The sequence below is a fragment of the Rhizobium rosettiformans W3 genome (assembly GCF_004912135.1).
Taxonomy (GTDB): domain Bacteria; phylum Pseudomonadota; class Alphaproteobacteria; order Rhizobiales; family Rhizobiaceae; genus Allorhizobium; species Allorhizobium rosettiformans.
On the sequence record NZ_STGU01000016.1, the window covers coordinates 1 to 56614 of the forward strand.

The following is a 56614-nucleotide window of genomic DNA, read 5'->3' on the forward strand; positions in this document are numbered from 1 at the left end:
CCCAAAAGGTATCGCGAGCAGGAGGGGTATTATGAGCAATCCAAAGGTGATGTTGAAGAAGGGCGGCCCGACTGAGATCTTCTCGCCGGTCAGCGTCTCCAGAAACAGCGGATAGAGCGTGCCGATCAAAACAGACGCGGTGGAGACGGTGAGAATCAGGTTGTTGAGAACCAGCGCACCTTCACGCGAGATCGGCTGGAACAACCCACCGGCCTTGAGCATCGGCGCGCGCAGCGCAAAGAGGGTGAAGGCCCCGCCGATGAAGATTACAAGGATTCCCAGAATGAAGACGCCGCGCGTCGGGTCGTTCGCGAAGGCATGCACCGAAGTCAGCACGCCTGACCGTACGAGGAAGGTGCCGAGCAGAGACAGCGAAAAGGCGATGATGCCGAGCAGCACCGTCCAGATCTTCAGGGCATCGCGCTTCTCCATCACGAGCGCTGAATGCAGAAGCGCCGTGCCCGCCAGCCAGGGCATGAAGGAGGCGTTCTCGACCGGATCCCAGAACCACCAACCACCCCAGCCAAGCTCGTAGTAGGCCCAGTAGGAGCCCATGGCGATGCCGGCCGTCAGGAACACCCATGCAGCCAGCGTCCAGGGCCGCACCCAGCGCGCCCAGGCGGCATCGATGCGGCCGTCCATCAGGGCGGCAATCGCGAAGGAGAAACAGACGGAGAAGCCGACATAGCCGAGATAGAGCAGCGGCGGATGGATCGCGAGACCGACATCCTGCAGCACCGGGTTGAGGTCCTGGCCCTCCGCCGGGATCGGCGACAGGCGGATGAAGGGATTGGAGGTCAGGAGGATGAATAGCGTGAAGGCCGTCGTGATCCAGGCCTGTACGGCCAGCACATTCGCTTTCAGCCGGTCCGGCAGATTGGTGCCAAAAAAGGCGACCATGGTGCTGAACAGCGTTAGGATCAGCACCCAGAGCAACATCGAGCCTTCATGGTTCCCCCAGACACCGGATACCTTGTAGATCATCGGCTTGAGAGAGTGGGAATTCTCAAAGACGTTCTGCACCGAGAAGTCGGAGAAGACGTAGCCGTAGGTGAGGGCCGCGAAGGAAAAGGCGACGAGCATGAACATTGCATAGGTGCCGGCGGTACCCACCGCCATCATTGCTGCGTCACCGCGCCGGGCGCCGATCACGGGCAAAATGGAAACGACAAGACAGGTGGCGAGTGCCAGCACCAAGGCATAGTGGCCAAGCTCGATGATCATTGGATCTCTTCCATGCCGCTGGGTTCCACCCCTTGCGCCTCCGGACGAGCGGTCGCGTCCCTTGGCATTTAAGTCTCGTCATGCTGGCAGGCACTGTATCAGGACAAGGGTTTCAACCACGATCCAAGATCAGCAATCAGCCTAACCTAAGACTTGCCGTGCGAGCAACAGCAGTGTTCATTCCCGGCGGCGTCATGGTGTCACCCAGCTCGACTAGTGCGACAGGGCTTGTAACCGTCTCGATGTCTCATTGAAGTTCCATAAATATGCTTATCTGATTTTTGTTTTTAAGCTGCTGAAATCATGAATAATTTCAAGACGGTTTGTGCTAGAATCTCCTGATCAGCTTGCAGTTTAGCCGCCCCTACCCGCCTAGGGCTGCTCTTGCCGAATTTCGTCTCATTTACTTCTAGACGCTCGGGACGCCGCGTCTCAAAACGGGAAGATCGTCCAAATGACACACTGAATATGTCTCACGGATGCTGTCTCAGCACGTATACCCAATGGGATAGCTGGCACGCCCCCCTTTGGGAGACCATCGCCGAACTAGAGAAGCCTGGCTGCTCTGCCACTCCGCCTGGTTGTGCTATTGTAGTATTCGGATGCTTGCTGAACCGATCGATGCCGGGATTGCTCCATGGCTTCTGGAAGCGGAATGCCGCGATTGGCGGCTTCGGTGAGATAACCGGAGCGAAGCCCGTGCGCGGAAAACTCCGCAGGGTTCAGCCCGGCCATGGCGGCACGCTGCTTGACGATGTCGTTGATGGCCTTTGGATCCAGCGCTCGCTTTGAGACATTTCCCCAGCGATCAATGGCGCGAAACACACTGCCGCCGTCGATCCTGGCAAGCTCCAGCCAGGCATTCAGCGCATCCACGGGCCGGCCAGTGAGATAGACGACCTCTTTGTTGTCGGCGCCACTGGTCTTGGTGCGGCCGAGATGGATGGACAGAGATGGCAGAGGAGCTGATCCTTCAACAGGGATGGGCGCTTCCATGACCAACTGCTCCTTGCGCAGCCCCGCCACTTCGCTGCGGCGCCTCCCACCGGAGGCAAAGGCAACCATCAGGATCGCCTTGTCCCTGACATCGCGCAGGCTGCCGGTCCGGCAGGTCGCGATGAGTTTCGACAGCACGTCTCCGGTAACGGACTTTGCACTTTTGCGCTTCCTCGGTCGAGGCGTTGCCCGTACTGCAAGTCGAATGGCCGACTTGAGAGCAGGAGAGGTGAATGAACCCTGCAGCCCACGCCATTTGGTCAGAGTCGACCAGGTTGCCAGCCGCCGGCGCACGGTATCGGGTGCATGGGGGCCAGATGATCGGAGAAACCCCTGGAGGCGAAGCCTTTCCTCGACCTTTAGCGGCATGCCATGTTCAGGATCGGTCAGGCGCTTTTCTGGGTTCCATAGGTGATGCGCGACAAACTTCAACGGCAGCGCGTCGGGTGCCGGCCAGGGCAGGGATCGGCCCGTGGCCGCCAGCGACCAGGCCTGCAGATACGCGAGATCAGAGGTGAGTGCGCGCAGTGTATTGGCACCCATTCCCTCGTTGACAAGGTGGCGAAGGGTCTCGATGTCCTGATCGGTCAGAAGCTCGGCCAGTTCGTCGCGCCGCTCCATTGGCAGGACGGCGGCGATCGTGTCCAATTCTTCCAAGCGCCGCGACACCGGCTCGTTCGTCGACAGTGATACCGGCGACTTTCGCATCATGATGTGCTCCGCGGGCAATCCGTAGGTTTACAAAAGTTCCGGAAAGCCCGTATATTCCGGAGCAAAGGAGATTTGCCATGACGTCGACTGTGACAGCAGCTGCGGTTTCGAAGAACTTTGGTGCCTACCAGGATGCGGCCGTGCGAGAGCCAGTGATCATCACCAAGAACGGCCGGCCGCGCACGGTGCTCATGGCCTATGAGGATTACCTACGTCTCGCCAAACGGGACCGTCGGGTCGATCTGACGGCTGCGATCAGTGACGACGAACTTGCCGCGATCGAGGCTTCGACGATGGAGCCGGCCCTGGATCATCTCAATGTCGAACTGCCGATGGACAAGAATGCTGCCGATTGAACCGAAGGTCGGCTGGGTCTTTCGCTATTCCTATCTCTGGCATTGGCAGCATTTGGACGGACGAGAGGAGGGTGACAAGGATCGCCCGGTGCTCGTGCTCGCCATTGTTGCGACGCTTCAGGACGGGACACCTGCCGTACGTGTTCTGCCGATCACCCATTCCCCACCGTCCGATCCCAGCGACGCAGTCGAAATCCCGCCTGCCACCAAGCGCCGCCTGGGTCTCGATGACGAGCGGTCGTGGATTGTCCTGACCGAAAGCAATCGCTTCGTCTGGCCGGGCCCAGATGTTCGCCCTGTTGATAGCGAGAGCGGATATCACGGCCCGCTGCCTCCGGCACTCTTCGACGAGGTGAAGCGCCGGTTCGTTGATCTGGCGAGAAGCCAGCGCCACAAGGCAACCGCTCGAAGCGACTGAGCTGTCGCTGTTCTGCATCCTTTTGTTTGCCATCGAATTCAGCGCGTCCAACTATGATCTTTGTCGTGACTTGCTGCGACTTTAGGCCTTCAGAGCCGTCAGATCAATCACCTCCGATAAGCATTACGTCTTGGCGGTAAGCGGGAGCTCCGGCAGATCCTCCCCCAACTTCATCGACACCTTGTGGCCGCAGCGGGCCTCATGCGCCGCCGCGATACGCCTTGCTACCGTCGCCACCGACCAGCCTTCGAGCTCGGGCAGCGCCAACCCGCGACAGATGTAGCGAATCTCCTGCATAGCCTCGTTGACGGCCTGTCGAACCTGTTCCTGCTGCTGGTTCTTGGGATCGTCGAGCCGCAATGCGGCGAAAGCCAGCAATTGCGTGGGACCGTCGTGAAGCTCTGCGGAAATCCGGCGAAGCGTGCGCTCGTGCAATTCGGCGATCCGGTGATTTGCCTGCTCTACCCGCCGGCCGAGACCGCTGTTCTTCTCCAGCAGGAACGAGAGCTGCTGGACCTTCTCGTGGAGCGCCTCGCTTTGTTGCGAGATGGTGCGATTGCCGCGCGCGAAGACGATATAGAGCGCTGAGAAGATACCGAGCGAGACCAGGCCCACGACAAGCCAGCTTCTCAGACGTGCATCGAAGAGATGCTGCTGTAGTTTGTCAGCCGTCGTATAGAATTCAGCTACGGCGATGATCTCGCCTGTCTTTGCCGAACGAACCGGGCTGTAGACCTCAAGAAGCGGTCCGTCGCCGAGGCTTTCGACGTCGTTGTCGGGGTGCGACCGTCGTCCGTACGCGGCGTCAACCCGGCCGGCCAGTGCGCTCGTCAGGCCTGCACTCGGATCGAGGACGCGCCCGACGATGCCCGGGTTGTCGCTGAAAATGACACGGCCGTCCTGACCCCAGAGCTTGAAGGCGGAAACTTCGTGACGCAGAGCACCGCGCCGCAGGATGTGTTCGAGCTCAAGCCTTGCAGCCGGGCTAAGGAGGCCGGCTTCACCGATTTCCTGCGTTATCGGCGCTATGATGGCGTCGACATAAAGTGCGGTCACTGCGCCCGCATTGTCGGTCACACCATCCTCGATCTCCGACGTCACCCAGAAGCCGATGACAAGCATGCCGGCGACGAGCACGATGCCGGCGACCATCATGAACTGCGCCATCAGGCCTGCAGAAGCGTTCCACCACCACGAAACGATATCTAGATGCTTCCCTACTTTGACATGCACCTGTGCCCGATCTCCTTGTCCGTCGCATATGAAGGAGTTCATCGACGGACCGGAAGCCCGGAACGGCAATTTCCTACGTCTCCACCCAGCGTGAGATCGAGCCGATTTCGGACCGTTGTCGTAGTATGCACCTATTGTTCGCCGAAGCTTCGCTCCTCGACACTCCTCAAAATGTGAATACCACGCTCTACTTTTCTTTCCAATCCGGCAAGGTGAGCGCCGCAAGCAGGGTTGCATTTGCGCCCAGTTGACCAACCTGTTCGGCGACGCGCCCCAAGCGCTGTCGTGCTCAGCGACCGGCCAAGGCAGACATTCCGCTTGGGGAAAGATAGCGGCATTCCGCAGGGCGGATTATTCAGGCGAATAGCGCTCACTCAACCGCGGACCGATCGTAGAGCTCAGAAAGCCGTGCCTATGACGCTGCCACCTCCGCCTTGGTCATGCCCTTCACCTTGCGCGGTGCTGGCGCCCCGACGCGGAGCCTGCGATCGAACAGCGACACTGCGCCGCCCAGCATCATCACTACTCCTCCAAGCCAGATAAATAGAATGAGCGGCTTCCACCAAACGCGCACCACAAAGCCGCCGTCGGGCGTGGCGTCGCCAATCGACACGTAGATCTGGCTGAAACCGCGGGTCGCAATTCCAGCCTCTGTGGTCGGCATTTGACGCGCGGTGTAGAGCCGCTTGGACGAGATGATTTCACCGAGCACTTGACCAGCTTTGTCGGTGTAGACAAATCGACCTTGTTCCTCGGAAAAGTTCGGGCCTTGATATGGCGCTATGCCTTCGAAACTCAGTATATAGCCGGCGATTGGCAATGTTTGACCGGGGCGCATGACCTCAATCCGTTCGATTTCGAGCGACGTGACCGAGACGATCCCTAGCACGGTAACTCCTAGTCCGAAGTGTGCCATAGCCGTTCCGTAAACCGAACGCGGCAGCCCTTTGAAGCGACTCCAGGCGACAGGAAAAGAGACCGAGCCTATGCCAGATTTTAACGCAATGTCGGTGAGAGCTCCGAACATCAGCCAAAATCCGAGACCAGTTCCAAAAGCTGCCAACGCGCTGACGCCATCGACAAGGAAGACAGCGACGAACACCGCCAATAGCGCGCCCCCCAAAGCGGCGTACAATCGTTGGGAGACGGCATAGAGATCGCCGCGTTTCCAAGCGAGCAGAGGCCCAAACGGTACCGCTAGCAGCAGCGGGACCACGAGAGGGACAAAGGTCAGACTGAAGAAGGGAGCGCCAACCGAGATCTTGTCGCCTGTTACCACCTCGACCACAAGCGGGTAGAGCGTTCCGATCAGCACTGTTGCTGCCGCTGTCGTGAGAAACAGGTTGTTGAAGACCAACGCTCCTTCACGCGAAATCGGATGAAACAGTCCGCCCTGTGTCAAAGCATTCGCCCGCACCGCGAACAGTGACAATGCACCACCAATGAACAGAACGAGGATCATCAAGATAAAGACACCACGCGCTGGGTCGCTGGCGAAAGCGTGTACGGACGTCAACACGCCGGAGCGAACAAGAAAGGTGCCAAGCAGCGAAAGCGAGAAGGTCAGGATTGCGAGCAACAGCGTCCAGATTTTTAGCGCCGAGCGCTTCTCCATTACAATCGCGGAATGAAGCAGTGCCGTGCCCGCTAGCCATGGCAGGAAGGACGCGTTTTCTACCGGGTCCCAGAACCACCAGCCTCCCCAACCAAGTTCATAATAAGCCCAATAGGATCCCATCGAAATGCCGCCCGTGAGGAAAATCCAAGCGGTCAGCGTCCATGGCCGTACCCAGCGCGCCCAGGCAGCGTCAATTTTTCCCTCGATGAGAGCGGCAACGGCGAAGCTGAAGCAAACTGAGAATCCTACATAGCCCAAATAGAGCAGAGGCGGGTGTATCGCGAGGCCGATATCCTGAAGGATCGGATTGAGATCGCGTCCTTCCATAGGAACCGGAACCATGCGAGCAAACGGGTTCGAAGTCATCAGGATGAAGAGCAGGAATGCCGCCGCCACAAGCCCTTGCACCGAAAGAACATTCGACCGAAGTGTCATGGGCAGGTTCCCGCTGAACCAAGCGACCAACGCGCCAAAAAATGTGAGGATCAGCACCCACAGAAGCATCGAGCCTTCGTGGTTTCCCCACACACCCGTGATCTTGAAAAGCATTGGTTTGGCCGAGTGCGAATTCTGCCAGACATTTGCCACCGAGAAATCGGACTGAACGTAAGCAACCGTCAGTGCGACAAATGACAGCATGGTCAGCAGGAAGCACATCATTGCTGCCGGCCCTGCGACGCCAGTCAATCTCGAGTCACCGAACTGCGTGCCGACGAGGGGTACAGCGAACTGTACCACCGCAAGGGAAAAGGCCAGTACCAGGGCAAAATGCCCGAGTTCGATAATCATCCCGACGCTCCCGCAGCCACTTCGCCAACCGTTGTGTGATCAGAGGCGCTTCAACGCGAAGCGATTGATCAGCACACGCAACCGCTGGAAGTCGTTAGCGCCTCTAGTTGGATGAGGTTCAAGACCCAGGCGCAAGTTTATCTGCCCACCTCGGTGTTCATTGCAAAAGCCGGATCCGACAGCAGACCGAGACAAAGCGTACAGTCCGCTAAGGCTAAGGATGGGCCGATGCCGAAGCTTGTTCGCTACACCTGATCGAAATGATCCATTCCCTTCCGGTAACAATGTAGACGGCAGTCTATCGCAGCGCAGGCGAATACCAGGGACCGAGCTTCGGACGGATGTCGAAGGCGGCCACTTCCACATTCGGCAGCACCTCGACATTTTCGAAACCCATTAGGTCCTCAATCACACCGAGCCGCGCTAGCTGCTCTGGCCTATGCCGACGGAATAGGAATGCATCGATCATCGCTGAACTGCGTAGCCCGCGTGTTCGACGACGTCGTAAATCGCACTCTCTGACACTTTGGTTGTATCGAGCTTCACAAGAGCACTGTTGTCGACCAACGAAACCTTTACAGCCGCGATGCCCGGCAGCCTTCGCACCTCACTCTCAATGGTGCTGACGCAATCGGCGCAATCCATGCCCTCAATATTGAACTCGATAATTCTTGATGTCGTCATCGGTGGTTCCTTCGCATGTTTGGATGGACGATGACGCCCAATCTGAAACCTGCAGTTCCTCGAGGGTCAATAGCTTCTCTCGTGAAAATTGAGATAGTCGTATGCGCCGACGACGCACAAATCCGCACAAGGCCTTCTTCAACATGAAGGGTCATCTGCTATCGCTTCGCGGTAAAGTCTGCCGTTCGTCGCATCGGTCAGCACGATCCGTCCTGACAGCGAGCCTTGGAGGACGATGAACCGAAATACTGGGCTTGGCCTTGCTCTCCACGTCATCTACGTCGTTTCAAGGTCCTCCGGAGATACCGCTGCGGCCTCTATCATCACAGAGTTCATACCAACGGCATCTGCCGCCAGAATGCGCCACGACACCGAATCTACGCTGCCGCCCGATAGGGATCGCGGTAGGCAAGCAGGCGCAAGGCATTGAAGACTACGAGCAGGGTCGAGCCTTCATGGACCGCAACCGCAGCTCCAATGCTCAAACCGAAGATCGTCGCAGGCACGAGCACGGCGACGATGCCGAGGCTGACCACCACGTTCTGGAGGATGATCGAGCGGGTCCGGCGGCTGAGCCCAACGGCGAAGGGCAGGTGCGCCAGGTCGTCGGCCATCAGCGCGACATCGGCTGTCTCCAGGGCCACGTCAGACCCGGCAGCGCCCATGGCGATGCCGACCGTCGCGCTCGCCATCGCCGGCGCATCGTTGACGCCATCTCCAACCATGGCGACCTTGCCTTCGGAGCGCAGCTTCTTGATCGCTTCCACCTTGTCCTCGGGCATCAGATCGCCCCAGGCTTCATCGAGTCCGACATCCTTGGCGATCGCGTCGGCGACCTTCTGGTTGTCGCCCGAAATCATGATCATGCGCGTGATGCCGATCTCGTGCAGCTTCCGTAGCGCATTGCGTGCGGCCGCGCGGGGCGTGTCCATCAGCCCGATCGCGCCGAGATCGCGATCTCCCTGGCGAACCACCATGGTCGTACGGCCGCCGTCTCTGAGCTGCGCGATCGCCTCGGTCATAGCAGCGCCCAGAGCCGGGATGCCGTCGGAGCCGAACATTTCGGCCTTGCCGATCCACACTGTCTGCCCGTCGAGCGTCGCCGTCACACCCTTGCCTGTAAGGCTCTTGAGATCGGACGCCTCGGCGACTGCTTGTCGGTCAAACTTCTCCCTGCCGTCACGCACGATCGCCTCAGCCAGCGGATGGTCGCTCAAGCTCTCCACGGCGATCGCAACCTTAAGCAATTCCTGTTCGGAGACGCCCTCGGCGGTGACGATATCGGTGATGCGGGGCTTGCCTTCCGTCAGCGTCCCGGTCTTGTCGAAGGCGATCGCCGTCAGCGAGCCGAGATTTTCCAGCGGCCCGCCGCCCTTGACCAGCACGCCGCCACGCGCCGCGCGGGCGACGCCCGAAAGGACCGCGCTCGGCGTAGCGATGGCGAGCGCGCAGGGGCTGGCGGCGACCAGCACCGCCATCGCCCGATAGAAACTATCTCGGAACGGCTCGTCCACGACGACCCAACCGAACAGCATCACGACCGCGAGCGCCAGCACCACCGGCACGAAGATGCGCTCAAACTTCTCGGTGAAACGCTGGGTGGGCGACTTCTGCGCTTCCGCCTCGCTCACCATCCTGACCACCTTGGCGAGCGCGCTGTCGGTGGAGCGCCGCGTCACCTCGATCTCGACCGCGCCCGCACCGTTGATCGTTCCGGCGAAGACGCGAGAGGCGCCGTCGACGGAATCGGGCCGCGCTCGAGCCGCCACGGTGTCGGTGACCGGACTTTTGTCGACCGGGATGCTCTCGCCGGTCACGGGCGCCTGGTTGATGCTGGTCATGCCCTTGACGAGGAAGCCGTCGGCGGGAAGCCGCTCGTTGGGGCGCACGACGACGATGTCGCCGACCACGAGTTCCTCCACCGGGATCTCTCGGGTTTCGCCGTCGCGCCTGACGGTCGCGACTGGCGGCGCGAGTTCCGCCAGCGCCTCGATCGCGCGCTTGGCGCGGCCCATGGCGTAGTGCTCCAGCGCGTGGCCGAGGCTGAACAGGAACAGGAGCAGCGCGCCTTCCTCGAACGCGCCGAGGGCTGCCGCGCCGGCCGCGGCGACCAGCATCAGCGTGTCGATCTCGAACCGCTTGAGACGCAGATTGTCGATGGCCTCGCGCAGCGTGAAGAACCCGCCGAAGAAATAGGCTGCGATGAAGCACACCGTGGGAAGCCAGTCCGGCGCGCCGGAAACCAGATATTCGATGGCGACGCCGATGCCCAGCAAAGCGCCACTCGACAGGGCGAAGATCAGCTCTGTATTGGGTCCGAGGAACTTGCCATGCGAATGATCGTGGCCGTCGCCTTCCGAGTGCTTTTCGCCCTTCGACCGGTGGTCGTGACCGGCATGCGCCTCCTTGCCGCCTCCCGGAACGGATGCAGGCTCCCCCGTTCGCCGGACGCCGAGGCTGCGCAGTGCCTCGTCTATGGCATCTTTAGATGTGGCCTCGCGATCGAACTCGACATGGACGGTGCCCGCGGCGTTCGCTTCCGCTTCGAGGACCCCCTTCATAACCCGTAGCTTTTCGGCGGCCGTACGGGCGCGACGTTCATGACCTATGCCTGTGACATTCCACGTCAGATGCCCGAAGCGGTTCGTGATCTGCGCGCCGGCGGCCTGGGTGATCTCGCGGATCCGCGCCAGGGGGAGAACTTCCGGGTCGTAATGGAGGCAAAGCCTGGCAGGAAACTCAGCTTCAGCAGGAACGATATGGACCTTTTCAACGCCCTCTCGAGCCGCAAGATCGGCGGTGAGGCGATTGACGCAAGCGTCCGCCATATCGTCCACATCAGGCAGAAGTACCGGAATGTCCAGACGTAGCTTGCTTGTCATGTTGAAGAACTCCCGCGTAATCAAACCTAGATTCAGTGAGTCAATATCATTCCTGTATGCAAAACCGATGCGGTCTCCAGCCAGACGCTGTAGTCCTTTGCCGCCTCCAGGCCACCGCTTGCCTACCTTCTACTTGGTGACTTCAGGACTTCCGCTTCCGCCTTTGCAAGGGTCTTACATAAATCTCAAGCCTATGGCTGATAATCTCGAAGCCGTGCTCCCGCGCGATTTGCTGCTGAAGCCGCTCGATCTCATCGGACCGAAATTCGACCACCTGGCCCGATTCTACGTCGATGAGATGATCATGGTGTTCCGCGTCGGCGCGCTCGAAGCGAGCAGGTCCGCTCCCAAAAACGTGCCTCTCAAGGACACCTTTTTCCTCTAGAAGGCTAAGTGTACGGTAGATCGTCGAAAGCGCGATACGTGGATCGACTTTTGTCGCACGCCGATGCAACTCCAAAGCGTCGGGATGATCACTCGCTTGCTGAAGAAGCTCAACAATTACGCGGCGCTGACCCGTCAAGCGAAGGCCGCATTCTTTACAGATCTTGACGATATCAATCGGATCGATATGCAACGCTCTCAGCCAATCGTACCCTACTACCATTCGACGGGTTGTGCCCCCGAACCTGCGTCTCCCGACCCAAGAAATGTGGGCCGGGTCGAGATAGCACAAGTTCCAACCCTTCTGGCAAGGGCAGCACTTCGGAGAACGTGCCGCAGGCTTTCGTGTTCTCGCTGCCTAAACGCCGACTAGACTGCACGAGTAGGCTGGGGTACGCCACCTAATTCCAAGAAAGCTGAGACCTTTGATTGAAGACTGTCGCGAAGCCGAAGCACACCCAAAATCGAAGCTCGGCGCCGAAAAGCGGAATGCCTTGCGTGCCGATCAGGCAGTTGTGATCGAACAACTGTGACGAGGCCAGTTCCTGATTTGTGCGGCACCCTCCGGTCAATAGGATCGCCGCCTTTGTTGGTGACGTTGCGCCTTGCCGGTCGAACAGGCACTCTCAGCGAGCCGTCAATGCCTCGGACATCAGTATCTCTGCATGTCCTTTTGTCGCAACGAAACAGAGATGACCGCGCTTGAATCTCAAGCAACCTGAGATGCTACTGAGGTAGGGGGTAAACCGCCATCTGATCGAAAAAGGGTAAATAGGTGTCGCGATCACCGTCAACGTATATTGTTTGATCAGTCTTATTGGAGCTGCAACCGTGACGAAATTTTGTGAGATCGTTGTCGATGCGTGTCCGCGAAGCAATCTGACAGACACCCTTCGATTTGCGCGCGAGATGGCCAATGCGTTTGATGCCAAAATCTCGGTCGCTTCCTATGCATGGCCAAAAACGTCTATGAAAGACGTCTTGGCTCCGAGTGTTTTCTGGGCCGAAGAGCAGACCAGGTTGATGGAGCGGGCCCTGGCGTCCAGCCGGGCCATCGTTGACAAAGTCTTCGGTGCCGATTCTGACGAAGTCCACTGGTGTTCGGGAATTGGCGAACCTACCGCTTCAATGCAGGCGCACCTTCTGACCGCAGACTTGCTGATCACGGATTCGTCAACTGAAGAGGAAAGCGTGTTGCCGAACCCGGCTCACGTCGCCCTTGGCGCCGGTGTGCCGGTGCTGCGCCTCGGGCACTCATTTGGGGAAGTTCGCTTCTCCCGCATCCTGGTCGCGTGGAAGGACACGGCGCAGGCGCGCCGTGCGGTTCATGATGCACTTCCTCTGCTTGTCCGCGCAGAGAGCGTTTCAGTAGTGGGCGTGGGGGATGAGGTTTCGAGCGAACGGCTCGATGCAGTAGCAGCACATCTGCGCCGTCATGGAGCAAAAGCGCAGTATTTGCATATCCCCAATACCACTGGAGACGCTTGCTCAAGCCTACTCGAGCAAGCTCGGCGTGAGCAAGCTGAGCTCATTGTGACCGGAGTCTTTGGACGCAATTCGCTAGCCGAACGCGTTTTTGGGGGTGTAACCACGAAAATGCTGAGTAACGCTGAGATATGTTGGTTCATGTCCCACTGACGAGGCTTGTACAGTGCAATCTTCAAATTGATATCGCATCTTGGCGGTGATGCTCCCATTTCGAGCGTCCCACGCGCCGCCACCACAGGCCTATTCGCTTTACCGACGTCGTAGACACCAAACTTGATGCTGGAAAAACCGGCATTCAGCGCCAGGATCGCGTCGCACATCAGTCGCCTGCCTCGGTTGCTGTGCCGTAGGGCCACGACCAATTGCGAATTTCTGGCATGTCCTCACCATGCTCGCGGACGAAAGCCTTGTGCTCTTCAAGCCTTCTCTCGAGGGTCGCGGCAAATTGCTCGGAGCGTTCGGCAAGCCGGGGCAGGCGCCTCAACGTGGCCAGCGCCAGGTGAAAGCGGTCGAGCTGATTCATCACCGCCATGTCGAACGGCGTAGTGGTCGTTCCTTCCTCGCGGAAGCCGTGAACGTGCAGGTTGTCGTGGTTGGTGCGCCGATAGGTCAGCCGGTGGATGAGATAAGGGTAGCCGTGATAGGCAAAGATCACCGGCTTGTCCTTGGTGAACAGCCGATCGAAGATCTCGTCGGTGAAGCCGTGCGGATGTTCGGTGTTCGACTGCAGCGTCATCAGGTCAACGACGTTGACGACCCGTATCCTGAGGTCCGGCAGGGCTGTTTTCAGGAGATCGACGGCGGCCAGCGCCTCCATTGTTGGGACGTCGCCCGCGCAGGCCATGACGATGTCCGGCTCCTCGTCAGCCGGGCAGGTCGACGCCCACTCCCAGATGCCTGCGCCGGCCCTGCAGTGAGCCTCGGCAGCTTCGGCCGTCAGCCATTGCGGCGCGGGCTGCTTGCCGGCGGTGATGACATTGATGCGGTTCCAGGTTCGCAGACAATGGTCGGTCACCCAGAGAAGCGTATTGGCATCCGGCGGGAAATAGAGCCGCACCGTGTCGGCCTTCTTGTTGGCGACGAAATCAGCGAAACCGGGGTCCTGATGGCTGAAGCCGTTATGGTCCTGCCGCCAGACATGCGACGTCAGCAGATAGTTCAGTGAGGCGATCGGCCTGCGCCATGGCAACTCCGCCGAGGTCTTCAGCCATTTGGCGTGCTGGTTCACCATGGAGTCGACGATGTGAATGAAGGCTTCGTAGCAGGAGAACAGGCCGTGCCGGCCGGTGAGAAGATAGCCTTCCAGCCAGCCCTGGCAAAGATGTTCCGACAGCACTTCCATGACGCGGCCCTCGCGGGCGAGGTGCATGTCGTAGGGCTCGATCCCCTCCATCCAGACCCGGTCCGTGACCTCGAAGACGGCGTCCAACCGGTTCGAAGCGGTCTCGTCCGGCCCCATCAGTCGGAAGTTCCGGGCGTCGGCGTTCAGGCTGATGACGTCGCGCAGGTAGACGCCCATCAGGCGCGTCGCCTCGGCGGTCTTGCCGCCGGGGTGCGGCAGGTCGAGCGCGAAGGTTTTCCAGTCCGGCAGGACGAGATCCTTCCTCAGCACCCCGCCATTGGCATGCGGCAGCGCGCCCATGCGCTTCTCGCCTTCGGGCGCAAGGGCGGCGATCTCGGGCAGAAGGCCGCCCTTCGAATCGAATAGCTCTTCCGGCCGGTAGCTGCGCAGCCAGTCTTCCAGGATCTTGCGGTGCGCGGCGTCGCCGCGCGCGTTGGACACCGGCACCTGGTGCGAGCGCCAGAAATCCTCCACTTTTTTACCGTCGACCTCCTTGGGTCCCGTCCAGCCCTTCGGGCTTCGCAGAACAACCATCGGCCAGCGCGGCCGCGCAACGACGCTTCCGTCGGCGCGAGCATCCGCCTGGATGTCTCGAATGCGATCCATCACCTCGTCCAGCGTGGCCGCCATCAGGCCGTGCATGGAAATCGGATCGCTGCCTTCTACGAAGAACGGATCGTAGCCGTAGCCCCTGAAAAGGTGCTCGAGTTCCTTGTCGTCCATTCGCGCCAGCAGCGTTGGGTTGGCAATCTTGTAGCCGTTGAGATGGAGGATCGGCAGCACCGCGCCGTCGACCCGCGGGTTCAGGAACTTGTTCGAGTGCCAAGCGGCGGCCAGTGGGCCTGTCTCGGCCTCGCCATCGCCGACGACGCAGGCAACGACGAGATCCGGATTGTCGAAAGCTGCGCCGAAGGCATGGACCAGCGCATATCCCAGCTCTCCGCCCTCATGGATCGAACCCGGGGTTTCGGGCGCGACGTGGCTCGGCACGCCCCCAGGAAAGGAGAACTGCTTGAACAGCTTTTTCATTCCGTCGGCGTCGCGGCCGATTTCGGGGTAGATTTCGCTGTAGCTCCCCTCAAGCCAGGTGTTTGCGACCATTGCGGGTCCGCCATGTCCCGGCCCGCAGACGTAGAGCACATCCAGATCGCGCTCCCTGATCAGCCGGTTTAAGTGGACGTAAATGAAATTAAGACCCGGCGTGGTGCCCCAGTGCCCGAGCAGCCGGGGCTTCACATGCTCGGCGCGCAGCGGCTCGCGCAGCAGCGGATTGTCCATCAGATAGATCTGACCCACCGACAGGTAGTTTGCCGCTCGCCAATAACGGTCCATCATTTCGATCGACGCAGACCTGTCATTCATAAGCTCAGTCCTTTCCAAACAACTCCACACTGCGATACCATCAGAACACATGGCGTATGCGAAACCGCGTATCGGACAGCCACGAAAAAACAATGGCAATGTCCTTTGCGACTGCAGTTCGGAATCGACAGGGTCGCCTGTGTCTCATGCAAACTCAAAGCCCAATCAGTACCCATGCAACCCTCCGTCGCGACGCGGCACGATTCTATCGAGTAGAATCGTCTGGAGGGGATCGCGGCGAAGTGAAGACGACCAAAGCGGCGCCAACTACAATCGCAATATCAGCGCCATTGAACGTCGGCCAATGCCAGCTACCCAAATGAAGATCGATGAAATCAGTAACTGCGCCTTGCCGCATCCGATCAAAGATGTTTCCGACCGCGCCCCCCACGATCAGGCCGATCGCCATCGTCTGAACATGGGTTTTTGCGTAGAGCATCCAAACAAAAAGAAATCCAACGACTAGCGATGTTGCGACGGACAATATGGTCGAAGAGTTTTCAAAATAGCTGGAAAATATCCCGAAGCTTATTCCTTTATTATACGACAGAACGATGTTAAAAAAACTTGCAATATGGATGTTTCTAGGTGGCTGCATGACGAGCTCGACGATCGCGAATTTCGACAGTTGATCGATCGAGAACGCCGAAACTGCGCATGCGAGACCGAGGAGAACTCGAGAGACATTTCCTGTTCGCTTCACCACAATCCTCCGTCACATGGAGGATGAGAGCTTCGCTGCTCTAGCTGCTTGAGGTTCAATCGCTAACCTGCAGCTTCCTGTGGAAATTTGGCACCCCGTGCGCCGCCTCTTCACAAAGTCGTGGCCTAACGGCGATGGACGCGAGCCGCGGGAGCCATTAAGAGTTTGGTAATATCGATTAAGATCGGACGAGGGGTTGGGTAGTGACCTTGCGGGAGTCGATCGCCGCTGCGTGCATTGCGGCTGTATGGGCGCTTGGAAGCAGCAGCGCCTGGGCCCATCCGTCGGCCATGGTGACCGGAGGGCTGACTTCGCAACCGATCGGCCATTACGAGTTTTGCAAGCGCAACGCTTCGGAATGCGCGATACGCTCCCGTGACATGACGCCGTTGACAATGTCGGCCAAGCTTCTTGCGCGGCTGGAAGAGCTCACGATCTCCGTGAATCAAGCCGTCAAGCCGAAAAGCGATCTCGAACTTTACGGGAAGGAAGAGTTCTGGACCTATCCAGTTGATGCCGGCGACTGTGAAGACTACGCATTGGCAAAACGACGCGTCTTGATGAACGATGGCATTCCGGCTTCGAATCTCCTGATTACAGTGTTGCGGCGACCAAACGGCGACGGACATGCTGTCCTCACCGTTCGAACCGACGTTGGAGATGTCGTTCTCGACAATCTCACGGATGCGGTCCTGAACTGGGATGAAACCGGCTACACCTACCTGAAGCGACAAGCGACCAATCACACCGGGCGATGGGTTTCGATACGAGAAGGAGACGCCCCGTTGGTCGGCTCAGTCCACTGAAACCCGAGCAGTCCATCCGTTTCGTCCTGATCCTCGCTGCGTGATGGCACCGGCCGCGACAAGCAGCGCCATTATCGCCACGAGCGGCTTGTTCCCAAGCCTGACAAACACGATCTCAGATTTCACGGGCGCGGGCAGTGCGCCATCAATCACCCCGCTAACGTTTAGCGGAAGCAAGTCCTTCACCCGGCCATAGCCATCGACGATCGCGCTGATACCACTGTTGGCGGCGCGGATGAGCGGCAGACCCGCCTCGATCGCCCTGACGCGTGCGGCGAGAAAGTGCTGGTAGGGACCGGCAGACAGGCCGAACCATGCGTCATTTGTGATGTTCAAAATCCATCGTGCGTTGTCATTGGCAACACGTGGGAATATCGCCTCATAGCAAATCAAAATCCTGGCAGCCGGCAAACCGGCCAACTGGATGGGCATATCGCTCCTTCCGGGACTGTAGTCGATATCGCCGATTGTCATCTTCATGGCGCCAAGGACACTTTTGAAAGGGGTGAACTCCCCAAACGGGACCAGTCGAACCTTGTCATAGTCCGCGATGACCCCTCCTTTGTCATCGAGCGCGAGGAGGCTGTTCAAGAGGGCAGGGTCCTCAGGGCTTCGTCCAGCGACTTCCCTCACGGCTCCGGTGATAAGCAGCCCCCCTGATGGTATGGCAGCTAGAAGTATTGGAGGAATTTCGCGATCCGTTTCAAACAAAAAAGGATACGCCGTCTCGGGCCAGATCACATAGAGCGGTCGGGACCCATCACCGGACGTGCCAAGTGCGTGAAGCTTCTCGAGAATTCCTCTTGCTTCGCTCGGCTCCCATTTCTGGGTCTGAGGAATGTTCGGTTGGACGATCCGCACCCGCTCGCCATTCTCGGCGACGTCGGCAGCGTCTAAACGCCATTTCCCCGCGGACCACAGAACGGCGAAAACGACCAGAGGCGTCAGCACGAAAACGAGCGCGGCGGGCAAGATGCCTAGCCGAAGTTTCCCGATGAGCAGGACCGGCATAGTTGCGGCGAGAAGGGTGAACAGCCCGAGGCCATAGATTCCTACAACGGAGACAGTTTGGAGGATTTCATCGCTGAAGCCCCAGATGTATCCGATGAGGTTCCAAAGAAATCCCGTCAGTATCGCACCGCGGACCATCTCCGCCATGGTCCAGGTGGCCGGAAGGACGATAAGTGCTCCTGAGCTTCTTCCGCCAAGGCATCGAGCCGCCATCGCGGCGATTGCGGGGAACACTGCCAAGAATGCGGAAAGTACTATCACGGCGGGCCATGCCAGCACGCCGAATCTTTCCGCCTCGACGGCGAAGCTCTCGGTTATCCAGTTTAACCCAACGATGAATTGACCCAGGCCGAAGGCCCATCCGACCAAAAAGGCTGCAAAGACACTACGACTCTGCAGTATCATCAAGGCCAATGCGCACAGCCCGAAATATGCGAGCGGCAACATGAAATAGGGTGCGAACCCGAAACCACTCAGTCCGCCTACCAGGATGGCAACGAGGAACCGATGACGCGCGTGTTCGAGCCACCTTCCGCTCGAAATCGAGCCGATCCGGTTCGAATTCAGGCAGCTTTGCACCAGCCCTAGCCGATGTAGCCGAGACCAGGAAAACGCTCGAGCAGCCAGAAGGCGATCAAGGTGAGACGTCCGGTCATCATCAGCAGGCCCATGGCGACCATGATGCCACCGGCGAAAATGTTGAGGATATGACCGGCATAGCGAATGCGCTTGAAGCCGGCAGCGAGGCTGCTGAAAGCGACAGCGACGATCAGGAACGGAATTCCAAGCCCCAAACTGTAGGCTGCCAGCAGGATAGCGCCGCTCCCTGCCGATACCGCCGTCAGCGTAAGAATGGAACCGAGAACCGGACCGATACAGGGTGTCCAACCGAAAGCAAAGGTAAGGCCAAGCGTGTAGGCGCCCGCCGGCCCCGATACGGTCTTCGGACCTGGCAGCCTGAAATCTCTGAGGAGCACAGGTATTTTGATCAGACCCGTCATGACGAGACCGAAGCAGACAAGCAAGCCTCCTCCGAGGATATTTGCCTCGACGCTGTAACGCAGGAGGATGCCGCCGAACGCCTGCGCGCCGAGGCCGAGAATCACAAAGACAGTGGAGAACCCGGCTATAAAAAAGAGCGCTGACCAGACAATCCTGATCCGATCCGCAAGGCGTTTTGATGCAGGGTCGACACCACTTGAAACGAACGAAAGATAGCCCGGCACAAGCGGCAGGACACATGGGGAAATGAACGATATGGCGCCGGCCACAATCGCGGTGAGAAGTCCGACCGCTGACACGTCGATCGCCACGCCTGTCGACCTCCTTGTGTTGACTACAATCCCAGACGGCTTTTGATGACCGTCTAAATGCTCAAGCCACATGAGGTTCAATGGAAGCTTGACCAACCCCACCGTGACATTGCGACGCGCAGTCGCAGTAGTGTTAACCTTCCATCAAGGTTAACAATCGATTCTTCTTCTGCGTGGGGCATCCGGAGAATGAGATATTGCGGTCCAAACCGAAAGTCGCTTTCGAGCGACGATCCTCGAACGGTCACCGGCGCGTGCTCGCAATCCTCGGCGCAAGCTGGTTCGTGTTTGGCTTTGCATCACCCACAGGAATCCAGGGTACCAGATCCGAGCTAGGCATCAGCCCCGACCCAAATCGCTGGGCGGCGTATGTTGAGCGAGCCGACGACTGCTCTCATTTGCAGGAACTCCGACTGTCCAACGTCGCAATTCCAGCCCAAGACGGAAACTTTGACCTCGTTCTCGGCGGCAAACGCCTCAATTTGCATGACGGCCAAGGGCTCTCCTTGTCGTCTCAGAGAGTGGTTGAAGAGGCGAAGAAGCCGCGACTTGTCAGTGTCGCACTACGGACTAGATCGGATTCTTCACGTGGCCAGCAAGAACTGGCCTCATGGATATTCTCCTCAGGGACGGACACCTCATATCTTCTACGGGGCTTTTCAACTCAATCTGATCCCGAAATGGTCGCGGGCCAATCGACTTTTCACAGCCCTGCGGACGACCGTCTTGTCGGAGTGCCGACGGCGCTCGCCGAACTGGTCACCAACGATGGGGCAGATATCCTCGCCACAGCCTATGCTCCAAAGGATGATTTCCACACGCCTGCAAATCCCTTCGCTGCATTGCTCGGTTCTGATGAGACAGCGGGTCGTTTCGTTCCGCCTACCGCCGAAGGCGATCACGATTGGATGAAGCAGCCCCTGCCTGGGACCGTGTTTTCTGCTGCCGAGCAAAAGTGCCTTGCAACCGCGATTTATTTCGAGGCGAGGGGAGAGGAGGTCCGGGGTCAGGCTGCTGTCGCGCAAGTCATTCTCAATCGGGTTCGAAACCCTGCTTATCCAGCAACCGTCTGCGACGTCGTCTATCAAAATGACAACTGGATCAACAAATGCCAGTTTTCCTTCGCTTGCGATGGAATTCCCGATGTCATCGCTGACAGAGGTGCTTACCGCCTTGCAAAAGACGTCGCGATGGCCGTTTCTGGAGGAAAGGTCTTCTTGCCCGAAGTCGCATCATCGACACATTACAACGCGACGTATGTCAGCCCGCGCTGGGCGCGCTCGATGGAGCGCATGACCCAAATCGGCTCGCATATTTTTTACCGCACATTTGGCGGTGGGTGGAGTTAGACGTTGTTGAAGTCCGTGCATGGAAAGACGCCGATTGAGCGCAAAAGAACCCTCGTAACCTGGTTGTTGGCTCCGGCATGGCTGACGATTCTTATCGCAACCCAGCCTAAGGGTTTTGAAACGCTAGGTTACAGTCTGGTCGAGTTTACCGGGTTCTTTCTGGTGTTCGGTGCGGTTCTTGGAAGACTGTCGTGCACGCTATATATTGGTGGACGAAAAGATCTCAGTTTGTGCCAAAGCGGACCATATTCCCTTAGTCGAAATCCGCTTTACTTTTTCTCCTTCCTGGGATTAATCGGCGTGTGTCTTGCGGCACAGAATATTGCTCTTATGGCGATAAGCGCGGTCCTTTTTCTTGCCTACTATAGATCTGTGATCCTAAATGAAGAGAGAAGACTCCTTAGTCTCTTTGGATCCGACTACATACTATACATGGCTCGTGTACCTCGTTTCTTTCCTCGCTTCAATTTTCCGGAAAGCGAAGACACTCTCCTTGTCCAGTCGCAGGTATTCGTTCGGTCGCTACGGGATGTCAGCTGGTTTCTCGCCGCGATCGTTGGCATTGAAGTAATTGAAGAGCTACGTCAGGCAGCTGTGATCTCCGGCTGGCAATTGCCTGTTTAGGCCAAGCATCTACAACAGCGTATGCCTATCAGGCCAAATCGAACTCAATGGTCGCCAAACGTTCGTCAAACTAAAAAACTAAGTCTTTCCAGACGTTCGTTCATTCCCGGCGAAAGGACTATAAATAGTCACCATGCTCGTGTGATATCCTCACGGCAAGTTTGTCTTTTGGAAGTGGCACACTGAGCAATTTCAGTATTGCGATAATCCTGACGTCCAGCCTTCGATACTGCATCACAGTCGTACACAGAGATAATATACCGATCGCATCACCATTGCACCCTTTCTGGAGGGCTTGCCGAGCAGCACCCTACATCGAAATGGCTTCGTGCGGATGGCCGGCAAAGGGAGGGCTTGGGTGCTGGCGTGGCTGCATCATAGCGGGGAGGCTTGGGGGGCAGCACCGCCGGCCTCCAGGCAGTTATGATGCTAGTCCGCTGACGAGCCGTCGCTCTCTTCATCGAGAAGCACGGCGTTTGCGCCCGTCGCAGACAGACGCACGACGTTGTTTTCCACCAGGGCGACGAGACCACCCGGAACATAGTGTTTGTGCTTTGCATGGTGTCCAGAGCCTGCGGGTTCCAGCGCGATACGACCTCCTGTAACCGCTGCAACCTTACCGACAGGAGCGCCATCCGCTCCAAGGACCGTCATTCCGCGTTTGACATCTGCTAGATTCGACATGGCTCGCTCCTATCATGATACCGATCAATAATACCCGGCTTTTGCGGAAACAATCGAGCGGGTGACCGCCAATTCAGCAAAAGACACCTCGCTTGACATTCAGCGGCACCCGCTTGGGACCGCTGCCGCTAGTCCATCGTGAGCTGCACATGATTGCGAACCGTGGTCGCTGTCTGGGTCGCGAAAAGCAACCCACATTGATGCATTGCCGCGATTGTCACGTGGTCGCTCTACCTCGCGGCTTGCCGATACATCCCGGTCACCAGTAGCTGCTCCATTGCGACATTTATACACTTGAACCTCAACCTACTCGAGGTCCTACCTTGGCAACAGCGAGGCAGGAAAATGCGCTTGCATGCCAGGAGATCGAGATGCTGCTAAATTCGCAGGGACCAAGCAACCAAGCCGCAAGCGCTCTTTGTCCACACTGCAGGATCGATCTCGTTATGAGCGAGCGACAGGGCATTGAGATCGACTATTGCCCGAAGTGCCGAGGGGTTTGGCTGGATCGAGGAGAACTCGACAAGATAATCGAACGGAGCGCTGCTGAAGATACACGATACGGGCAGGTTCAGGCTGGCCGAGGACGCTCACAAGCATCCCCTCGCGATGCCCAAAGTGACTGCCGTGAAGACCACCGCCGCGACTACAGCGACCATGATCGGCATGGCGGACACCATGGTCGGAGGCACGGTTCATTTCTGGGCCGATTGTTCGACTAACCGTTTGCGGAGCGGGACAATGAAGAGTGCGCGGTTAGGCCAGCTTGGATGTTATGCCATCGTTCTGTTGACAACGCTCGCACCAGCATCCGCTCAATCCGTTGACCGTGCGGAGATCGAAAAGATCGTCCGCGAATACCTCGTTCAAAACCCAGAAATCATAGAGGACGCACTAACTGAACTTGAAAGCCGCAGGCTAGCGGCCCAGGCCGAGGCTAGGTCACAAGCGATATTGGCTGAGACCGATTCACTGTACCGAACGAAGGACGATGTGGTCCTGGGAAACCCGGACGGGGATGCCGCTCTCGTCGAGTTTTTCGATTTCAACTGCGGCTATTGCAAGCGGGCGGCACCTGATGTTGAGGCGCTTGCCGCCGAGGATCCCAAGCTGCGGATAGTTTTGAAGGACTTTCCCATTCTTGGGCCGGGTTCCGTTGAGGCCGCAAAAGTAGCTCTGTCCGTCAAGCGCATCGCAGGCGCCGCCGCCGCTCGAGATTTCCGTGTGCGACTGATGGGAATGCAAGGACAAATAAACGCCAATCGAGCCTTGGATCTCACCGAGGAGATGGGGCTCGACCGAGTGAAGCTCTCGGAGGAAATGGCCACACCGGCAGTTGAGGCAATCATCGCGTCAAACCTGGCGCTAGCACAGCGGCTCGGACTGACAGGCACGCCCTCTTTCGTTGTGGGCGATCAGATCATTGAGGGAGCAGTCGGAAAAGAGCCGCTTGCGGATGCAATCAAAGCGGTTCGCCAGAAATGAGAGTCTCGATTATCAGTCCTCGGCCTCTCGGGCCGTCAGCCTTTGGCGCGACTTCGACCCAACAGCGCAAATCATCTCGCAGCGGCCATACGGCTGTCGCAGACGTCGACAATCCGCAACATGCACAATGTCTGGTGCCACTTGGCGAGAGACCGCGTCGATAGATGTTTTCTACACCGCAGCACTTCATGTTCCTGCGCCAGTGGGTCTCCAACCCCAAGATGGTCGGAGCCGTCCTTCCTTCAGGAATGTCGCTGGCTCGTTTGATGACCAAGGCAATCGACCAAACCACGGGCTCCGTACTCGAACTTGGACCCGGGACTGGCGTCTTCACCGAGGCTCTCCTGAGGCGCGGTCTTGCCGAAGAGCAACTGACACTTGTCGAACTCGACAAGAGATTTGCCGATCTGCTCTCGGCCCGCTTCCCGAGCGTTCGAATCGTCCAAGGAAGCGCGGCCCGGTTGTCTGCAGCGGGCGTCGCCAAAGATATCAGGTATGACGCAGTCATTAGCGGGTTGCCTCTTCTCTCGATGCCTGCGCCCACGGTGTTCCGGATTGTCAAGAATGTGGCGCACAGGCTCGCTCCCGGCGGAAATCTCTACCAGTTTACGTATGGGGCGCGGTGCCCTGTTGCCCGCGTGATGCTTGAGAAGCTTGGCCTGGAATCGCATTTGCTTGGGACTGCTGTTTGGAATTTTCCTCCAGCCTCAGTCTACCGCATTTCACATGCACGGGCGGGAGAGGAAAGGCATCCGAACACCTCCCATCCGTAAGCAATACCTGGCCGCAAGAAGCCAGGAAGGGGAGCGAGTTTCCCGAAGTACCAACATCCCCGAAGTACCAACATCAAGGAGTTCGATATGTTTACTAGACGCGAGATACTGGCTGGAACAACTGCCATAGCAGCTCTGTCAACATTGCCGGCACGAGCACAGACCGGTGTCAATCATGAGGTCCAGATGCTGAACAAGGGCACGAAGGGTGCCATGGTCTACCAGCCGGATTTCGTGACTGCGTCGCCCGGCGATACCGTCACGTTCATCCCCACCGACAAGTCACACAATGCCGAAAGCATAAAGGGGATGCTGCCCGAAGGCGCAGTCCCCTTCAAAGGTAAGTTGAATGAGCAGATTACCATTACTATCGAGAACGAAGGCGTCTACGGCGTGAAGTGTACGCCGCACTATGGCATGGGCATGGTGATGCTTATTGCCGTCGGCACGCCCAGCAATCTTGATGAAGCCAAATCAGTCAAACATCCACCCAAAGCGAAGAAGCTGTTCGACGAACTCCTTGCCGCCGTTCCCGCAGCTTGATCTCTTCCGACTGCGATAGTCGGTTCCGGATGGCAGCACGCGGTCGATTCCCCGCGATCGTCTGCTGCCATCTTTTTCGAAGAAGGCTTGGAAGTTCACGCAAGAGGCATCACAGGAAGGAGGCTGCGAAGACTATCTATTCCCTATCAGACAACAAGCGCTGGACTATTAGCTCGGCATCCGAACCCGCTCCCATGATCAGCGCCGATGCCCGGTTGCGCTGCCACGGACGGCCAACAAAGTATATGCCTTTCACCGGTGAGATGCCGGCCTCATGCAGGAACGCTCCATCAGGTCCCTTGGCTTCAGCGATATCGAGCCAAGATGTATCATCCTGATATCCTACCGCCCATATCACCGTGCGGATATCCGCCGAAGTGGCATCGGCAAACTGCGCCACTCGACCGCTTGCCTCGGTAAGACGTGGCAGAATTCTTATGCCTCTACTCGCCAGACTCTCAGTACTCCTGTCACGGTCGGGAAACGCGTCGGATCGTTTGAGCTTGCTGCCGATCCGCGACTCTGGAGGCGCGCTCAGAACGCCAAGCAGGTTGAGCCACCACCAGATGGATTTTCCCAAGACACGTTCGGGAAATAGCTTGCGTGACCTTCCAGCGGCCAGCAAAACGGGTTGGAACGGGCGCACTTCCGCCGCAATATCTCGTCCACTTGCCCCGTCGCCAACGACCAGGACCGGGCCATCGGGCAATTGGTTCGGATTGCGATAGGTTTCGGTCGTAAGCTGGAGTACGCCATCGCCAAATCGGTGGGTGAGTTCAGGAACCACCGCCCGCTGGAATGCTCCCGTCGCAACGATCACTTCGCTGGCGACGATTATCCTTCCGTCGTCTAGTTGTGCCTCAAAACTCTCGCCGTCAGTTTTTGACAGGCGAGTCACCTGCCGGCCAAGTGTGACCGGCAGCCGTAGCCGCGCCGCGTAGCTTTCGAGATAGTCTGCAAACTCATCGCGCGTGGCATAAAGCTCCCGGTTGCCCGCGAGCTCCAGGCCCGGCAGCGCACTGAACTGCCGCGGCGTGAAGAGCGTGAGTGAGTCATAGCGTGTCCGCCAGTTGTCCCCGACTCGGCGATGGCTGTCGACGATTTGAAACGGTACGCCGGCAGCCCGCAGATGGTACCCCGCAGCAAGTCCGGCCTGTCCGGCGCCGATCACAAGGACGTGTCTTTCCATCAGATGACGACGACTTGAGCTCCGACCGGCACCCGTTCGTAGAGATCCTGCACGTGTTCGTTCACCATTCTGATGCAGCCGTTCGAGACAGCCTTACCGATGGTCCAGGGTTCATTCGTTCCGTGGATACGGTAGAGCGTGTCCCGGCCGTTGCGGTAGAGGTAGAGCGCCCGGGAGCCCAATGGATTGTTCGGCCCACCAGGCACGCCACCCGCATAACGGGCATACTTCTTGGGATCGCGACGGATCATATTGTCGGTGGGCCGCCAGGACGGCCATTTCGCTTTGCGTCCGATGAGTGCCGAACCCGTAAACGCCAGACCTGCCTTGCCAACGCCGATACCGTAGCGCCGCGCCCTCCCATCTCCTGTGACCAGATAAAGATACTTGTCGCGTGGAACCACGACGATCGTTCCTGCCGGGTAGTCGTATGGCGACACTATGCGCTGGGGAAGGAAACGCTCCTCAAGCTTGAACGTGCGCTTGGTCCCTTGGGCAAGCGCTTGCCCAGGCACTGCCAGCAAGCCAACCGCGCCAATCAAAAATGCCCGTCGCCCGATCCAGACTGACGACGCTACGCTGGAATTGTTGTCGACATCAGTGCTCATGACCATCCTCCTCGCCCTGCGGTGGCGCTACGTCAGGAACCAGCTTCTCCACCTTTGCGCCGGCCTTGAGCTCGGCAATAATCCGTCTTTCCTCCGTTGCTTCCAGGGATTGCCGAATCTGCGGTGCGACGGTTTCGAACGCCGGAGCTGGCCGGTTTCGCGTTTCCTCGAGCAGGACCACATGGAAGCCGAACGCGCTGGCAACTGGCGTCTGCGTGAACTCCCCGGGCTGCAATTTCGCCGCGGCGACATCGATCTCAGGGACGACTTGCCCATCGGCCACGAAGCCGAGGTCTCCGCCGTTGACTTTGGACACCTCATCGGCCGAGCGTTCCTGCGCGAGTTCCGCGAAAGATTTACCCCCTTTCAGCGCGTCGATGACGGCGAGGGCATCGCTCTCGCTGCGAAGCAGTATATGTCGGAGCCGACGTTCAAGAACGGGCGGAATCTTCGCTACCTGCTCGTCATAGGCGGCCCTGACGGCCGCATCGGTTATCGCCTCTCCCACGCGCTGCTCAAGGAACAGAGAGCGGAGCGTCTGATCCTCGAAGAATGCCAGCTGTCTTTTGTAGGCTTCCTGCTCGGGCACGTTTGCCGCGCGGGCCGCCTCGGCCACGATCCTCAGGTCGATCAGGGCATCGACAAGAAGGGAACGTTTGGCATCGGCTGGCATTTGGCCGAGTTGCTGCGAATACATCTGCTCGGCAATGGCAAGGTCGTCTGCGGTAATGTCCTTGCCATTGACGCGACCGACGACGCCGGCGTCCTGCGCGAGGCCGGCCGAGCCAAGTGGCAACGACAGCGAAAGGATTGTCGTGCCGACGAGCAGGCCGGCTTTCCATCGGTTTTTGATCCTGGTGGTCATCGGAACCTCCCTACTGCCTGGCCGCGGCAACCAGCGGATCGATGATCTCGCTGAAGCGTTCGATGCTGAGGGCGCCCTTCTGCATCTGCCCATTGATGAAGAATGTCGGTGTGGAATCGACACCGAACGATCTGCCGCCTTCGGCGACGGCCGTGACCTTCTCAAGAAGAGCCTGATCCTGGAGGCATTTTTCGAAGTCGGCGGTGCTCATTCCCGTCATGCCCATGGTCGACTTCAGAGCTGCCGTCCCGTCGGGCACGCGAGCCCAGTTGTCCTGGGTCCGGTAGAGCAGGTCGATCGTCGGATACCATTTGTCGTCGCTCACGCAGCGCGCCAGCATGAAGCCGGCGGATGAACGCGGATCGAAGGGGAACTCGCGCATGATGAACCGGACCTGGCCGGTGTCGACGTACTTCTTCTTGAGGTCCGGCCACACATTGACGTGAAAGGTACGGCAATGAGGACACGTCAGGGATGCGTATTCGATGATCGTCACCGGCGCACCGTCAGGTCCGAAGCTTTTCTCAGGAAGAGGACCAGGGGCCAGCAGTGCCTCGGGCGTCGGCTGTGCCGACAGCAGCGCCGGATAGGTGGCGACCACACTGGTGGCAGCCATGCCGAAGATCAGATTTCGTCGTTTCATGTCGAGGTCCTTTCGTGAGGACAAGGTTGTGCAAGCTCTAGCCCCTTGAGAGGCAAGCGGCTTCTGTCAGACAAATGAACGGGTGCCGCCGCGAACGACGATGGGAGTAGGCGTGGCAACACGGTCATACAGGTCAATGATGTCCTGGTTCATCAATCGGACGCAGCCACTTGAGACGGCCTTGCCGATGGTCCAGTACTCAGGCGTGCCGTGCAGCCGGTAGAGCGTGTCTTCGCCGTTCTGGAAAATGTAGAGCGCCCTCGCACCGAGCGGATTATTGAGCCCCGGTGGCTGCCCGCCATTTTCAGCACTCCACTTCGCAAGTTCGGGCTGCCGCGCGATCATTTCCGCCGGCGGCGTCCACTTCGGCCAGCGCTGTTTCCACTGGATGACGCCTTCGCCCGACCATTCGAACCCCTGGCGGCCCAGACCAACGCCATAGCGCATCGCCTTGCCACCTGGGCGGACGAGATAAAGATAGAAGTTTCTCGTATCCACGACGATCGTGCCTGGACGTTCACCGGTCGGATCGTCGACAAGCCGCCTGTAGAAGCGCTTGTCGACCTTGGACAGGTCGACGGCCGGGATCGGAAAATCCTCCTCCGGCATGGCCCGGTACATGGAGATATAGGATGGATCTTCCGCTGGTTTGACCGGCGCAGGTTCCGCAGGCAGGTTTCCGGTGGTTGAGCAGGCTGACAAGATCAACCCGCTGGTGGCGGTGGCACCAAGGCTCAGGATTTGTCGACGTGAAAACTGTACTTGTTTGCTTTTTGGGGTCACTGTTACGCTCGCAATAAGGTCATCGGGAACCGGTGTCTGCGTGCAGACAGTGCCGGTGTGGAGCAACGACCTATCGAGCGCATCATGTCTGGCAGAACTGCCAACAGCGCGACGGCGATCGGTCTCGCCTCTCCTGACGTTATCGGGGCGGTGGGACGACTGAAGGAAATACTCCCGGAGGGAGGGTGTGAATAAGTCTATTCGGGGAAGAGGGATGCGCCTCACGAACTACAGGCACATGCCATTCGGCAAGCCAGCTGCAGCTGTCATGACATTTGGCAGTAGCCTCAGGCGAAGGAGCATCATCACTACCAGTGTCAGCGCCTTCATCCCCAAGGACAGAGACAAGCTGAGCTGGCTCCTCGCCGGCTGCAGCCGCAGGTAATGCGGCATGCAGGCTGACGAAGCAGAGGAGGAGAAGAGCAAGCAGCGTCCGGACCATCGCGGTTTACTCGTCTGGCGAGTGCGGGTCGGCTATCGCCGCATCCGGCCGGCTAACTGGAACGGAAGATAGCGAGGTCCGCTTCGCCAACGCGGATTGGCCGCTACGCTCGAGCAGCCTACGAAAACTCGGATGCATCCCACCGTCGGCATAGGCGTGGGCCGAAAGCACAGTGCCAGCAGTAAGGAGTTCTTCCATCGCGACGCGATCGGACTGCGTCCTGGCGGCGACCAGAGCGTCTGGCGCGTTCAGCGCAGGGGGACATGGAGCAAGCACATCGCGCGGCTCACCTCCACCGAACTCCTTGTCGAAAACGTAGCGTCCTTCGCAGTAGGACACTTTCGGCTGGCGTCGGGAGACCTCGAAGATGTCATATCCCTGCTTGAGATCGGACCAAAACGTGAAGTTCGGATCGTTTCGGTTCTTCGCCATGTTTTGAGGGGTCATTCGGAACGGAAACGCCTGGACCTGGAATGATCCTTGGCCGCCCTTCAGAGCCTCGCGCGCGACAGCATAAATCTCGGCGACTCCTTCATCGGTCAGCGCGAAACACCCGGAGGACGAACATGCGCCATGCACCATGAGCGCCTCACCTGTGTAGCCGAGGGCCGCTTCAAGCTTGTTCGGATAGCCGAGATTGAAGGACAGGTAATATTGGGAATTGGGGTTCAGCATCCCGGCGGAGACGTGGTAGAAGCCTTCGGGAGCCTGACGATCGCCGTTTTGCTTTTTCGGCCCCAGCTTTCCGGACCAGCGACACATCGGGTAAGTCTTGAGCAAGGCGAACCTTCCGCTTCGGTCGCGCTTCCAGATCTCCAGCTCGCTTTCCTGCTTGAAGATTCGCACGAGGATAGGCGCCGAAGGCGACATCGATTTGCGCGACATCTCCGCCGTAACCGCAGCGGGAATCGGCTGGGTCGCCTTGCCGTCAACGTCGAGAACGGTAGAGACGCATGCGCTCAACAAGAGCGTAAGCGCTGCAATCCCTCCGATCCTGACGGCCGTTAGCATCATTGAAAACCATTTCGTTGGCGCACACCCTCTCCGGCGGCTCCTCGCACAGTTCGCCTATCATAGTTAAAATGGCGTTTCCGCCCACAAATTCGTGAGCGTCAAAGAACCGCAGCCGCAAAAAGCCTCAATTTGTTAAGCCAGCGCTGAGTTACAGAGACAAGGGGTCCAATCAGGAAAGAAGGCAATGCGACGAGTGATGTGTCTAATCGTTGCCGTGAGGACCAGGTAGAGCTTGGATTCTATTCCGCAATAGAGTGCATGCCAAAGCTGTTGTCAGCATTCAAATGCCTTTCATCCGGAAACCTGAATATGCTAGCGCCATTAGGCATGTCCGAACGGCTGGCGCGGCCAAAACTGATGCCGGCGGGCCCGCGGTCACTACGGTTTCATTGAGGTAGAACCTCGTGTCCAGAGCGACAGCCTTACCTGCGAACAAAAGCTGTTCCCAAGCGCAAGCGTCAAAGAACCGCAGCACCAACCGTATGCTGCGATATCGAAGATCATCTAGGTCGTGTTGACAAAGTGGATTCCCAAATCAGGTGAAGTCTGATTCAACACTCCTCTTTATGGGGAGCGATGATGGCACGCGGCGATCTGACCGATGAAGAGTGGGCAGTAATCGAAGGGTTCTTGCCCACAGAGCGCGGACGGAAATCCCGCCCTGCTCATGATAATCGGCGTTTTCTCAACGGCATGCTGCATGTGCTGCGGGTTGGCTGCCCCTGGCGCGACATGCATGAGCGCTACGGCAAGTGGAACTCTGTCTATGTCCGGTTCCGGCGCTGGGCCGAACAGGGCGTCTGGGATGCCATCCTTGAAACGCTGGTCCAGATGGGGCTGACCGATGACTGGCAGCATATGATCGACAGCACCACAGTTCGGGGCCATGTATCGGCAGCCGGCGCAAAAGGGGGACTCACAAGGAGGCTTTTGGTCGATCACGCGGCGGCTTTACGTGCAAAATCCACGCCCGCTGTGACAATCAGGGACGCCCTCTTGGCTTTGTCCTGACAGGCGGGCAAGCCTCGGACTATGGCGCGGTCGGCGAACTCATGGCCCTGCCGGTCAACAAGCCAAAGGCACTTCTGGCCGATAAGGGCTACGACGGCGATGCTGTTCGAGAAGCCCTGCTGCTACAGGGCATCTTGCCAGTCATCCCGCCAAAGGCCAATCGCAAGGTTCATATTCCCTGCGACTTCTCCCGTTACAGAGACCGCAACCGCATCGAGCGCATGTTCGGGTATCTCAAGCACATGCGTCGCATCGGCACCCGGTATGAGAAAACGGCTCTGTCATTCGCAAGCTTCCTCAACCTTGCAGCCATCCGCAGGTGGCTAAAAGACTTTGTGAACAGGACCTAGGTAAGAAGCTGACCAAGGCTCGAATGGAAGAAAGACCCAACCACGCCATGCCGGAAGGATCGGAACACCTTACCCTTGAAGAATCCAAGACGCTCGCACGCCGCAGAAGGCGCATGAATTGGATGATCTGCGCGCTCCTGGTAGCGTTTGTCGTGACCGTTTACTGGATCAGCTTCAGCCACGTCCGCACTGAGACGAACGAAACGCAATCGCGCTACGAGGTCGATAACGTCGCAATCACCCACGCTTGAGTGGCAGATCGACCTTCTCGGTGTGAAGGTGGACCGGCTTGAAACCGTATCGGTCCACCTCTTGATGATTCTGCGTTTGGCATGCTTTGCGTTGGTTGCGCCTATTGCCTATCTGGCATTGGCCACGCTCTTCAGTTTGGTATGCATCGGACTCGGGCATAACACCATGGAAATGCTGTACGGAGGAACCGCTGTCTATCTCCTGACACTCGCAGCAGCAGTAGAGGGTGCCTGGCTCCTGCCTGAGGACATCAAGAGCTCTTCCTCGTTTATGAGGCTGACCCAGCGATTCAGGTCTTCTCCAGACTGACGCTTCAGATAGTAGATTTCCGTGGGGCCTGTCGCAAGTTCTATCCGAGGTCAGAAATTCCCCGGATGCGGCTTGGTTTTCATGCTTTGTTAACCTTTTGAAGTCCGAAGAGGCGTGCAAGTAGGTCGTTCTGGTCGTTGACAGTCCAACTACCGGAAAAGCCGAAGCCCTTCCTCAACCATAGCATGGCTTCGAAACCGGCGATGGTTCGCCGCGCCGTGTTGAATGACTGGAAACCACCGACCTTCGGCATGTTCTTCTTCACCCGGAAGTGGTCGCTCTCGATGCCTTGTTGGAGATGCTTGGTGACATAGTGCACGGGATTGGGACGCAAAAGCCCATCATCGACGGCCATCTTGATCGTCGACGGGAAGGTGTTGGCACCATCCGTGCCGACCTTTTCCGGTGAGAATAACGGCTCCTCCTTGAGCATCTTACGGAAGAAGCGCTTCGCGGCATCGAGGTCGCGACGCGCAGCGAGCAAGAAATCCACCGGGTCGCCGTGCTTGTCGATGGCGCGGTACAGATAGCGCCACTTGCCACGGATCTTGACGTAAGTCTCATCGACCCGGACCGACCCGCAATGTGGTTTCCGGAACTGGCGCAGCCGCTTCTCGATGACAGGCGCATAGGCGAGCACCCAGCGATTGATCGTGCTGTGGTCGACCTCGAACCCGCGTTCGCGGAACATTTCTTCCAAGTCGCGATAGCTCAGTGGGTAACGCAAATACCAAGTCACCGCCTGTATGATCAGCCATGCCTCGAAATGACGCCCTTTGAAATCGTCCTTCGATTGGCGCTTCAGCTTCTCGGTAATGGCATTCAGAATCATAGGTCCACTCCACAACATTTGGAGCGGATTTCTCTTCAGATGGTCAACATCCAGTTAACTAGGAGAATTTGCGACAAGCCCACAAAGTTTCTCCCGGCCGCCCTCCATTCCATTCCGGCCTTATCAGGTGCGGTCCGATCGTCCCCGATCCTTGCGACAGCCATCGAGGCCGCGAGGGGCGCGGCCCGAAACCAACGAAAGGAACACGAAAATGGCAACGATCGGCACCTTCACCTCCACCGAAACCGGCTTCAACGGCTCGATCCGCACGCTTGCCCTCAACGTCAAGGCCCGCATCGCCCGCATCGAGAACCCCTCCGACAAGGGCCCGCACTTCCGCATCTACGCCGGCAATGTCGAGCTCGGTGCTGCCTGGCAGAAGACCTCCGAACAGGGCCGCGACTACCTCTCGGTCAAGCTGGACGATCCGAGCTTCCCCGCTCCGATCTACGCAACCCTCTCCGAAGTTGAAGGTGAAGACGGCCTCCAGCTCATCTGGTCCCGCCCCAACCGCGACTGAGGTCCTCGAGGCTCCGCCCACAGGGCGGGGCCCCTCCCGACGACAGGGCGGCCTCCTTCGTGCCGCGGCTTTTTCCCGTCCGTCCTTCCATATTGGATGAAAATGGATGGAAAAATGGATCTCGCTATGTCATACCCCATTTGGATGGAAACGGATGGGATAATGGATGACGGCGCTCGATCTCTCCAAATTGCGTATCACGCCTGAGATCCTGTCGTTGATCGCCGAGATTGACGAATTCAAAGGCGCCTGGCGAGCGCTTGGTCGCATCGCACCCGATCGGCTGTTCAGCTTGCGGCGGGTTGCGACGATCGAAAGCATCGGATCGTCGACACGTATCGAGGGCGCGAAATTAAGCGACCGCGAGGTCGAAAGGCTGCTCTCGAACCTCCGTATCGGCTCGTTCTCCAGCCGAGACGAACAGGAGGTTGCCGGCTATGCCGAGGTGATGGAGACGATCTTCTCCGCCTTCGACGCAATCCCGCTTAACGAAAACCACATCCGCCAACTGCATCGGGATCTGCTCGCGCACTCGGTCAAAGATGAACGACATAGGGGAAACTGGAAAACCCTTGCCAACAACGTCGAAGCCTTCGACGAGGATGGACGAAGTCTGGGCGTCGTCTTCGCGACAGCCTCCCCTTTCGATACGCCGGGCCGAATGTCGGAACTGGTGGCCTGGCAACAAGCTCAGGAGAAGGATGGCACGTTTCACCCTCTGCTCGTCGTCGCTGTCTTCGTCGTCGTCTTTCTGGAAATCCATCCTTTCCAGGATGGCAATGGCCGACTGTCGCGCGCTCTGACCACTTTGCTGCTTCTTCGGGCGGGTTATTCCTATGTGCCGTACAGCTCACTGGAAAGTGTTATCGAGCAGAACAAGGAAGCCTATTATCTCGCGCTTCGCCGAACGCAGGGCACCATACGAACGGACCAACAGGATTGGAATCCGTGGGTCGAGTTTTTCCTGCGGAGCCTGCAACGCCAGAAGCAGCGTCTCGAGCGCAAGATCGAGCGTGAGCGCATTCTCCTCGGCGACCTGCCGGAGTTGTCCGTCGCGATCCTCGAACTGGCGCGTGAACGCGGGCGCGTCACGGTGATGGATGTGGCCAAAGCGACAGGCGCGAGCCGCAACACCGTCAAGGATCATCTTCGGGCGCTGACCGAGCAGGGACATCTGACCCTCCACGGAGCCGGTCGTGGGACCTGGTACGGCTTAAGCTGACGCCGGAGCGAAGCGTCCGCCGATCAGCCGAAATCGGAGCTATGGTCCAATTGTGCGCAGCCGCCATTGCCACGTGCCTTTGCCTGATATAGCGGGGCTCCATTCGCGGGCTCGATGAGGCATGTCTGACCGGAAACCGGCGTCGCCTCGATCGTCCTCCCGCAACGGCCATCCGAAACTTTCTTCCCCTGCGGCCGCAACCCCACTCGACAGGCCGAGCGGGGACCCCGGCGTGCCGCATTCCTCGCGCAGCAACAAGGTTCCTCCCGGCCGCCCTCCATTTCATTGCGGCCCGGCAAGCCACCCCATGGCGCGATGCGCAATGGGGACCCCGGGGGTGCGGTCCGATCGTCCCCGGTCCTTTCGACAGCCATCGAGGCCGCGAAGGGCGCGGCCCGAAACCAACGAAAGGAACACCACAATGGCAACGATCGGCACCTTCACCTCCACCGAAACCGGCTTCAACGGCTCGATCCGCACGCTTGCCCTCAACGTCAAGGCCCGCATCACCCGCATCGAAAACCCCTCCGACAAGGGACCGCACTACCGCATCTACGCCGGCAACGTCGAGCTCGGTGCGGCCTGGCAGAAGCGCTCCGAGCAGGACCGCGACTACCTCTCGGTCAAGCTGGACGACCCGAGCTTCCCCGCTCCGATCTACGCAACCCTCACCGAAGTCGAAGGCGAGGACGGCTACCAGCTGATCTGGTCCCGCCCCAACCGGGACTGAGATCCGGACGAGGCCCCGCTCGCCAAGGCGGGGCCAAGCGGCCGAATAGAGAAGCCGGGAGCGGGCATCGAGCCCGCTTCCGGCTTTCCTGGTGCCATGCGGAACCGGAAATGTCTGCTCATAGCGCTCCAGTGTGCCGTGCCGGCATGGCGGCCTCAAGGACGAGCGGTCAACCCCCAATTTTGCCTCCGCTTCGGTTCCCGCCGCTCCAACAAAATCGGCTCCCCCACTCGCCGCCGCTGGCGGTCGCGTTCGCGATCCCTGACCCCGCCATCCCGTCCCGCCCCGCGTCGTCGTCTTTCACGAACTCAAGGAGATGAGACGATGACGATCGAACAGCACATCGAGGAACTGCGTGCCGAACTGAGGAACGCATGGGGCGCGGCCGAGCGGCGTCAAATCGAGGCGGAGCTCCAACTCGCCGAGGCCGATCTGGCCGTCATGCTTGCCGAACAGGAGGGCGCCGTCGAAGCCGAGCCGCCATTCTGAGCGGCTCGTTCCTCCTGTTATTTGAGCCGGTCCGCCGGCTCGACCGGCCTCCCGGCTGTCAGGGATTTCACCCCTCAACGCTCCCCCCGGCTCCCGTCGGAGACGGTCGCGTCCCCTACGGGTCCGCGGGTCTCTTCTCTCTATGACCTCCCATTCTACTCCAGCAAATCCGGCGTCAAGGACGGCGCGGTCTCCCCCAATTTTTCCGCCGCCAGGCTCTGGAAAAATCGGTTCCCGCGCTTGCGAGCCGCGTCCCGCGGTCCTTGACCCCTCTTTGCTACAGAGTGGCCGATCTCCGTCATCAACGAAGGAGATCACATCATGACAACCGATCAGAACATCATGCTCTACGCCAAGCTTTCAGGCTTCCGTCTCGTTGTCCTCGCAAACCGCATCGGTTGCGACAGCGAATTCTCGCGAGCGCTCCACGATCGCCTGATCAAAGGACTGGAGGCAGCAATTGGCTGCGTGCGGATCATCATGGCGTTGGAGCGGAGCGTTCTCACCGGAGGCGAGGAGTTCGCCGACTATCAGTTGGAGGGGGAGGCCGAGATATTCGGGCGCTTTACTATCAACTTGCTGGACGATCTCGAATTCGATTTCGACACGCATGAATATCGCATCAACGGCGGCGATTGGGCCATCGCTTTGACGGCGGACTATACCGGCGTTGATATCGACTATCCGGAGCTGATCGCGCTCACTGACGACGAACTCGGCTCACTTGCGCCGATCATCACGGCGATCACGCGGGAAACCGGCATCGCGGTAAATGCGTCCCGTATCAGCTACGACGATCACGCAGAATCATAATCAATCTTGCGGTGCAGTTTCATCCGAGGGGCGGCGAGAGCCGCCTCTCAATAGGGATGTCGAGGAGGCATCGCGATCGTAGCGATGGCGACCAGTTGAGCCTCTTCCTTCGATCCTGCTGTCATCTCTCATCGGGGATGTTGCAGTCCGTTCGTCACGACGCAACCTGCCGCCGCCAGAATTTTCCCCACAGCACTGCTGCTCCTCGCGGATCAAAATTCAGTCGCCGGCAAGTCCTCCACATTCGTTTCGGCCTTCTGGGTGCGTCCCTCCTTTCCGGTCTGCCGACTATCCCCGCGATGACCGCAATTCGAAAGGAGAAACAACATGCAACAGCTCGCTCAATTCCTCGCCGCCACCGGCCGTCGGCTCCGTACTCTCTGCAAGGTGATCAGCCACTTCTTCCGCAAGGGCAAGCTCGGCTTGAAGCTCGTGATCAAGATCCCCTTCTTCGTCGAGATCCAAGTGTCCCTCGAGACCGACTGGGACCGGCGTCGATGAAGCTCCCTCTTGGCCCGCTTCGGCGGGCCTTTCCCAATTTGCCACAGAGGCGCGCGGGCGGTAACCGCGTTTGCGCTTTTGTCGAAGCAGATCGAGAAACAGTTCGACAGCTTCCTCTTCCCGCCCGAAATGATGGACCATCATTTGACCCTTCGCGCCAATGCGGCCCCACTTCCTGAGTAGGCAAACATCGCCAAAGAGGTTCGGTTCGATCGACATGGCGTAGTAGCGTGCCATGTTCTTCACGACATCCGTGCGTTCGACATAGAGATGGTAGGGTTGCGCGATCATGAGATCAGAATCGCCGATCGCGGGAATCGCGTCCAACGACACTTTTGAATCGGTCGGGGTGGATCGATTCACATCGGTGATGAAATCGGAAATCTCATGACAGGCTTGGGCGGGACGCCTTCGGCGCACGGCTCTATTCGCGGTGCTCACGGAGCCCGCACACGGTCTCCGCCCGATGGGTCACGATCCTCTCGCGGCTCTCAGCCGCACCATCCATGTCGAGCGCCGTCCCAGCGCCGGGCGAGGCCCTCGTTGACGAGGGTGTCTCCAAGCGAGCGCCCTGCCCGCATTACGGTACGGAGCTTGCGGCCATACTTGTCTTCGTCGCGCAACCCGGCTGAAAGCGAAAACTTGCCGGCATTCAGCAGCGCCAGCAGGCGTGCTTTCGCGGCCTCGCCCTTGACCCTTTCCGCCTCGCAGCGCGGCGGGTTGAGCTCCGGCGTGTCGATATCCGCGATGCGGATTTTCTCGCCCTCGAACCAGAACGTATCGCCGTCAACGACGCAGTTCACATGGCGATCTGCACCGCAGAATGAAAATGCCGCTGACGATGAATCCGCTGTCGGTGTCCTGGTTGCATTCACAAGCCCTGAAAGATTATTAATACCTCCGAAGGCAAGCCAGCCTCCCGCAGCAATGATCATGGCGCAGAGGATCGCGATCAGGGGTTTGCGCGGGCGGCTCGGTCCCGATCGGGGTGACTTCCCCTGCCAGCGATGTCGATCGTTCCTGCTGCCGGACTTCCGCGGCTTTCTGAACGGAACCACATTCGATTTCGCCACCTCGGTCCTCTCCTGTTTGCCCCAACCTATCTCGGCTTCGGTTTCATCCGCGTTTATGAGCAAGCGTGCTATCAGACGGTGTGCGGTAGCGAGGCACAGTCGATCCCGCCTCCTCTTCGGGCCACTTTATTGAGGCTCCTGCGGCTGCGCTATTTCCCGCTCCTCGCACGACGAGAATTCCCGAAATCCCGCCCTTTCGTGCGGCGCTCACGCTGATTTCTCCGATACTCTTCATTTTTCTGGATCGACCTTGCTCGCTGCTCTGCGCGCCGGCTCGATCAGAGGGGCTTCGGGTGTGCTTCCAAGCTTGTGAAACCTGTTCGTGCCAACACAAGCTTTCATGTCGTCGCGCCGAAACCAGATCGCGCGGCCGCATCGAAGCGGCGCGTTCCCCGCCGTGAAGACGATCTGTTCATCAGCGCGCATGCGAAGGACTTCGTGCGGCTGGATCAACGGTCGTGCGGCCAACTGCTTCGACCGCGTCCGCGACGATCCTTTCATCTGCGAACTTCGGCTGACCTGGTCGATCTCGACCGTCGTCATGCCGCAGCGACGCGAGATGTAGTCCGCGGTTTCCGTATCGTTGATCGCCGCGAAACTGATCCAGCTGGCGCTCTCGAACCACTTGCTCGCCGCATCGCGGCCGCCGTAGGTTTCCCGCATCTGGCCGATCGACTGGTAGATCATGAGAAGCGTGATGCCATACTTCCGGCCGGCGTCGCGCGCGGTCTCCAGGATCCGCATGTAGCCAAGGCGGGCAACCTCATCGAGGAGGAACAGTGCTCTGCCCTTCATCGAACCATCGCGGTTATAAATCGCATTGAGGAAAGAGCCGATGATGACGCGTGCGAGGCCCGCATGCGTCTCCAGGGTCTTGAGATCGATGTTGATGAAGACGTCGGTGTTTCCCTCGGCAAGATCCCCCGTCGAAAACGTCTTCCCCGATACCAGCGCGGCATAGTTCGGGTAGGACAGCCAGTGGGTTTCCTTGATCGCATTGGCATAGACGCCGGAGAAGGTCTCCGGGGTCATATTGACGAAGGCCGCGACATTTTCCTTCACGAAATCCGAGCCCGAATTGTCGTAGATCTCCTGCAGGCGTTGACGCAATTGCGGTTCCGGCTCGGAGAGATTGGCGCGCACCTGGCGAAGCGTCTGGCTCTCCTTCTCCGTATGACCGGACAGGCAAACGTCCGCGATCATCGCGGTGAGCAATTGCAATGCCGAGGCGCGGAAGAAGTCGTCTCGGACGCCACGTGTCCCGCCGCTGTCACTCATGATCCAGGACGCAACGGATGCGATATCCTCCTCCTTGGTGCCGCCGAATAGCCCGATCCAGTCCAGCGCGTTGAAGCCGGTCTCCGGCTTTTTGGGATCGAGGACGAAGACGTCGCGGTCCGCGCCGGTACGATGGGCAGTGACCATCGGCGCCACCTCGTTCGACGGATCGAGAACGATCAGCGAGCCGCCCCATTTCAAAGCGGTCGGGATTGTCACCGACGTCGTCTTGAAACCGCCGGAACCGGCGAACACGATACCATGCGACGAACCGAACGAGCCGTCGAAGCAGAGCAACGGTGACGTGCCGCCGGCGCCCCATGTTTCGGGATTGTCGGCCCGAAACGAGCGCACCGCGACGCTGTCCCTATCGACACGGTATTGTTCGCCGATCACGATGCCGCCGGCGTCCGAAAACAGCTTTTCGGCATCGGCAAGCTTCATCCAATCTGCCTCGCCGTGCAGCGCTCGCTTGCCACGAATACGCCTTGGCTCGGCACTGGCGAACGCCGCGTTGCCGACAAGCGCAACGCGTTGCGCAAAGCAGGTCGCCATTGCCGCGGCCGCTGCTCCGATCAACGTGGCGGGATCGACATAGGCGATAATGGACTTGCCCGCTGGCACCTGGTCCGTGAGTGCCCACAACCGGATCGTTTCGCGAAACGCGGCAATCAGGATCGTCGCCACGCCGCCGGCGACGACGCCCCACCCTGCGGTCTTGACCCTGATCGCGCCTGCGCTCGCGAACAGGAAGACGATGCCGATGAGCGCCGCGGTGAGATAGGGCGCAGCGATGCCGGTTCGGCCGAGCGCCTGTCGTGCTGCTTCCGTCTTCCCAAAGGCAGACAGCCAGTGTTCGACCCCCGTAATAGCGACGGCGGCCAGGATCATCAATACGACGGGTGCGATGAAGAGCATGATCCTATTCATCGCTTTTCCCGAAGGCCTCCACGCCGATCGCAAGCAGCCGCGATCTTTCCGTGTCTTTGCTTTTCAGGCGCCGGCTCACATCGATGAGGGCGCCCAGCAAAAGCGCCCGCTTCTCGTAGCGAAGACCCGCTTTGACGATCAGGCCACCGAGTTCGATCTTTTCCCGCGTGTCCTTTTTGCGGGCGTCGGCTGTGGTCGTGCGCGCCATCCGCTCAAGCCTCAGCAGTCCCGCTCGCAGCCGCGCCAGCCGCGTTCTGCGCGGACGGTGCGCTGCTTTCGCCGGCGTTACCTCCCTTCTTCCCTCCGGTCGTAGCCGCCTTTCCTCCGCGAAACCGTTTCGCCAGGTCCTCGAAGGCCGCCTGCAACTCTGCCTCGTCGACTTCAATCTCGCCGAGACCTGCCTTGAGAGCGATACGGCCGATGCGCTCGGCCTCACGGGTTTCTGCTGCCTTGAGCTGTTCCTGGAGTTTGGCGATTTCGTCGCGGATCTTGGAGGATGGTTTCTTCATTCCGTTTGTCTCCCTTGGGTGAGAAGCTTGTCTTTCGAACCCAGTTTCAGGGAGGTGAGTGCGGAACGCACTACTGTGAATCCTACAATCGCCAAAGCGCGAGCTTTGGTGAATGATCCCGGCCGTTCCGAAGGAGCGGATCCGAAGGGCGCAATTATACGTCGCTGGCGCGACGCCCTTGCTTGAGGCCCCTGGCCTGCCTGCCGCTTCTGACGAACTAATTGATTTCGTTCGCAACCGGGAAAGAATGCCGCCGTGGCCGTCCCCCATTTCTCCGTCAGCGTTGTCGCCCGCGGCTCCGGCCGCAGCGCCGTCCTGTCGGCGGCCTACCGGCATTGCGCGAAGATGGCGTTCGAGCGTGAGGCACGGACCATCGACTACACCCGCAAGCAGGGATTGCTCCATGAAGAGTTCGTCATCCCCGCCGATGCGCCGGAATGGCTGCGCTCGATGATCGCGGATCGGTCGGTCTCCGGCGCCTCCGAAGCCTTCTGGAACAAGGTCGAAGATTTCGAGAAGCGCTCCGATGCGCAACTTGCGAAAGACGTCACCATTGCATTGCCGATCGAGCTGAGCGCGGAGCAGAATATCGCGCTCGTCCGCGACTTCATCGAGCAGCACATCAGGTCGAAGGGCATGGTAGCGGACTGGGTCTATCACGACGCACCCGGCAATCCCCACGTTCATCTGATGACGACCTTGCGCCCGCTGACCGAGGACGGCTTCGGCGCCAAGAAGGTTGCGGTGGTCGGGCCGGACGGCAATGCCGTTCGCAACGATGCCGGCAAGATCGTCTATGAACTCTGGGCCGGCAGCACCGACGACTTCAACAGTTTCCGCGATGGTTGGTTTGCCTGCCAGAACCGGCACCTGGCGCTCGCCGGTCTCGATATCCGAGTGGATGGCCGCTCCTTCGAAAAACAGGGGATCGATCTCGAACCGACCATCCATCTCGGCGTTGGCACGAAGGCAATCGAGCGCAAAGCCGATCGCGCCTCCAAGCCGTTGGAGCTCGAGCGCGTCGAATTGCAGGACGCTCGCAGGGCTGAGAACGCGAGACGAATCGACCGTAATCCGAAGCTCGTGCTCGACCTGATCACGCGTGAGAAGAGCGTCTTCGACGAGCGCGATGTCGCCAAGATCCTTCACCGCTACATTGACGATCCCGCCCTGTTCCAAAGCCTCATGGTCCGGATCATTCTGCACCCCGACACGTTCCGCCTCGAGCGCGAGCGGATCGAATTTGCCACCGGGGTTAGGTTACCCGCCAAATACACGACCCGCGACATGATCCGCCTCGAAGCCGAGATGGCCAATCGCGCCATCTGGCTGTCTCAGCGCTCGTCGCACGGCGTGCGGGACGCGCCACTCGCCGCAACGTTCAAGCGCCACGACCGGCTTTCTGATGAGCAGAGAACCGCGATCGAGCATGTAGTGGGAGCCGAGCGGATCGCTGCCGTTGTCGGCCGCGCCGGCGCCGGTAAGACGACGATGATGAAGGCCGCGCGCGAAGCCTGGGAAGCGGCTGGCTATCGTGTTGTCGGTGGCGCACTTGCCGGCAAGGCGGCGGAGGGCCTGGAGAAGGAAGCCGGGATCGTCTCTCGGACGCTCTCGTCCTGGGAACTCCGTTGGAACCAAGGCCGCGATCGGCTCGATAGCAAGACGGTGTTTGTCCTGGACGAAGCCGGCATGGTGTCGTCGCGGCAGATGGCCCTGTTCGTCGAAGCGGTGACGAAGGCCGGCGCCAAGCTCGTTCTCATCGGCGATCCCGAACAGCTTCAACCGATCGAAGCCGGCGCCGCCTTCCGCGCTATTGCAGACCGCATCGGCTATGCGGAACTCGAAACCATCTATCGCCAGCGCGAGCAATGGATGCGCGATGCCTCGCTCGATTTGGCGCGCGGCAAGGTCGGCAAGGCGGTTGACGCCTACCGTGCCAATGGCAAGGTGATCGGCTGGGATTTGAAGGTCGACGCCATCGACAATCTCATCGCTGCCTGGGACCGCGACTACGATCCGACGAAGACGTCGCTGATCCTTGCCCATTTGCGTCGGGACGTTCACATGCTGAACCAGATGGCGCGCATCAAGCTGATCGAACGCGGGGTTCTCGACAAAGGAACCATGTTCAAGACGGCGGATGGCGATCGCAACTTCGCTGTCGGCGACCAGATCGTATTCCTCAAGAACGAAGGGTCGCTCGGCGTCAAGAACGGCATGCTGGCCAAGGTCGTCGAGACGGGAGCGGGACGCATCACGGCGCAGGTCGGCGATGGCGAGCATGCCCGCCAGGTGCTGGTCGAGCAACGCTTCTACAACAACCTCGACTACGGCTATGCGACCACCATTCACAAGAGCCAGGGCGCGACCGTCGATCGGGTCAAGGTCCTGGCGTCGCTGTCGCTTGATCGGCATCTGACCTACGTTGCCATGACGCGTCATCGTGATGACCTGGCCGTTTACTATGGCCGCAGATCCTTCGCTAAGAACGGTGGGCTAATCCAAATCCTGTCGCGACGCAATGCGAAGGAAACGACGCTCGACTATGAGAAGGGCGCCTTCTACCGCCAGGCACTTCGCTTTGCCGAAGCGCGCGGTCTCAACATCGTCAGCGTCGCCCGCACGCTGCTTCGCGATCGCCTGGAATGGACCGTCAGACAGAAGAACAAGCTCGCCAATCTTGGTGCGCGCCTTGCCGCTATTGCCGGCAAGCTCGGTCTCGTCCGTGGCGCCAGCCATTCTCCAACCCAAAACACCACCAAGGAGGCAAAGCCCATGGTCTCGGGCGTCACGACTTTCGCCAAATCGTTCGAGCAAGCGGTCGAGGACAAGGTCGCCGCCGATCCGGGATTGAAGAAGCAGTGGGAGGAGGTCTCGACCCGCTTCCACCTCGTCTACGCGCAGCCGGAAAGCGCCTTCAGGGCAATCAACGTCGAAGCGATGCTGAAGGACGAGACTGTCGCGAAATCCACGCTGGCGACGATCGGATCGAACGCTGAACACTTCGGTGGGCTGAAGGGCAAGACCGGGATGTTTGCAAGCCGCGCCGACAAGCAGGAGCGCGAGAAGGCTGAGACCAATGCGCCTGCGCTCGCGCGTAACCTCGATCGCTATTTGCGCCAGCGGGCGGAAGCGGAACGCAAATATGAGGTCGAGGAACGTGCCGTCCGTCTGAAGGTGTCGATCGATATTCCGGCGCTCTCGGTCAACGCAAAAGAGACACTCGAACGTGTGCGTGATGCGATCGACCGCAACGACCTGCCAGCCGGTCTCGAATATGCGCTTGCCGACAAGATGGTGAAGGCGGAACTGGACGGATTTGCGCGAGCCGTAGCGGAGCGTTTCGGCGAGCGATCCTTCCTGCCTTTGGCCGCCAAGGACGCCAATGGACAGACGTTCAGCACTGTCACCGCAGGGATGACGGCCGCACAGAAGGCCGAGGTGCAATCGGCGTGGAATGCGATGCGGACGGTGCAGCAGCTGGCTGCGCATGAGCGGACGACCGAGGCGTTGAAACAGGCGGAAACCCTGCGTCAGACGAAGAGCCAGGGGCTCTCTCTCAAATGACGGCGCAAGTCTTTGGACGTTGGTTGGGAAGTGCGCAACGATCCAATGCCGTCGCGCTCTTGCTGGTGGCGGCATCCGTCTTTGGGGGCGGTGTTGCTGCGGCCATCATCGGCGGCTATCGTATCAACCTGACGCCAAGCGAACCCCTCGGCCTCTGGCGCATCTTTGCGCTCGATCGTCCGGTATCGGCCGGCGATCTCGTCTTCATTTGTCCGCCTGAGACGCCTGTCATGCGAGAGGCGCGAGAGCGTGGCTATCTCCGGGCCGGTATCTGCCCGAGTGGGGTCGCGCCGCTCATCAAGACGGTTGTCGCGGTTGCCGGGCAGCATGTCGAAATTGGCGCCGGCGTGACGATCGATGGGCGCCCGCTCCCGTTTTCCGATTTGGTCGAGCGGGACGGCAGGGGGCGGCCGATGGCCCCCTATTCAGGCGGTGTCGTGCCGGCAGGAAGCGTCTTCCTCCATTCATCGTTCAGGGGCTCCAATGACTCCCGCTATTTCGGTCCCCTGCCCGTGTCCGGCATTCTCGGCCTGGCGCAACCGGTGCTGACCTATGCGCCGTGAATACCTTCGACCGGCATTGTTGATTGCTGCTTCCATCATCGCCGGAACGGTCGCGTGGAGTGGCCACGTCCTTCTTCTTCCGACCGCGTTCTCGTTTCCGATCATTTGGGCGCTTGCGCGATCGAGACTGACGGCGGCGCTTGTTTCGGCCGGTTACTTCCTCGCTGCGTCACGCGGTTTGCCGCAGGGCGTTGCAACTTTCTATTCGTCGGATCTGTGGCCGGGGTTGCTGCTCTGGCTCAGCGCATCGCTCGGGTTTGTCGGCGTTCACGCGATGCTCTGGACACGATGCGAACCGACGCGACCGTTTCGCTATTTCGCGGCAGTCCTGCTCATGGCCATTCCGCCCTTCGGTATCACCGGTTGGGCACATCCGATCACGGCCGCAGGCGTGCTGTTTCCGGGATGGGGATGGTGGGGATTGCTTGCCGCGACAGCCGGCCTCATGGGCCTCGTAACCCGCATGCGGCCGGCTGTCGCGATTGTCCTGGCAGGCTTTTGGATCTGGTCCGCCGCAACCTGGGACGAACCGAAACTACCGGATTCCTGGCAGGGGATCGACCTCCAAATGGGCGCTTCGCTGGGGCGCGACCCCAGCATTGAGCGCCACCGTGATCTGATTGCCACGGTGAAGGATCGAGCATCCGGCGGCGCCCTGACCATTGTTCTTCCCGAGAGCGCGCTGGGCTTCTGGACGCCGACGGTCGAGCGGCTCTGGGTACGATCCCTGCAGGGAACAGACACCACCGTCATCGCCGGCGCTGCGGTCGTCGATGCAGGCGGATACGACAATGTGCTGGTCGCCATCTCGGCCGCCGGCGCCCAAATCCTCTATCGCGAGCGGATGCCGGTCCCAGGTTCCATGTGGCAGCCGTGGCGTCCCTTACTTGGGGCAAGCGTCGGCGCGAGGGCGCACTTCTTCGAAAGCCCGGTCGCGACCGTCGCCGACGATCAGATCGCACCGCTGATCTGCTACGAGCAGTTGATCGTCTGGCCCGTTCTCCAATCCATGCTGCGGGGGCCGGACGTCATTGTCGCCGTCGGTAACGGCTGGTGGACCAAGGGTACATCCATCGTCGCCATCCAACGCGCCAGTGCGGAAGCCTGGGCGCGTTTGTTCGATAAGCCCCTCCTGATTTCCTTCAACACCTGAATGCCAAGGAGCCCGCGATGCTCGATGCTGCCCTGATCCAACAATGCGCTGACCCCTCATTGAAGCCGGCGATCGTCGAACAGTTCGTGACCGCCGCGGGCTCGAACGATCCGCTTGCCGTTGCGGTCAAATCGGGTGGCAGATTGATCCTCGTCCCGAAAGCGACGACGCCGGACGAGGCAATGGCGATCGTCCGCCAGTATGCCGGCCAGGCAGTGGTTCGTGTTGGCCTGACGCAGTTCCCGGCGGGTGTCGGCGTCAAGGACGCGTCCGAACTGAAACCTGATCTCGTCGATCCTTGCGAAAACCTCCGCAAGGGGACGACCATGTTTGCCAAGATCCTGCGGATTGTCGCCAAATGGTACGGCAATCCGAAGAACGACGATGTCTTCCCGCAGATTTTCGAGGATGCGGTCTATGCCTGGAAGACCGGTGAGTTCGAGGGCGTGAATGTTTTCCAGGCGGACGATCCCGGAAAAAGCGTCATGATCGACAACGTGTTGCCGGCAGACCAGGACAAGGCCGGCGTGGACATACCGCCTGCGGATACAGACGCTCAAAGCGTCGAGAAAAGCGAAAGCATTGGATCGGCCGAGATGCGGATCGACCTGTCGAGGATTGGAGGAAAATGATCGCCTTGGGAAGGCCGCTATGCCTCCGGAAGTGAATAGCGCGTGAGAACAGCGTCTTCGCCATCGAGGGTCACTTCGATGACTTCGTTGACCATATCCTGCGTGTCCGCCAAATCCTGCAGTATGAGGGCAAACAAGTCTCGTTGCTGAGTGGGAAGCACCTGCGGGACAATGATTACCAGACCCGCATGCAGCTCTTCCTTGGCGTAGAGCTTCCGGAAGTCGCGGGCATTATTCGTAACGAAGGTGAAATCCTCCTCTATGATCCGAGGCATCAGGTCCCAGTCGGTTTCGCCGCTCAGTCCCAGCCAGTTCACATGGAAACACTCGTGGCCGTGCTCTTGAGCCACGGCCACGAGAGACGTGTGAAGGCATTCATCGATAAGAAACCTCACGAGGTCGAGCCAGACGGTTTGGAGGCGTTCTCGTTCCGAAGGCTCAGGTGTTTCACGGATTTCACCTTCAGGCCCTGCTCCGACAGCTTCTTCGGACGTCCTCTGGCGGGATGGGCGGCAACCCAGATCTCGGCAAGTTCCACCATGCGCTCGGTGAGCGAAGGATAGCCCTCGACGATTTCCGCTGTACTTGCGCCTTGAGTCTTCATCGCGGCAATCGTTCGCACGGGAACACGGGTTCGCTTGAAAACCGGCTCGCCGCCCACGACGCCTTTCACGCTTTCAATCATACGTTCGGCTTCTCGAAGAGCCTCGGCCCGTGCGGCCAGTTGTTCTCGTGCCCGCGCAACGTCGATAATGAGATAGTCGTCTGCCCTCACGGTTTCGGCATCGGGGTTCTGGTCGATCGTATCGAATAGGCGTTTGCGCCGCTCGGCAGACAAGATCGATCCGACGCCATACCAGAGCTTCAACCGAAGCAGATCCTCATCGGTGAGTGCTCGCCCCCTGCTACCAACGAGATGAGTCTCGATGATGCGCTTGTCGATCGCATTGTGCACCGACTTCACAGCGATCTCGCTGACAGCCGCCGCCTCGGCGGGCGTGTAGGCGTGTGATGTGCTGGCCATAATCATTCTCCTTGTGGAGAATATATAATGCGGCCCGCCGCTTGCGTAAAGGCGTGACCCCTGCTGGGTCTCAGTGGTCGAGCTGTCCCAACCTAGTCGATGCGCATTGGCTTCGAAGCGGAAACCGCCTCCGAAGCTAAAAATCAGTCGACCACGGGCGCGATTGCAGATCAGTGCGATTTGGTCACAAGCTCGGCGGGTTCGACGCCCAGCGCTTCTGAAATCTGGCCAAGAACAGTCAGGGTTGCAGACATCTCCGCGCGTTCGATGGCACCGATATGGCGTGCGCTCAGGCCCGTGCGGTGCGCGAGTTCCTCCTGCGTCAGTTTCTTGCCATGACGTATTCGACGCAAGTTGGCCGCCATGACCTCGTTGAGATCCATGACGTCAGCCGAACCTGAATCGGAACTATTGTTCTAGGAACTATAGTTCCGATTCGACATGGCCTGTGATATTGGGCGGCAAGCGATCTTCGACTGACTCGCAATGTTGATCGTATGATAGTCTGTAACGCGGGCCGCGCAGCGCGGCACCAAAGCATCGTTTCAAGTGGTGAGGGAATGAGTTTCGAGGAAAAGCGGATGAACGATGCAGAGACCTCCGAGACCGAAAGAAGCGAGCGGAATCCGCGGTTCTGTTCGATGCCGAAGGAAGCGTTGGCGGAATTGGCGGTGTCGGCGATACACGAACACCGCCGGCTGCTCGCCGCGGACGAGGCGGTCTACGAGGAGTGGATTCGTGCGAGCAGCGACCCTTCGGTTTCCAGCGACGTGTTGGCACACCTGCAGGACGAATACATTGCCCGTCAGAAGAAATCCGAAGCGCAGCAGGAAGAGCTGTCGCAGATCATCGACGCCCTTGGCTACATTCCCGACGTCCCGTCGGACGATCCTAATTAGAGCTTAACAACCCACGATCTTTCGCGATTCCAACAAGCTGCGGCACTGATTCAGCGCCCAGTTTGGCGCGTGCTTTATCAAGGTAGTGCTGCACGGTCCTGGAATTGATGCCAGTCACAGCGGCGGTTTCGAGCGTATTTTTTCCTTTCATCGCCCATGTCAGGCACAACATCTCGCGTGGCGACAGCACCTGTTTTGGATTGATGGCGACTTTGGCAGCAATCATCTTCAATCGATAATGGACCATCATTACCAATTGGACTGCTCTCCTCGAGTCGAAAGCAGCCGGGACGCCCCCGTCCCCTTTGGAGGATGCAAAGGTCAGCAACATCGACACACCGTAACCACCTTCCACAGGGATTGTCATGCCGCAGCGGATCCCGTGGTCGATCGCCTCGTCGCGAAACTTTCTGAGCGGTGATGAACCGCGGCCCGGCCAATCCTCCGCGGTCCAGAAGAAAACGTCCCGTTTGCGCTTCGCTTCCGTCACCACGGGATCGATGCTGGAATAGTCAGCAGAGAGGTACAGACCCTCCCATGGTTTGGGATAGGAGCTGAATGTCCTGATTTGGGCGCCTTCTTTTTCGAGATAGGCAAACCGTTCGTATCCGCAGGAATGCGTGAACTGCCTGAGGGCTCCCTTGATCATGGCCTCGTCTTGCGCGACCTCCAGCATATCCACGAGCGAGCGAAATTCTCCGTCCACGAACGCTTCTCCTATCCTATGTTCTTGACCCGTAAAGCGGTCCTTTATTTGCCAGCCGAGACGCTGGATGATGGGCATCGTAGTTCGGCAACGAGGAGGCATGTTGATGGACAACTGACGATAGCTACGCAACCGACGGTGATGGGTCGATGCAACGCAATCCCTCTTGCCGTGTACGTTAGCACTACCCATAAAGGGAAAGGTTTCAAGACTCTCCGCCTCAAAAAGATGACAAATCAAGAAAAGTTTTTGCGGGGCAAGGAACCATTCGCCATGGAACCCGTGCTCTGGAGCGAGCGCTATTTACTGAATGAACGCGATGTAATGCCCGGCCCGTTTGCACACGCAAGGCCCCCAATGAAGCACCAGCGCTTTTCAAGGCGCAAGATTACTTGGCGTCGATACGCGCCCGCTCGGATCTGACGCCTTTGATGATGCGCCAGTTAATTCCCGGTTCGCGTAGCACCTGGATATCATCCATGTCGTCGAAATCCGAAAGCCGGGTGTAAAACGCCTTTCGAAGGCGCGAAATAAACTGCTTCGGCAAGGCGGTGTTTTCGAGAAGGTCCGGGTCGTCATCGGGAAAATCGCCAAAATCCATTTCTGTCATCGCCTATCCTTTTCTGGCGTTGAGTAGGATCATCCGGCACCATTTCTTCAGCCAGCGCAACTCGCAGATTTGTATCCCCTGCGGACTTGGCGTCTCCTTTAGTTTATGCGGTAAGCCGACGGAAAAATGATGTCCTGGTCGACGAGCACATTGAACTTGTAGCCGGGCCGGATCTGGATCGTCGGCTGCACATTCAGGTTCTTCGAGATTGTCTGCTCGGCGACGCGGCCGAAGCTTTCCGCAAAATTCCGCCTGGCTGCATCCGACGCCGTGTCCTGCGTCGCCAGCGTCGAACTCTCCGGCATCGACATGTCGATGCCGGTTCCGATCAGCGCGACGAGTGCTGCCGAGCTCCAGGTGCGCCAGAGATGCCGATCGACCTTGTCCTTGAAGCCGCCATATCCTTCGGCATCCGTGCCGGCCATGCCGCCGATCTGCAGGGTCGATCCATTCGGAAAGATGAGGTCCGTCCAGACGACGAGGACGCGCTCCTGGCCGAACGACACCTTGGAGTCGTAGCGGCCAAACAGCTTTGAGCCCTGCGGTATAAGCAGCCGGTAGCCGGTGGCGCTGTCATAGACGTTCTGGCTGACTTGCGCGCTGATCCGTCCAGGAAGGTCGGAATTGAGACCGGTGATCAACGTGGCGGGAATAACCGAGCCGCGTTTCAGCTCGTAGGGCGAAAACTGGGGTGCGACCTTGTTCGGCAGATAGCCGAGATCCTTGATGTCCTGGTTGAAGAAGTCCTCCTTAGAGGTTTGGGTATTCGGGTCGACGTTCTGGCCCATGAGCCCGGATTTCATCGCAGCGGCGTAGAGGTCCGAGGCATTGTTGGCCGTCGCAGTCGCCGTCTGCCGGCCCGTGTATGCGGAATTGTTGGCAGCCTTCTCGACGTCGGAAATATCCACCTTCAATGGCGAGTCCAAAGCCGTTGCCCGCGCCTGCAGCCGGGCCATGCGCTGGCGCTGGGCCTCGCGGATATATTGCTCATCCTGCTCACGCTTCAGACGGGCTCTCCATTCCTCTTCGGATTCGAGCTTCGGGCGTCGTTGTTCTCTTTCCGTCGGCCGGCGGTCGACAACAGGTGTTTCCTTCTCAACCTTCTGCTCGACGGTCGGCGTCGGTTGGAACACCTCGCGGTCCACCGGCTCGCCGATGATGCCGTCGGTGACGCCGCGCTTGAGTTGCTCTCCGAAGTTCGTTGCCGGCGTATTCGAGGCGCTGTCGATATCGTTGTTGCGATTAAAGGGGAGCCCGCGCCACGACAGGCCGATCACGACCACGCCGACGAACAGTGCGACGATGACGATGGCGATGATGATCGGCAGCCGATTGAGGCGGCGCATGCCTTTCTGATCGTCAGCCTGATTGGAGGCGCCGAGCTGGAGCGATTGGACCATTCTCACCTCCCCTCAGTTGCGCTGCATGATGGAGAGCGGGCTTGCCGGCATGGCGCCGTCCGCCGTCGCGGTGTACGCCCGGCCGAGGGCAATAGACGGCGTCGAGAGCCGCGCAAGCAACTGACCGTCGACGCCATCGACCGAATAGGCGAGCTCGACTGGTTTGACATCCTTGGCAACCTTGCCGTCGGTGATGACCGTGTAGCCCCATCCTTTCAGCGCGGCTTCGAGCGCTGTCGCGAAGTCGGACGGGTCTTTGTCCATTTTGAGCGTCGTCGCGCCTGCCGGACCGATCTGCTCGGCGAGCCGGCTCGCCATGTCGCCGGCGATGGCGCTTGCGGCTGGGCCGGTGACGGCGACCGGGGTGGAACTGGTGGTCAATCCGTCCTCGGCCGTCTGGCAGCCTGAAATCAGCGTGGCGGTGATGACGAAGGCGAGAAGCTTACGCATGGTTCAGCCTCCCCGCCGGATGGTGATTTTCTGTTGGCGCCAGCCGACGCCGGAGACGAGGATTGCTTTGTCGATCGCATAGTCGACGATCATCATGTCGTTCTTCATCCGGTAGTTTACGATGCGGTTCTGGCCGCCGCTGACGACGAAGAGCACCGGTGCGTCCTGGCTCGAGACTGATTTCGAGAATTGAATGTATGTTTTCACGCCATCCGAATAGACACGCTTCGGCTTCCATGACGCGCTCCCGCTCACCGAGTAGGAGAAGTTCAGTTTGTCGGGTGCCGTCCCGGGAATGCCGCCGGCTTCAAGCCGGGAATTGATGCCGGCGAGCTTGGTCGAGACGTCCTCCGGATATTCGAAGCCGACGCGAGCCATGTACTGGCTCGGATGGGACTTTAGCTGAATATGATAGGTGCGGCGCGATGTCGTGACCACCATCGAAGTAATGAGACCAGGCTCCGATGGCTTGACGATCAGGTGGATCGCCTGCCCGCCAGTGGCGCCCGAGGTCGCGGGCTCGACCTTCCAACGCACGGTGTCCCCAACCAAGACATCCCGGACAATCTCGCCGCCCTGGAGTTCGATATCGCAGACCTGCAGGGGTGAGCAGACGACGGACGGCTGCGTTTCGCCAAAGAGGAAGGTGACCTTGCCATCGGGACCGGTCGTCACCAGTCCTGATGTACCGCGCCATTTCCTGGAAATATCGGTGCCCTTCACCTCGTTGTTTGTCATGCTCTGCGCCTCAGCGCCCCCCACAAAGACGAGTCCGGCCAGGCAGCCGACGGCTGCGATCAATCCTGTTCTGTGCATTGAGAAATTCCCTGCCCTTAAAGCTGTGCCGTCCAGTCAAAATCCCGGACATATAGGCCGATCGGATTGAGGCGGATGGTGGCCTCGTCCTGCGGCGCGGTGAGCGTAACCGTCGCGATCCCGCGGAACCGGCGCGTGCCGGTTTCCTTGCCCTTCCGGTCCCTTTCGTATTCGGTCCAGTCGATCTGATAGGTTTGGTTCGACAGCGCTACGATGTTGTTCACCTCGATGGCGACAGTCGACGATTTCGCCTTCTCGAATGGGGAATTGCCGCGGAACCAGGCGTTGATCTTCTCAGTCGATGGATCGGAGGTCCGCAGGAGTGCGTAGGTTCGATCGATATATTGTTTCTGCACCACGGCATCCGGTGTGATCGAGCGGAAGCTCGTGACGAAATTGCCGAGCGTGGCGCGCACCACCCGAACGTCGGCGTACTCGATCTGTTGAGGGTAGCCTGACGTCACCGCGGTTCCGAGTTTGTCGACCTCGACAATATAGGGAACCAGTTTGACCTGGGTGCTCAGATACATCGAGTAGCCGAAGCCGATCACTGCCATAGTCAGGCCGAGGATGCCGACGATCCGCCACGCAGCGGCCGCCTGCACATAAGAGCCATATCGCTCGCTCCATTCCTGGCGCGCGGCAAGATACGGGTTTTCGGGGGCGCGGTTCGCTGCCATCGATCGATCACTTTCTGGTTGCTGTTACTCTTTGCGTTCGGGAGAGGGCTTTGGTCCGCTGTGGCCGCTACGAGCCTCGTCCAACTTGGCGTTGGCAAGCCCGAGGATCGAACCAGCGTACGCTCCTGGCGAACCGATGGCCTTTTCCTTGGCCGCGGAGCCTGCGGCCTTCCCGGCAGACCCGATCCCAGCACCGAAACCTCGAAGAGCGGCACCAGCGACGGATGAACCCGCAGCTCGGGCAGCCTGACCCGCCGCGAAACCTGCCCCTGCGGCGCCCGCCGCAAGGAACCCGGCGCCGGTGGCGAATGATGCCGCCTGCCCGCCATGCCTGATCGCTTCCATTCCGCCAGAAACCGAGGCGCCCTGCACAACTCCCTGAATGATGTTCGGAACGTACATTGCGATAATAAAGACAACGACCGAGATCCCGGCGATGGCGAGCGTCGTGACGAACTGATCGGAGGAAGCCGTTGGCGCATTCGCCAAGCCCATCAGGACCTCGGATCCGATCTTTGCGATCATCACCAGCGCCATGAGCTTCATGCCGACGCCGAAAGCGTAGACGAGATAGCGGACCGCGAAGTCTTTGGTGAAGGAGGATCCGCCGAGCCCGAGCATGATCATGCCGGCGAGCAGGCCGACATACATTTCGACCATGACTGACACGAAAATTGCTGCGACTAGCGAGAAGCAGATGACGACGACACCCATCGCCAACACGGCCGCAATCGCCAGTGCATTGTCCTCGAACACACCGAATTGTGCCTGCTGCGACATCTGCGAGGCAACCCGGATGCCGGCGTCGAACACTTCAGCGGGCGACGCCGATCCGCCGCCGGCGCCAATCTGGAAAAGGCTGTCGACGACCGCTCGGGCAAAGGTCGGCCCCTGACTGAGAACGAAGGCGAAGAAGCCAATGAACAAGATCCGCCGAACAAGCTCCGCGAACCAGCTATCAAGCGATGCAGCTTGAAGTGCCAGCCAGACGGCGGCAATGCCCACTTCGATCGTCGCCAGGATCCAGAAGAGCGATTTCGCCGCGTCCATAATTGTGGTTTCCCACCCTTTCGCGGCGGCCGAGACCTGATTTTCCAGTTCGGTCAGTACTTGTCCCTGTTGAGCGAAGCCGGGAGCGGCAAAGGCGAGGCAAAGGAAGCCCGCGATCACGAATGACCGTTCAAGATTAGATTTCACCATCTTGGACGCATCTCCTGGCCATCCTTGATCGGCGGCAGCTCTTTGTTCGAGCCGAAGAATTTCTCCCTGACGGCACGCTGCTCCTCAGTGAGCGTAGGTTTGCCATTTTCTCTGATGTTGATGACCAGCACCGTTGCCGCGGACAAGAGAGCGGCAACGAATACGAACAAGGCAATGATGACGGCACGGTTCACCAGCGGGGCTCCATCTTCTGGCCTTCCGGAATGCTCTTGACTTCGGCGTTGAAAAATTTCTCCCGTCGTGCCTGGGCGAGGTCCTTGTCGGTTTGCTCGGTCTGCAGCCAGGTCCCCATCATTGTCATTTGCTGGGAGACGAGGCCGCGCAGCTTTTGCATCTGTGCGACCTGTTGCGCGGCGATCTGATGACCGACCTGCAGGGCCTTCATCTGCCCATCGGCTGTCTCGGACATCGATCGCAGCGAGGACATCGTGCCTTCCTCGCTATCAAACTGATCGGCCGTCAGGCTCGCCGCTTTCAGGGTGCTGGCGATTGTGTCCCGGTTGGTATCGGACCACGTCTGGTAGCTCGAGGAAAAGCTTGTCGCGTTCGGGAGGTTGGTCCTCAGGCTTGAATAGCTCTGGAAGCGCTGCTGCAGCACATCATCGGCATTGCCCATCGAAAACGAAATACTCTGGCCCTGGTCGACGATGCTGCGCAACTGATTGAGATCGCTTTCGACCTGTCCCCACATATGGGACGGAAGCGTCGCCGTGTTCTGCAGCAGGTTCTGGTAGATATTGAGTTGCGTTTCGATCTGTTGCGCGAGCTGGCTGATCTGGGTGAGCTGGTTCTGGATCTGCTCGCCAGATTGGCCAACGAGGGATACGAGCTCTCCATTGTTGAGGACCTGTGTCCATTCGGTTGCTGCACCGGTGGCGGTGCCGGCGTCCGCCGGTTCCACAACACCAATTGTCAATGCGATCGCCGCCAAGCTGGCGAGCAGTCTATTCGAAGTTGAGCAGCGACGCGGCATCGTGTACTCCTCTCATTTGAAGCCAGTGGGTCGGCCAGTCGCGGCCGTGTTCGGAACTGAGCGTGCGGATGCGCTTCAAGTCTTCCTTGCCGGATGCGCCGACGAAGCTCAGCGCCACGGGCCCGAGCGCCATATCGAACAAGCGTCGGCCTTCAGGCGTGACGGCGTAGTATTCGCGCTTGGGGATCGCGTTCGAAACGATCTCGATCTGTCGTTCGTTGAAGCCGATCCGTTCGTAGAACTCGCGGGTCCCAGGCTCCCGGGCAGCACCATTCGGCAAGCAGATTTTGGTCGGGCAAGATTCCTTCAGCACGTCAATGATCCCGGAGCGCTCGGCGTCCGAGATGGATTGAGTGGCAAGCACGACGGCGCAATTCGCCTTGCGCAGCACCTTGAGCCATTCGCGGATCTTGCCGCGGAACACGGGATGACCGAGCATCAGCCAGGCCTCATCCAGCACGATCAGGCTCGGAGAGCCGTCGAGACGCTTGTCGATCCTCCGAAAGAGATAGGTCAGCACCGGCACGAGATTGCGCTCGCCCATGTTCATGAGGTGCTCGATCTCGAAGGTCTGGAACGCGCCGAGCGAGAGACCGTCCTGTTCCGCGTCGAGAAGCTGCCCCATCGGGCCATCGACGGTGTAGTGATGAAGCGCGTCCTTGATCTCGCGCATCTGGACGCCGCTGACGAAGTCCGACAGGGACCGTCCGGCTGCGCTGGCCATCAGTCCGATCTGGCGCGAGATCGCGTTGCGATGATCAGGGGTGACGGCAACACCC

57 protein-coding genes and 2 pseudogenes (1 of these 59 cut by a window edge) are annotated in these 56614 nt (G+C 59.3%); 22 read left to right on the forward strand and 37 right to left on the reverse strand.

All coding sequences use genetic code 11. The features are described from left to right. Positions 1-1224: heme lyase CcmF/NrfE family subunit (locus FAA86_RS20675; protein ID WP_136542906.1), on the reverse strand; the 1224-nt coding region annotated here is incomplete at its 3' end. Between the two features lie 546 nt (positions 1225-1770). Then, a complete protein-coding gene (locus FAA86_RS20680; protein ID WP_246035146.1) occupies positions 1771-2931 on the reverse strand; it encodes a site-specific integrase in 1161 nt (386 codons plus the stop codon). Positions 2932-3008: 77 nt separating this feature from the next. Here FAA86_RS20680 and FAA86_RS20685 point away from each other — a divergent pair, with 77 nt between their 5' ends. Both FAA86_RS20685 and FAA86_RS20690 read left to right on the forward strand, forming a co-directional pair. Continuing rightward, positions 3009-3287, forward strand: a complete 279-nt coding sequence (locus FAA86_RS20685; RefSeq protein ID WP_136542907.1) for a type II toxin-antitoxin system Phd/YefM family antitoxin — start codon at positions 3009-3011, stop codon at positions 3285-3287. Next, positions 3274-3705: a plasmid maintenance toxin (PemK-like) gene (locus FAA86_RS20690; protein WP_136542908.1), complete on the forward strand. Its 432-nt coding sequence runs from the start codon at positions 3274-3276 to the stop codon at positions 3703-3705. Before FAA86_RS20685 ends, FAA86_RS20690 begins: the two co-directional genes overlap by 14 nt. Positions 3706-3828: 123 nt before the next feature. Here FAA86_RS20690 and FAA86_RS20695 read toward each other — a convergent pair whose 3' ends face one another. The 5 genes from FAA86_RS20695 to FAA86_RS20715 all read right to left on the reverse strand — a co-directional run bounded on the left by FAA86_RS20695 (position 3829) and on the right by FAA86_RS20715 (position 11488). Then, positions 3829-4938, reverse strand: a complete 1110-nt coding sequence (locus FAA86_RS20695) for a sensor histidine kinase (protein ID WP_136542909.1) — start codon at positions 4936-4938, stop codon at positions 3829-3831. Positions 4939-5350: 412 nt separating this feature from the next. Then, positions 5351-7342 carry a heme lyase CcmF/NrfE family subunit gene (locus FAA86_RS20700; RefSeq protein WP_136542956.1) on the reverse strand — a complete coding sequence of 664 codons (1992 nt, stop codon included), beginning with the start codon at positions 7340-7342 and terminating at the stop codon, positions 5351-5353. Positions 7343-7810: 468 nt separating this feature from the next. Further along, positions 7811-8029 carry a heavy-metal-associated domain-containing protein gene (locus FAA86_RS20705; protein WP_136542910.1) on the reverse strand — a complete coding sequence of 73 codons (219 nt, stop codon included), beginning with the start codon at positions 8027-8029 and terminating at the stop codon, positions 7811-7813. A 377-nt stretch (positions 8030-8406) separates the two neighbouring features. Continuing rightward, a complete protein-coding gene (locus FAA86_RS20710) occupies positions 8407-10911 on the reverse strand; it encodes a heavy metal translocating P-type ATPase (protein ID WP_136542911.1) in 2505 nt (834 codons plus the stop codon). A gap of 142 nt (positions 10912-11053) precedes the next feature. Next, complete coding sequence (locus FAA86_RS20715) at positions 11054-11488, reverse strand: Fur family transcriptional regulator (RefSeq protein WP_246035147.1); 435 nt, start codon at positions 11486-11488, stop codon at positions 11054-11056. Between the two features lie 611 nt (positions 11489-12099). Here FAA86_RS20715 and FAA86_RS20720 point away from each other — a divergent pair. Beyond that, positions 12100-12933, forward strand: a complete 834-nt coding sequence (locus FAA86_RS20720; protein WP_210309995.1) for a universal stress protein — start codon at positions 12100-12102, stop codon at positions 12931-12933. A 169-nt stretch (positions 12934-13102) separates the two neighbouring features. On the opposite strand, the gene FAA86_RS20725 is transcribed toward FAA86_RS20720, so the two are convergent. Both FAA86_RS20725 and lspA read right to left on the reverse strand, forming a co-directional pair. Then, the gene (locus FAA86_RS20725; protein WP_136542913.1) at positions 13103-15487 is read right to left on the reverse strand and encodes a phosphoketolase family protein; all 2385 of its coding nucleotides are present in this window, start codon (positions 15485-15487) and stop codon (positions 13103-13105) included. Between the two features lie 205 nt (positions 15488-15692). After that, positions 15693-16190, reverse strand: a complete 498-nt coding sequence (gene lspA, locus FAA86_RS20730) for a signal peptidase II (RefSeq protein ID WP_136542914.1) — start codon at positions 16188-16190, stop codon at positions 15693-15695. A gap of 203 nt (positions 16191-16393) precedes the next feature. On the opposite strand from lspA, the gene FAA86_RS20735 reads away from it, so the two are divergent. After that, positions 16394-16996 carry a transglutaminase-like cysteine peptidase gene (locus FAA86_RS20735; protein ID WP_377344559.1) on the forward strand — a complete coding sequence of 201 codons (603 nt, stop codon included), beginning with the start codon at positions 16394-16396 and terminating at the stop codon, positions 16994-16996. Here FAA86_RS20735 and lnt read toward each other — a convergent pair. Both lnt and FAA86_RS20745 read right to left on the reverse strand, forming a co-directional pair. Continuing rightward, positions 16985-18586: an apolipoprotein N-acyltransferase gene (gene lnt, locus FAA86_RS20740; RefSeq protein WP_246035148.1), complete on the reverse strand. Its 1602-nt coding sequence runs from the start codon at positions 18584-18586 to the stop codon at positions 16985-16987. The two genes, FAA86_RS20735 and lnt, sit on opposite strands and share 12 nt — an antisense overlap. Before the next feature lie 5 nt (positions 18587-18591). After that, complete coding sequence (locus FAA86_RS20745; RefSeq protein ID WP_136542915.1) at positions 18592-19320, reverse strand: cytochrome c biogenesis CcdA family protein; 729 nt, start codon at positions 19318-19320, stop codon at positions 18592-18594. A 197-nt stretch (positions 19321-19517) separates the two neighbouring features. Between FAA86_RS20745 and FAA86_RS20750 the strand changes: the two genes are divergently transcribed. Further along, entirely contained in the window at positions 19518-20669 is a 1152-nt protein-coding gene (locus FAA86_RS20750) for a cell wall hydrolase (protein ID WP_136542916.1), read from the forward strand. Between the two features lie 3 nt (positions 20670-20672). Then, positions 20673-21293: a methyltransferase family protein gene (locus FAA86_RS20755; protein ID WP_136542917.1), complete on the forward strand. Its 621-nt coding sequence runs from the start codon at positions 20673-20675 to the stop codon at positions 21291-21293. Positions 21294-21722: 429 nt separating this feature from the next. Here the strand turns inward: FAA86_RS20755 and FAA86_RS20760 are convergent, their stop codons facing one another. Further along, positions 21723-21977, reverse strand: a complete 255-nt coding sequence (locus tag FAA86_RS20760; protein WP_136542918.1) for a DUF2171 domain-containing protein — start codon at positions 21975-21977, stop codon at positions 21723-21725. Positions 21978-22348: 371 nt separating this feature from the next. Between FAA86_RS20760 and FAA86_RS20765 the strand changes: the two genes are divergently transcribed. The 4 genes from FAA86_RS20765 to FAA86_RS20780 all read left to right on the forward strand — a co-directional run bounded on the left by FAA86_RS20765 (position 22349) and on the right by FAA86_RS20780 (position 24778). Continuing rightward, positions 22349-22699 carry a TFIIB-type zinc ribbon-containing protein gene (locus FAA86_RS20765; protein WP_136542919.1) on the forward strand — a complete coding sequence of 117 codons (351 nt, stop codon included), beginning with the start codon at positions 22349-22351 and terminating at the stop codon, positions 22697-22699. After that, complete coding sequence (locus tag FAA86_RS20770) at positions 22605-23462, forward strand: DsbA family protein (RefSeq protein ID WP_246035150.1); 858 nt, start codon at positions 22605-22607, stop codon at positions 23460-23462. The genes FAA86_RS20765 and FAA86_RS20770 overlap by 95 nt, the downstream gene beginning before the upstream one ends. A gap of 164 nt (positions 23463-23626) precedes the next feature. Beyond that, positions 23627-24235: a class I SAM-dependent methyltransferase gene (locus FAA86_RS20775; RefSeq protein ID WP_136542921.1), complete on the forward strand. Its 609-nt coding sequence runs from the start codon at positions 23627-23629 to the stop codon at positions 24233-24235. Between the two features lie 87 nt (positions 24236-24322). Further along, positions 24323-24778, forward strand: coding sequence for a pseudoazurin (locus FAA86_RS20780; protein ID WP_136542922.1), 456 nt, complete (start codon positions 24323-24325; stop codon positions 24776-24778). A 136-nt stretch (positions 24779-24914) separates the two neighbouring features. Here the strand turns inward: FAA86_RS20780 and FAA86_RS20785 are convergent, their stop codons facing one another. The 6 genes from FAA86_RS20785 to FAA86_RS20810 form a co-directional block, all read right to left on the reverse strand. Then, positions 24915-25967 carry a flavin-containing monooxygenase gene (locus tag FAA86_RS20785; RefSeq protein WP_136542923.1) on the reverse strand — a complete coding sequence of 351 codons (1053 nt, stop codon included), beginning with the start codon at positions 25965-25967 and terminating at the stop codon, positions 24915-24917. Continuing rightward, complete coding sequence (locus tag FAA86_RS20790) at positions 25967-26575, reverse strand: L,D-transpeptidase (protein WP_183954734.1); 609 nt, start codon at positions 26573-26575, stop codon at positions 25967-25969. The genes FAA86_RS20785 and FAA86_RS20790 overlap by 1 nt, the downstream gene beginning before the upstream one ends. Further along, positions 26565-27440, reverse strand: a complete 876-nt coding sequence (locus tag FAA86_RS20795; RefSeq protein WP_136542924.1) for a peptidylprolyl isomerase — start codon at positions 27438-27440, stop codon at positions 26565-26567. Before FAA86_RS20795 ends, FAA86_RS20790 begins: the two co-directional genes overlap by 11 nt. A gap of 10 nt (positions 27441-27450) precedes the next feature. Then, the gene (locus FAA86_RS20800) at positions 27451-28083 is read right to left on the reverse strand and encodes a DsbA family protein (protein WP_136542925.1); all 633 of its coding nucleotides are present in this window, start codon (positions 28081-28083) and stop codon (positions 27451-27453) included. 66 nt (positions 28084-28149) lie between these two features. Then, on the reverse strand, positions 28150-28866 hold the full coding sequence (locus FAA86_RS20805; protein ID WP_246035151.1) for a L,D-transpeptidase: 717 nt from the start codon (positions 28864-28866) through the stop codon (positions 28150-28152). A gap of 448 nt (positions 28867-29314) precedes the next feature. Next, positions 29315-30322: a L,D-transpeptidase family protein gene (locus FAA86_RS20810; RefSeq protein ID WP_136542926.1), complete on the reverse strand. Its 1008-nt coding sequence runs from the start codon at positions 30320-30322 to the stop codon at positions 29315-29317. A 579-nt stretch (positions 30323-30901) separates the two neighbouring features. On the opposite strand from FAA86_RS20810, the pseudogene FAA86_RS20815 reads away from it, so the two are divergent. After that, positions 30902-31683 (forward strand): annotated as a pseudogene (locus tag FAA86_RS20815) (IS5 family transposase). Between the two features lie 113 nt (positions 31684-31796). Continuing rightward, the gene (locus FAA86_RS24685; protein WP_167495049.1) at positions 31797-31934 is read left to right on the forward strand and encodes a hypothetical protein; all 138 of its coding nucleotides are present in this window, start codon (positions 31797-31799) and stop codon (positions 31932-31934) included. 389 nt (positions 31935-32323) lie between these two features. Here the strand turns inward: FAA86_RS24685 and FAA86_RS20825 are convergent, their stop codons facing one another. Then, positions 32324-33076 (reverse strand): IS6 family transposase, encoded by a 753-nt coding sequence (locus FAA86_RS20825; RefSeq protein ID WP_136542927.1) that lies wholly within the window; start codon positions 33074-33076, stop codon positions 32324-32326. Between the two features lie 211 nt (positions 33077-33287). Between FAA86_RS20825 and FAA86_RS20830 the strand changes: the two genes are divergently transcribed. From FAA86_RS20830 to FAA86_RS20860, 5 genes are all read left to right on the forward strand, one after another. Beyond that, positions 33288-33596 (forward strand): DUF736 domain-containing protein, encoded by a 309-nt coding sequence (locus FAA86_RS20830; RefSeq protein WP_112608236.1) that lies wholly within the window; start codon positions 33288-33290, stop codon positions 33594-33596. Between the two features lie 166 nt (positions 33597-33762). Continuing rightward, positions 33763-34818, forward strand: a complete 1056-nt coding sequence (locus FAA86_RS20835; protein ID WP_136542928.1) for a Fic family protein — start codon at positions 33763-33765, stop codon at positions 34816-34818. Between the two features lie 421 nt (positions 34819-35239). Further along, positions 35240-35548 carry a DUF736 domain-containing protein gene (locus FAA86_RS20845; protein WP_136542929.1) on the forward strand — a complete coding sequence of 103 codons (309 nt, stop codon included), beginning with the start codon at positions 35240-35242 and terminating at the stop codon, positions 35546-35548. Positions 35549-35872: 324 nt separating this feature from the next. Next, positions 35873-36037, forward strand: coding sequence for a hypothetical protein (locus FAA86_RS24690; RefSeq protein WP_162854296.1), 165 nt, complete (start codon positions 35873-35875; stop codon positions 36035-36037). A 321-nt stretch (positions 36038-36358) separates the two neighbouring features. Continuing rightward, positions 36359-36850: a hypothetical protein gene (locus FAA86_RS20860; protein WP_136542930.1), complete on the forward strand. Its 492-nt coding sequence runs from the start codon at positions 36359-36361 to the stop codon at positions 36848-36850. Positions 36851-37393: 543 nt separating this feature from the next. Here FAA86_RS20860 and FAA86_RS25000 read toward each other — a convergent pair. The 5 genes and pseudogenes from FAA86_RS25000 to traC all read right to left on the reverse strand — a co-directional run. Beyond that, positions 37394-37642, reverse strand: a pseudogene (locus tag FAA86_RS25000) (WGR domain-containing protein); the annotation flags it as partial. A gap of 200 nt (positions 37643-37842) precedes the next feature. Next, positions 37843-38424 carry a thermonuclease family protein gene (locus FAA86_RS20870; RefSeq protein WP_136542931.1) on the reverse strand — a complete coding sequence of 194 codons (582 nt, stop codon included), beginning with the start codon at positions 38422-38424 and terminating at the stop codon, positions 37843-37845. Positions 38425-38655: 231 nt separating this feature from the next. Then, entirely contained in the window at positions 38656-40632 is a 1977-nt protein-coding gene (traG, locus tag FAA86_RS20875; protein WP_136542932.1) for a Ti-type conjugative transfer system protein TraG, read from the reverse strand. Continuing rightward, positions 40625-40840 (reverse strand): type IV conjugative transfer system coupling protein TraD, encoded by a 216-nt coding sequence (gene traD, locus FAA86_RS20880; RefSeq protein WP_167495050.1) that lies wholly within the window; start codon positions 40838-40840, stop codon positions 40625-40627. Before traD ends, traG begins: the two co-directional genes overlap by 8 nt. 4 nt (positions 40841-40844) lie before the next feature. Beyond that, entirely contained in the window at positions 40845-41141 is a 297-nt protein-coding gene (gene traC, locus FAA86_RS20885) for a conjugal transfer protein TraC (RefSeq protein ID WP_064334680.1), read from the reverse strand. A gap of 255 nt (positions 41142-41396) precedes the next feature. Here traC and traA point away from each other — a divergent pair, with 255 nt between their 5' ends. The 4 genes from traA to FAA86_RS20905 are packed head-to-tail and all read left to right on the forward strand — an operon-like array spanning position 41397 to position 47056. Further along, entirely contained in the window at positions 41397-44708 is a 3312-nt protein-coding gene (traA, locus tag FAA86_RS20890; RefSeq protein WP_136542933.1) for a Ti-type conjugative transfer relaxase TraA, read from the forward strand. Further along, on the forward strand, positions 44705-45271 hold the full coding sequence (gene traF / locus FAA86_RS20895; protein WP_136542934.1) for a conjugative transfer signal peptidase TraF: 567 nt from the start codon (positions 44705-44707) through the stop codon (positions 45269-45271). Before traA ends, traF begins: the two co-directional genes overlap by 4 nt. After that, positions 45261-46424: a conjugal transfer protein TraB gene (locus tag FAA86_RS20900; RefSeq protein ID WP_136542935.1), complete on the forward strand. Its 1164-nt coding sequence runs from the start codon at positions 45261-45263 to the stop codon at positions 46422-46424. Before traF ends, FAA86_RS20900 begins: the two co-directional genes overlap by 11 nt. Before the next feature lie 17 nt (positions 46425-46441). Then, the gene (locus tag FAA86_RS20905) at positions 46442-47056 is read left to right on the forward strand and encodes a TraH family protein (RefSeq protein WP_136542936.1); all 615 of its coding nucleotides are present in this window, start codon (positions 46442-46444) and stop codon (positions 47054-47056) included. A gap of 17 nt (positions 47057-47073) precedes the next feature. Here the strand turns inward: FAA86_RS20905 and FAA86_RS20910 are convergent, their stop codons facing one another. The 3 genes from FAA86_RS20910 to FAA86_RS20920 all read right to left on the reverse strand — a co-directional run bounded on the left by FAA86_RS20910 (position 47074) and on the right by FAA86_RS20920 (position 48463). Then, the gene (locus FAA86_RS20910; protein WP_136542937.1) at positions 47074-47451 is read right to left on the reverse strand and encodes a DUF5615 family PIN-like protein; all 378 of its coding nucleotides are present in this window, start codon (positions 47449-47451) and stop codon (positions 47074-47076) included. Continuing rightward, complete coding sequence (locus FAA86_RS20915; protein WP_064334686.1) at positions 47448-48080, reverse strand: DUF433 domain-containing protein; 633 nt, start codon at positions 48078-48080, stop codon at positions 47448-47450. The genes FAA86_RS20910 and FAA86_RS20915 overlap by 4 nt, the downstream gene beginning before the upstream one ends. Positions 48081-48250: 170 nt before the next feature. After that, the gene (locus tag FAA86_RS20920; RefSeq protein ID WP_064334687.1) at positions 48251-48463 is read right to left on the reverse strand and encodes a helix-turn-helix domain-containing protein; all 213 of its coding nucleotides are present in this window, start codon (positions 48461-48463) and stop codon (positions 48251-48253) included. Between the two features lie 198 nt (positions 48464-48661). Here FAA86_RS20920 and FAA86_RS20925 point away from each other — a divergent pair, with 198 nt between their 5' ends. Continuing rightward, the gene (locus FAA86_RS20925; RefSeq protein ID WP_136542938.1) at positions 48662-48979 is read left to right on the forward strand and encodes a transcriptional repressor TraM; all 318 of its coding nucleotides are present in this window, start codon (positions 48662-48664) and stop codon (positions 48977-48979) included. Here the strand turns inward: FAA86_RS20925 and FAA86_RS20930 are convergent. The 10 genes from FAA86_RS20930 to FAA86_RS20975 all read right to left on the reverse strand — a co-directional run. Beyond that, positions 48972-49685 (reverse strand): autoinducer binding domain-containing protein, encoded by a 714-nt coding sequence (locus tag FAA86_RS20930; RefSeq protein WP_167495053.1) that lies wholly within the window; start codon positions 49683-49685, stop codon positions 48972-48974. The two genes, FAA86_RS20925 and FAA86_RS20930, sit on opposite strands and share 8 nt — an antisense overlap. Positions 49686-50073: 388 nt before the next feature. Then, positions 50074-50295, reverse strand: a complete 222-nt coding sequence (locus FAA86_RS20935) for a hypothetical protein (RefSeq protein WP_136542940.1) — start codon at positions 50293-50295, stop codon at positions 50074-50076. 98 nt (positions 50296-50393) lie between these two features. Beyond that, positions 50394-51695, reverse strand: coding sequence for an IncP-type conjugal transfer protein TrbI (trbI, locus tag FAA86_RS20940; RefSeq protein WP_136542941.1), 1302 nt, complete (start codon positions 51693-51695; stop codon positions 50394-50396). Positions 51696-51707: 12 nt separating this feature from the next. After that, positions 51708-52145: a conjugal transfer protein TrbH gene (gene trbH / locus FAA86_RS20945; RefSeq protein ID WP_136542942.1), complete on the reverse strand. Its 438-nt coding sequence runs from the start codon at positions 52143-52145 to the stop codon at positions 51708-51710. Between the two features lie 3 nt (positions 52146-52148). Then, positions 52149-52961, reverse strand: a complete 813-nt coding sequence (gene trbG / locus FAA86_RS20950) for a P-type conjugative transfer protein TrbG (RefSeq protein WP_136542943.1) — start codon at positions 52959-52961, stop codon at positions 52149-52151. A 17-nt stretch (positions 52962-52978) separates the two neighbouring features. Then, a complete protein-coding gene (locus tag FAA86_RS20955) occupies positions 52979-53641 on the reverse strand; it encodes a conjugal transfer protein TrbF (protein WP_136542944.1) in 663 nt (220 codons plus the stop codon). 24 nt (positions 53642-53665) lie between these two features. Then, positions 53666-54841: a P-type conjugative transfer protein TrbL gene (trbL, locus tag FAA86_RS20960; RefSeq protein WP_136542945.1), complete on the reverse strand. Its 1176-nt coding sequence runs from the start codon at positions 54839-54841 to the stop codon at positions 53666-53668. After that, positions 54835-55035 (reverse strand): entry exclusion protein TrbK, encoded by a 201-nt coding sequence (trbK, locus tag FAA86_RS20965; protein WP_136542946.1) that lies wholly within the window; start codon positions 55033-55035, stop codon positions 54835-54837. Before trbK ends, trbL begins: the two co-directional genes overlap by 7 nt. Continuing rightward, positions 55032-55835, reverse strand: a complete 804-nt coding sequence (trbJ, locus tag FAA86_RS20970) for a P-type conjugative transfer protein TrbJ (protein WP_136542947.1) — start codon at positions 55833-55835, stop codon at positions 55032-55034. The genes trbK and trbJ overlap by 4 nt, the downstream gene beginning before the upstream one ends. Further along, on the reverse strand, positions 55807-56614 hold the final stretch of the coding sequence (locus tag FAA86_RS20975) for a conjugal transfer protein TrbE (RefSeq protein WP_136542948.1). Its footprint extends 1649 nt past the window's final position; the window shows 808 of its 2457 coding nt (coding positions 1650-2457); its start codon lies off the right edge, out of view — the gene reads right to left on this strand; the stop codon is at positions 55807-55809. The genes trbJ and FAA86_RS20975 overlap by 29 nt, the downstream gene beginning before the upstream one ends.

What these genes read in the sequence shown, in the direction of transcription:
- FAA86_RS20680 (WP_246035146.1), bottom strand. Translation starts at nt 2,931, where the DNA reads ATGATGCGAAAGTCGCCGGTATCACTGTCGACGAACGAGCCGGTGTCG.
- FAA86_RS20685 (WP_136542907.1), top strand. Translation starts at nt 3,009, where the DNA reads ATGACGTCGACTGTGACAGCAGCTGCGGTTTCGAAGAACTTTGGTGCC.
- FAA86_RS20690 (WP_136542908.1), top strand. Translation starts at nt 3,274, where the DNA reads ATGCTGCCGATTGAACCGAAGGTCGGCTGGGTCTTTCGCTATTCCTAT.
- FAA86_RS20705 (WP_136542910.1), bottom strand. Translation starts at nt 8,029, where the DNA reads ATGACGACATCAAGAATTATCGAGTTCAATATTGAGGGCATGGATTGC.
- FAA86_RS20710 (WP_136542911.1), bottom strand. Translation starts at nt 10,911, where the DNA reads ATGACAAGCAAGCTACGTCTGGACATTCCGGTACTTCTGCCTGATGTG.
- FAA86_RS20725 (WP_136542913.1), bottom strand. Translation starts at nt 15,487, where the DNA reads ATGAATGACAGGTCTGCGTCGATCGAAATGATGGACCGTTATTGGCGA.
- FAA86_RS20760 (WP_136542918.1), bottom strand. Translation starts at nt 21,977, where the DNA reads ATGTCGAATCTAGCAGATGTCAAACGCGGAATGACGGTCCTTGGAGCG.
- FAA86_RS20765 (WP_136542919.1), top strand. Translation starts at nt 22,349, where the DNA reads ATGCTGCTAAATTCGCAGGGACCAAGCAACCAAGCCGCAAGCGCTCTT.
- FAA86_RS20775 (WP_136542921.1), top strand. Translation starts at nt 23,627, where the DNA reads ATGTTTTCTACACCGCAGCACTTCATGTTCCTGCGCCAGTGGGTCTCC.
- FAA86_RS20780 (WP_136542922.1), top strand. Translation starts at nt 24,323, where the DNA reads ATGTTTACTAGACGCGAGATACTGGCTGGAACAACTGCCATAGCAGCT.
- FAA86_RS20785 (WP_136542923.1), bottom strand. Translation starts at nt 25,967, where the DNA reads ATGGAAAGACACGTCCTTGTGATCGGCGCCGGACAGGCCGGACTTGCT.
- FAA86_RS20790 (WP_183954734.1), bottom strand. Translation starts at nt 26,575, where the DNA reads ATGAGCACTGATGTCGACAACAATTCCAGCGTAGCGTCGTCAGTCTGG.
- FAA86_RS20795 (WP_136542924.1), bottom strand. Translation starts at nt 27,440, where the DNA reads ATGACCACCAGGATCAAAAACCGATGGAAAGCCGGCCTGCTCGTCGGC.
- FAA86_RS20800 (WP_136542925.1), bottom strand. Translation starts at nt 28,083, where the DNA reads ATGAAACGACGAAATCTGATCTTCGGCATGGCTGCCACCAGTGTGGTC.
- FAA86_RS20810 (WP_136542926.1), bottom strand. Translation starts at nt 30,322, where the DNA reads ATGATGCTAACGGCCGTCAGGATCGGAGGGATTGCAGCGCTTACGCTC.
- FAA86_RS24685 (WP_167495049.1), top strand. Translation starts at nt 31,797, where the DNA reads ATGAATTGGATGATCTGCGCGCTCCTGGTAGCGTTTGTCGTGACCGTT.
- FAA86_RS20825 (WP_136542927.1), bottom strand. Translation starts at nt 33,076, where the DNA reads ATGATTCTGAATGCCATTACCGAGAAGCTGAAGCGCCAATCGAAGGAC.
- FAA86_RS20830 (WP_112608236.1), top strand. Translation starts at nt 33,288, where the DNA reads ATGGCAACGATCGGCACCTTCACCTCCACCGAAACCGGCTTCAACGGC.
- FAA86_RS20835 (WP_136542928.1), top strand. Translation starts at nt 33,763, where the DNA reads ATGACGGCGCTCGATCTCTCCAAATTGCGTATCACGCCTGAGATCCTG.
- FAA86_RS20845 (WP_136542929.1), top strand. Translation starts at nt 35,240, where the DNA reads ATGGCAACGATCGGCACCTTCACCTCCACCGAAACCGGCTTCAACGGC.
- FAA86_RS24690 (WP_162854296.1), top strand. Translation starts at nt 35,873, where the DNA reads ATGACGATCGAACAGCACATCGAGGAACTGCGTGCCGAACTGAGGAAC.
- FAA86_RS20860 (WP_136542930.1), top strand. Translation starts at nt 36,359, where the DNA reads ATGACAACCGATCAGAACATCATGCTCTACGCCAAGCTTTCAGGCTTC.
- traG (WP_136542932.1), bottom strand. Translation starts at nt 40,632, where the DNA reads ATGAATAGGATCATGCTCTTCATCGCACCCGTCGTATTGATGATCCTG.
- traD (WP_167495050.1), bottom strand. Translation starts at nt 40,840, where the DNA reads ATGGCGCGCACGACCACAGCCGACGCCCGCAAAAAGGACACGCGGGAA.
- traC (WP_064334680.1), bottom strand. Translation starts at nt 41,141, where the DNA reads ATGAAGAAACCATCCTCCAAGATCCGCGACGAAATCGCCAAACTCCAG.
- traF (WP_136542934.1), top strand. Translation starts at nt 44,705, where the DNA reads ATGACGGCGCAAGTCTTTGGACGTTGGTTGGGAAGTGCGCAACGATCC.
- FAA86_RS20900 (WP_136542935.1), top strand. Translation starts at nt 45,261, where the DNA reads ATGCGCCGTGAATACCTTCGACCGGCATTGTTGATTGCTGCTTCCATC.
- FAA86_RS20905 (WP_136542936.1), top strand. Translation starts at nt 46,442, where the DNA reads ATGCTCGATGCTGCCCTGATCCAACAATGCGCTGACCCCTCATTGAAG.
- FAA86_RS20915 (WP_064334686.1), bottom strand. Translation starts at nt 48,080, where the DNA reads ATGGCCAGCACATCACACGCCTACACGCCCGCCGAGGCGGCGGCTGTC.
- FAA86_RS20920 (WP_064334687.1), bottom strand. Translation starts at nt 48,463, where the DNA reads ATGGATCTCAACGAGGTCATGGCGGCCAACTTGCGTCGAATACGTCAT.
- FAA86_RS20925 (WP_136542938.1), top strand. Translation starts at nt 48,662, where the DNA reads ATGAACGATGCAGAGACCTCCGAGACCGAAAGAAGCGAGCGGAATCCG.
- FAA86_RS20935 (WP_136542940.1), bottom strand. Translation starts at nt 50,295, where the DNA reads ATGACAGAAATGGATTTTGGCGATTTTCCCGATGACGACCCGGACCTT.
- trbI (WP_136542941.1), bottom strand. Translation starts at nt 51,695, where the DNA reads ATGGTCCAATCGCTCCAGCTCGGCGCCTCCAATCAGGCTGACGATCAG.
- trbH (WP_136542942.1), bottom strand. Translation starts at nt 52,145, where the DNA reads ATGCGTAAGCTTCTCGCCTTCGTCATCACCGCCACGCTGATTTCAGGC.
- trbG (WP_136542943.1), bottom strand. Translation starts at nt 52,961, where the DNA reads ATGCACAGAACAGGATTGATCGCAGCCGTCGGCTGCCTGGCCGGACTC.
- FAA86_RS20955 (WP_136542944.1), bottom strand. Translation starts at nt 53,641, where the DNA reads ATGGCAGCGAACCGCGCCCCCGAAAACCCGTATCTTGCCGCGCGCCAG.
- trbL (WP_136542945.1), bottom strand. Translation starts at nt 54,841, where the DNA reads ATGGTGAAATCTAATCTTGAACGGTCATTCGTGATCGCGGGCTTCCTT.
- trbJ (WP_136542947.1), bottom strand. Translation starts at nt 55,835, where the DNA reads ATGCCGCGTCGCTGCTCAACTTCGAATAGACTGCTCGCCAGCTTGGCG.